Source organism: Microbacterium sp. NPDC055665, from assembly GCF_053618035.1.
This window is the reverse complement of record NZ_JBSHGY010000003.1, coordinates 63,644-121,115: the sequence shown is the minus strand read 5'-3', so window position 1 is coordinate 121,115 and position 57,472 is coordinate 63,644. Positions and strand designations below refer to the sequence as shown.

54 protein-coding genes and 3 tRNA genes (2 of these 57 cut by a window edge) are annotated in these 57,472 nt (G+C 68.8%); 38 read left to right on the top strand and 19 right to left on the bottom strand.

Annotated features, from left to right (window positions below):
- The 15 genes from ACWGO6_RS09815 to ACWGO6_RS09745 all read left to right on the top strand — a co-directional run.
- Positions 1-527 carry the 3' portion of a rhomboid family intramembrane serine protease gene (locus ACWGO6_RS09815; protein WP_452326593.1) on the top strand. Its footprint begins 85 nt before the window's first position, so the window shows 527 of its 612 coding nt (coding positions 86-612); its start codon lies off the left edge, out of view; it ends in the stop codon at positions 525-527.
- A 170-nt stretch (positions 528-697) separates the two neighbouring features.
- Positions 698-1,222 carry a hypothetical protein gene (locus ACWGO6_RS09810; protein ID WP_452326592.1) on the top strand — a complete coding sequence of 175 codons (525 nt, stop codon included), beginning with the start codon at positions 698-700 and terminating at the stop codon, positions 1,220-1,222.
- 65 nt (positions 1,223-1,287) lie between these two features.
- Entirely contained in the window at positions 1,288-3,405 is a 2,118-nt protein-coding gene (gene pta / locus ACWGO6_RS09805; protein ID WP_452326591.1) for a phosphate acetyltransferase, read from the top strand.
- A complete protein-coding gene (locus tag ACWGO6_RS09800; protein ID WP_452326590.1) occupies positions 3,402-4,622 on the top strand; it encodes an acetate/propionate family kinase in 1,221 nt (406 codons plus the stop codon). Before pta ends, ACWGO6_RS09800 begins: the two co-directional genes overlap by 4 nt.
- 100 nt (positions 4,623-4,722) lie before the next feature.
- Positions 4,723-5,481 (top strand): HAD family hydrolase, encoded by a 759-nt coding sequence (locus ACWGO6_RS09795; protein WP_136040733.1) that lies wholly within the window; start codon positions 4,723-4,725, stop codon positions 5,479-5,481.
- On the top strand, positions 5,478-7,982 hold the full coding sequence (locus ACWGO6_RS09790; protein ID WP_136040731.1) for a glycoside hydrolase family 65 protein: 2,505 nt from the start codon (positions 5,478-5,480) through the stop codon (positions 7,980-7,982). Before ACWGO6_RS09795 ends, ACWGO6_RS09790 begins: the two co-directional genes overlap by 4 nt.
- 64 nt (positions 7,983-8,046) lie before the next feature.
- Positions 8,047-10,341 carry a DNA polymerase III subunit gamma and tau gene (locus ACWGO6_RS09785; protein WP_452326589.1) on the top strand — a complete coding sequence of 765 codons (2,295 nt, stop codon included), beginning with the start codon at positions 8,047-8,049 and terminating at the stop codon, positions 10,339-10,341.
- On the top strand, positions 10,341-10,934 hold the full coding sequence (gene recR / locus ACWGO6_RS09780) for a recombination mediator RecR (protein WP_136040642.1): 594 nt from the start codon (positions 10,341-10,343) through the stop codon (positions 10,932-10,934). The genes ACWGO6_RS09785 and recR overlap by 1 nt, the downstream gene beginning before the upstream one ends.
- On the top strand, positions 10,931-11,848 hold the full coding sequence (locus ACWGO6_RS09775; protein WP_136040641.1) for a DMT family transporter: 918 nt from the start codon (positions 10,931-10,933) through the stop codon (positions 11,846-11,848). The genes recR and ACWGO6_RS09775 overlap by 4 nt, the downstream gene beginning before the upstream one ends.
- A gap of 260 nt (positions 11,849-12,108) precedes the next feature.
- Positions 12,109-13,389, top strand: a complete 1,281-nt coding sequence (locus tag ACWGO6_RS09770) for an aspartate kinase (RefSeq protein WP_136040640.1) — start codon at positions 12,109-12,111, stop codon at positions 13,387-13,389.
- 219 nt (positions 13,390-13,608) lie between these two features.
- Positions 13,609-14,676, top strand: coding sequence for an aspartate-semialdehyde dehydrogenase (locus tag ACWGO6_RS09765; RefSeq protein ID WP_376100529.1), 1,068 nt, complete (start codon positions 13,609-13,611; stop codon positions 14,674-14,676).
- An 83-nt stretch (positions 14,677-14,759) separates the two neighbouring features.
- Positions 14,760-16,232, top strand: a complete 1,473-nt coding sequence (locus ACWGO6_RS09760; protein WP_452326588.1) for a malate:quinone oxidoreductase — start codon at positions 14,760-14,762, stop codon at positions 16,230-16,232.
- Positions 16,233-16,241: 9 nt separating this feature from the next.
- Positions 16,242-16,895: a thymidine kinase gene (locus ACWGO6_RS09755; protein WP_136040637.1), complete on the top strand. Its 654-nt coding sequence runs from the start codon at positions 16,242-16,244 to the stop codon at positions 16,893-16,895.
- Positions 16,896-17,104: 209 nt separating this feature from the next.
- A complete protein-coding gene (locus tag ACWGO6_RS09750; RefSeq protein ID WP_452326587.1) occupies positions 17,105-17,827 on the top strand; it encodes a FadR/GntR family transcriptional regulator in 723 nt (240 codons plus the stop codon).
- Between the two features lie 10 nt (positions 17,828-17,837).
- On the top strand, positions 17,838-19,097 hold the full coding sequence (locus ACWGO6_RS09745) for an alpha-hydroxy acid oxidase (protein WP_452326586.1): 1,260 nt from the start codon (positions 17,838-17,840) through the stop codon (positions 19,095-19,097).
- 30 nt (positions 19,098-19,127) lie between these two features.
- Here ACWGO6_RS09745 and ACWGO6_RS09740 read toward each other — a convergent pair whose 3' ends face one another.
- From ACWGO6_RS09740 to ACWGO6_RS09715, 6 genes are all read right to left on the bottom strand, one after another.
- The gene (locus ACWGO6_RS09740) at positions 19,128-19,970 is read right to left on the bottom strand and encodes a DUF1295 domain-containing protein (protein ID WP_452326585.1); all 843 of its coding nucleotides are present in this window, start codon (positions 19,968-19,970) and stop codon (positions 19,128-19,130) included.
- 52 nt (positions 19,971-20,022) lie between these two features.
- A complete protein-coding gene (locus ACWGO6_RS09735; protein WP_452326584.1) occupies positions 20,023-20,778 on the bottom strand; it encodes an HAD-IIB family hydrolase in 756 nt (251 codons plus the stop codon).
- Positions 20,775-21,251, bottom strand: a complete 477-nt coding sequence (locus ACWGO6_RS09730) for a VanZ family protein (RefSeq protein WP_452326583.1) — start codon at positions 21,249-21,251, stop codon at positions 20,775-20,777. Before ACWGO6_RS09730 ends, ACWGO6_RS09735 begins: the two co-directional genes overlap by 4 nt.
- 74 nt (positions 21,252-21,325) lie before the next feature.
- Positions 21,326-21,402 (bottom strand) — tRNA-Pro (locus ACWGO6_RS09725).
- Positions 21,403-21,458: 56 nt separating this feature from the next.
- Positions 21,459-22,400 (bottom strand): metallophosphoesterase, encoded by a 942-nt coding sequence (locus ACWGO6_RS09720; protein WP_452326582.1) that lies wholly within the window; start codon positions 22,398-22,400, stop codon positions 21,459-21,461.
- Positions 22,391-24,949, bottom strand: a complete 2,559-nt coding sequence (locus tag ACWGO6_RS09715; protein WP_452326581.1) for a transglycosylase domain-containing protein — start codon at positions 24,947-24,949, stop codon at positions 22,391-22,393. Before ACWGO6_RS09715 ends, ACWGO6_RS09720 begins: the two co-directional genes overlap by 10 nt.
- An 88-nt stretch (positions 24,950-25,037) precedes the next feature.
- On the opposite strand from ACWGO6_RS09715, the gene ACWGO6_RS09710 reads away from it, so the two are divergent.
- Positions 25,038-25,262 (top strand): hypothetical protein, encoded by a 225-nt coding sequence (locus tag ACWGO6_RS09710; RefSeq protein ID WP_136040630.1) that lies wholly within the window; start codon positions 25,038-25,040, stop codon positions 25,260-25,262.
- Entirely contained in the window at positions 25,259-25,717 is a 459-nt protein-coding gene (locus tag ACWGO6_RS09705) for a RidA family protein (RefSeq protein WP_136040629.1), read from the top strand. The genes ACWGO6_RS09710 and ACWGO6_RS09705 overlap by 4 nt, the downstream gene beginning before the upstream one ends.
- Positions 25,718-25,805: 88 nt before the next feature.
- Here the strand turns inward: ACWGO6_RS09705 and acs are convergent, their stop codons facing one another.
- Entirely contained in the window at positions 25,806-27,773 is a 1,968-nt protein-coding gene (acs, locus tag ACWGO6_RS09700; RefSeq protein WP_452326580.1) for an acetate--CoA ligase, read from the bottom strand.
- A gap of 401 nt (positions 27,774-28,174) precedes the next feature.
- Here acs and ACWGO6_RS09695 point away from each other — a divergent pair, with 401 nt between their 5' ends.
- The 13 genes from ACWGO6_RS09695 to ACWGO6_RS09635 all read left to right on the top strand — a co-directional run bounded on the left by ACWGO6_RS09695 (position 28,175) and on the right by ACWGO6_RS09635 (position 39,315).
- On the top strand, positions 28,175-29,182 hold the full coding sequence (locus ACWGO6_RS09695) for a TadA family conjugal transfer-associated ATPase (RefSeq protein WP_452326579.1): 1,008 nt from the start codon (positions 28,175-28,177) through the stop codon (positions 29,180-29,182).
- Positions 29,176-30,078 carry a type II secretion system F family protein gene (locus ACWGO6_RS09690; RefSeq protein ID WP_452326578.1) on the top strand — a complete coding sequence of 301 codons (903 nt, stop codon included), beginning with the start codon at positions 29,176-29,178 and terminating at the stop codon, positions 30,076-30,078. Before ACWGO6_RS09695 ends, ACWGO6_RS09690 begins: the two co-directional genes overlap by 7 nt.
- Positions 30,079-30,147: 69 nt before the next feature.
- Entirely contained in the window at positions 30,148-30,345 is a 198-nt protein-coding gene (locus tag ACWGO6_RS09685) for a DUF4244 domain-containing protein (protein WP_452326577.1), read from the top strand.
- Positions 30,345-30,707, top strand: coding sequence for a TadE family type IV pilus minor pilin (locus ACWGO6_RS09680; RefSeq protein WP_452326576.1), 363 nt, complete (start codon positions 30,345-30,347; stop codon positions 30,705-30,707). Before ACWGO6_RS09685 ends, ACWGO6_RS09680 begins: the two co-directional genes overlap by 1 nt.
- The gene (locus tag ACWGO6_RS09675; protein WP_452326575.1) at positions 30,707-31,036 is read left to right on the top strand and encodes a helicase; all 330 of its coding nucleotides are present in this window, start codon (positions 30,707-30,709) and stop codon (positions 31,034-31,036) included. Before ACWGO6_RS09680 ends, ACWGO6_RS09675 begins: the two co-directional genes overlap by 1 nt.
- A 77-nt stretch (positions 31,037-31,113) precedes the next feature.
- Positions 31,114-33,972 (top strand): type I DNA topoisomerase, encoded by a 2,859-nt coding sequence (gene topA, locus ACWGO6_RS09670; protein ID WP_452326574.1) that lies wholly within the window; start codon positions 31,114-31,116, stop codon positions 33,970-33,972.
- A complete protein-coding gene (gene tmk / locus ACWGO6_RS09665) occupies positions 33,969-34,598 on the top strand; it encodes a dTMP kinase (protein ID WP_452326573.1) in 630 nt (209 codons plus the stop codon). Before topA ends, tmk begins: the two co-directional genes overlap by 4 nt.
- A 57-nt stretch (positions 34,599-34,655) precedes the next feature.
- On the top strand, positions 34,656-35,813 hold the full coding sequence (locus ACWGO6_RS09660; protein ID WP_136040566.1) for a DNA polymerase III subunit delta': 1,158 nt from the start codon (positions 34,656-34,658) through the stop codon (positions 35,811-35,813).
- Complete coding sequence (locus ACWGO6_RS09655) at positions 35,810-37,366, top strand: alpha/beta hydrolase (RefSeq protein ID WP_452326572.1); 1,557 nt, start codon at positions 35,810-35,812, stop codon at positions 37,364-37,366. The genes ACWGO6_RS09660 and ACWGO6_RS09655 overlap by 4 nt, the downstream gene beginning before the upstream one ends.
- A gap of 69 nt (positions 37,367-37,435) precedes the next feature.
- Positions 37,436-37,508, top strand: a tRNA-Thr gene (locus ACWGO6_RS09650).
- A 66-nt stretch (positions 37,509-37,574) separates the two neighbouring features.
- Positions 37,575-38,156: an isochorismatase family protein gene (locus ACWGO6_RS09645; protein ID WP_136040568.1), complete on the top strand. Its 582-nt coding sequence runs from the start codon at positions 37,575-37,577 to the stop codon at positions 38,154-38,156.
- Positions 38,153-38,686: a DUF1697 domain-containing protein gene (locus ACWGO6_RS09640; protein ID WP_136040569.1), complete on the top strand. Its 534-nt coding sequence runs from the start codon at positions 38,153-38,155 to the stop codon at positions 38,684-38,686. Before ACWGO6_RS09645 ends, ACWGO6_RS09640 begins: the two co-directional genes overlap by 4 nt.
- Complete coding sequence (locus ACWGO6_RS09635; protein ID WP_452326571.1) at positions 38,683-39,315, top strand: M23 family metallopeptidase; 633 nt, start codon at positions 38,683-38,685, stop codon at positions 39,313-39,315. The genes ACWGO6_RS09640 and ACWGO6_RS09635 overlap by 4 nt, the downstream gene beginning before the upstream one ends.
- A 3-nt stretch (positions 39,316-39,318) precedes the next feature.
- Here ACWGO6_RS09635 and ACWGO6_RS09630 read toward each other — a convergent pair whose 3' ends face one another.
- Entirely contained in the window at positions 39,319-39,534 is a 216-nt protein-coding gene (locus ACWGO6_RS09630) for a hypothetical protein (RefSeq protein ID WP_452326570.1), read from the bottom strand.
- Between the two features lie 25 nt (positions 39,535-39,559).
- Here ACWGO6_RS09630 and ACWGO6_RS09625 point away from each other — a divergent pair, with 25 nt between their 5' ends.
- Together ACWGO6_RS09625 and ACWGO6_RS09620 are read left to right on the top strand one after the other, a co-directional pair.
- Positions 39,560-40,075: a CGNR zinc finger domain-containing protein gene (locus tag ACWGO6_RS09625; RefSeq protein ID WP_136040572.1), complete on the top strand. Its 516-nt coding sequence runs from the start codon at positions 39,560-39,562 to the stop codon at positions 40,073-40,075.
- Between the two features lie 72 nt (positions 40,076-40,147).
- The gene (locus ACWGO6_RS09620; protein WP_136040573.1) at positions 40,148-41,092 is read left to right on the top strand and encodes a DUF1254 domain-containing protein; all 945 of its coding nucleotides are present in this window, start codon (positions 40,148-40,150) and stop codon (positions 41,090-41,092) included.
- Positions 41,093-41,100: 8 nt separating this feature from the next.
- On the opposite strand, the gene ACWGO6_RS09615 is transcribed toward ACWGO6_RS09620, so the two are convergent.
- Positions 41,101-41,646, bottom strand: coding sequence for a type 1 glutamine amidotransferase domain-containing protein (locus tag ACWGO6_RS09615; RefSeq protein ID WP_376100474.1), 546 nt, complete (start codon positions 41,644-41,646; stop codon positions 41,101-41,103).
- Positions 41,647-41,820: 174 nt separating this feature from the next.
- Here ACWGO6_RS09615 and ACWGO6_RS09610 point away from each other — a divergent pair, with 174 nt between their 5' ends.
- Positions 41,821-42,285: a hypothetical protein gene (locus ACWGO6_RS09610; protein WP_452326569.1), complete on the top strand. Its 465-nt coding sequence runs from the start codon at positions 41,821-41,823 to the stop codon at positions 42,283-42,285.
- Between the two features lie 28 nt (positions 42,286-42,313).
- On the opposite strand, the gene ACWGO6_RS09605 is transcribed toward ACWGO6_RS09610, so the two are convergent.
- Positions 42,314-42,386 (bottom strand) — tRNA-Lys (locus ACWGO6_RS09605).
- A gap of 134 nt (positions 42,387-42,520) precedes the next feature.
- Entirely contained in the window at positions 42,521-43,183 is a 663-nt protein-coding gene (locus ACWGO6_RS09600; protein ID WP_136040576.1) for a fasciclin domain-containing protein, read from the bottom strand.
- Between the two features lie 164 nt (positions 43,184-43,347).
- On the opposite strand from ACWGO6_RS09600, the gene ACWGO6_RS09595 reads away from it, so the two are divergent.
- The 5 genes from ACWGO6_RS09595 (at position 43,348) to ACWGO6_RS09575 (ending at position 48,250) form a co-directional block, all read left to right on the top strand.
- Entirely contained in the window at positions 43,348-45,060 is a 1,713-nt protein-coding gene (locus ACWGO6_RS09595) for a cytochrome c biogenesis protein DipZ (RefSeq protein WP_452326568.1), read from the top strand.
- 31 nt (positions 45,061-45,091) lie between these two features.
- On the top strand, positions 45,092-45,691 hold the full coding sequence (gene sigK, locus ACWGO6_RS09590; RefSeq protein ID WP_376100463.1) for an ECF RNA polymerase sigma factor SigK: 600 nt from the start codon (positions 45,092-45,094) through the stop codon (positions 45,689-45,691).
- Entirely contained in the window at positions 45,688-46,527 is an 840-nt protein-coding gene (locus ACWGO6_RS09585) for an anti-sigma factor (protein ID WP_452326567.1), read from the top strand. The genes sigK and ACWGO6_RS09585 overlap by 4 nt, the downstream gene beginning before the upstream one ends.
- A 29-nt stretch (positions 46,528-46,556) precedes the next feature.
- Positions 46,557-47,186: a DNA-directed RNA polymerase subunit beta gene (locus ACWGO6_RS09580; RefSeq protein WP_136040579.1), complete on the top strand. Its 630-nt coding sequence runs from the start codon at positions 46,557-46,559 to the stop codon at positions 47,184-47,186.
- A 179-nt stretch (positions 47,187-47,365) separates the two neighbouring features.
- On the top strand, positions 47,366-48,250 hold the full coding sequence (locus ACWGO6_RS09575) for an aminodeoxychorismate lyase (protein WP_452326566.1): 885 nt from the start codon (positions 47,366-47,368) through the stop codon (positions 48,248-48,250).
- A 171-nt stretch (positions 48,251-48,421) separates the two neighbouring features.
- Here the strand turns inward: ACWGO6_RS09575 and ACWGO6_RS09570 are convergent, their stop codons facing one another.
- From ACWGO6_RS09570 to ACWGO6_RS09535, 8 genes are all read right to left on the bottom strand, one after another.
- Positions 48,422-49,240, bottom strand: a complete 819-nt coding sequence (locus ACWGO6_RS09570; protein ID WP_452326565.1) for a DUF559 domain-containing protein — start codon at positions 49,238-49,240, stop codon at positions 48,422-48,424.
- A gap of 270 nt (positions 49,241-49,510) precedes the next feature.
- The gene (gene pstB / locus ACWGO6_RS09565; protein WP_116635803.1) at positions 49,511-50,290 is read right to left on the bottom strand and encodes a phosphate ABC transporter ATP-binding protein PstB; all 780 of its coding nucleotides are present in this window, start codon (positions 50,288-50,290) and stop codon (positions 49,511-49,513) included.
- Between the two features lie 29 nt (positions 50,291-50,319).
- Complete coding sequence (gene pstA / locus ACWGO6_RS09560) at positions 50,320-51,417, bottom strand: phosphate ABC transporter permease PstA (protein ID WP_136041180.1); 1,098 nt, start codon at positions 51,415-51,417, stop codon at positions 50,320-50,322.
- Between the two features lies 1 nt (position 51,418).
- Positions 51,419-52,396, bottom strand: a complete 978-nt coding sequence (gene pstC, locus ACWGO6_RS09555; protein ID WP_376100447.1) for a phosphate ABC transporter permease subunit PstC — start codon at positions 52,394-52,396, stop codon at positions 51,419-51,421.
- A gap of 105 nt (positions 52,397-52,501) precedes the next feature.
- Positions 52,502-53,605, bottom strand: coding sequence for a phosphate ABC transporter substrate-binding protein PstS (locus tag ACWGO6_RS09550; protein WP_136041178.1), 1,104 nt, complete (start codon positions 53,603-53,605; stop codon positions 52,502-52,504).
- 171 nt (positions 53,606-53,776) lie between these two features.
- Positions 53,777-54,766 carry an NUDIX hydrolase gene (locus ACWGO6_RS09545; RefSeq protein ID WP_452326564.1) on the bottom strand — a complete coding sequence of 330 codons (990 nt, stop codon included), beginning with the start codon at positions 54,764-54,766 and terminating at the stop codon, positions 53,777-53,779.
- Positions 54,763-56,928: an RNA degradosome polyphosphate kinase gene (locus tag ACWGO6_RS09540; RefSeq protein ID WP_452326563.1), complete on the bottom strand. Its 2,166-nt coding sequence runs from the start codon at positions 56,926-56,928 to the stop codon at positions 54,763-54,765. The genes ACWGO6_RS09545 and ACWGO6_RS09540 overlap by 4 nt, the downstream gene beginning before the upstream one ends.
- Positions 56,929-56,979: 51 nt before the next feature.
- On the bottom strand, positions 56,980-57,472 hold the 3' portion of the coding sequence (locus tag ACWGO6_RS09535; RefSeq protein WP_136041176.1) for a winged helix-turn-helix transcriptional regulator. The gene runs 191 nt beyond the window's last position; the window shows 493 of its 684 coding nt (coding positions 192-684); its start codon lies off the right edge, out of view; the stop codon is at positions 56,980-56,982.

Genomic DNA, 57,472 nt, shown 5'->3' with positions numbered 1-57,472 from the left:
TGCAGTTCGCCGATGCGATCCTCCCCGGCTCGTTCACCGGCTTCGGGTTGCGGTCCTGGGACATCTCGGGCCTCGGCGGCATCGCGCTCGGTCCGCTCCTGCATGCGAACTGGCAGCATCTCATCGCGAATTCGGTGCCGTTCCTCGTGCTCGGCTGCCTCGTCGCGGTCGAGGGCACGCGTCGGTTCTGGGCGGTCACGGCCATCGTCGCCGTCGTCGGCGGTATCGGCACCTGGGTGTTCAACGCTCCGGGAACTCTGACGGTCGGCGCCTCCGGGCTCGTGTTCGGCTACTTCGGTTACGTCGTGATGCGGGTGTTCGCGCCGGGCCGGGTCGCCCACCGGATCCTCTACGCCGTCATCGCGCTGATCGTGCTCGCCCTGTACGGCGCCACGATGCTGGCCGGAGTGTTCGGCGTCGCCGACGGCATCTCCTGGCAGGGCCATCTCTTCGGTGCGATCGGCGGCGCGATCGCTGCACTGATCGGCCGCCGCCCGCGAACAGAGCGCGGAGCCCTCGCCCCATGACTCCGGGGCGTGCGGCACCTCGCGCGAAACGCAAGCCCGCGGCGAAGAGGCCCGCAACCAGGCGCGGGAGCACGCGGAGGCGTCGGAAGCCGGGCGCGCGTCGGCAGGCCGCGATCAGGCTCCGCCGTCGGAAGATCCTGCAGCGCATACTCCTGTCCGTCGGAGCCGTCGTGGTCACCGCCGGGCTTCTCGTGCTCATCCCGCTCGGCCTCGCGCGCGACCCGGCGCCGATCTGCATCGACGAGCCGCGCACGTTCCCTGCGGCGGGCATCGAGGGATGGAGCGGGGAGCAGCTCGAGAACGCGGCGACGATCGTGCGCACGGCGGCCGGCCTCGGCTTCGACCGCGACGGGCAGATCCTCGGGGTGATGACGGCGATGGGCGAGAGCAGCCTCCGCAACATCGACTACGGCGACTGGGAGACGAGCGGGTTCACCAACCCCGACGGCTCGCGCACGACGAGCATCGGACTGTTCCAGCAGCAGGACTGGTGGGGGAGTGCCGAGCAGCGGATGGATCCCGCGACCGCCGCGACCCTGTTCTTCGACCGCCTCGGCCGGCTTCCCGGCTGGCAGACCATGGCGCCGTCGCACGCGATCCACCGTGTGCAGATCAACATGGATCGCGAGTACTACTCGCAGTTCCAGGCGGATGCCACGGCGGTCGTCGACGCACTGTCGGGGCCGTGCGAGTGATGCCGACGCAATAGTCCCGGTACGACGCCGGGCGGGTTCACGGATGCCGCGCCTAAGCTGAAGCCGTGGCGCAGAGCATCTACATCACCTCGGCCGAAGGCCATACCGGAAAGTCGACGATCGCCCTCGGGGCGCTCGACGCACTGATGCGCGTATCGCCGCGGGTAGGGGTGTTCCGCCCGATCGCGCGATCCGTCACCGAACGCGACGACATCCTCGAGCTGATGCTGGCGCACGACGGCGTGCAGCTCGACTACGAGGACTGCATCGGCGTCACCTATGACGACGTGCGCAGCGATCCGGAAGCGGCGCTGTCGACGATCGTCGCGCGGTTCAAGGCCGTCGAGGCGCAGTGCGACTCCGTCGTCATCATCGGCAGCGATTACACGGATGTCGCCAGCCCCGCAGAGCTGGGCTTCAACGCACGGATCGCCGCCAACCTCGGCGCCCCGGTGCTGCTCGTCCTCAGCGGTCGCGATCAGCAGCGCCAGGCTGAGCAGCTCGGCACGACGACGGCTCGCGCCGCCGCTGCCGTCGGGCAGATCGCGGAACTGGCGCTGTCCGAGCTCGCGGCAGAGCGCGCCGAGCTGTTCGCGGTCGCCGTGAACCGGGCCGACCCCGACGCACTCGAGGCCGTGATCGATGCCGTGCGCGCCGTGCTGCACGACGACCGGACGCCGGTGTGGGCGATTCCGGAGGACCGTGCGCTCGTCGCCCCCTCGATCCGCGGCATCCTCTCGGCCGTCGACGGGGAGCTGCTCAAGGGCGACGACGACCGCCTGGCGGCGGAGGCGCTGACGATCGTGGTCGCGGGGATGTCGATGGTCAACGTGCTGCCGCGGCTCACCGAGGAGGCGGTCGTGGTGATCCCGGCCGACCGCACCGAAGTTCTCCTCGCCGCGCTGCTGGCGGACTCGTCCGGCACGTTCCCGCGCATCGCCGGCATCATCCTGAACGGCCCCTTCCCGCTGCCGGAGCCGATCCTCCAGCTGCTCGACGGATTCGCGTCGACGGTTCCGATCATCACCACCGACCTGGGCACGTACGACACCGCGGTGCGGGTGATGGGAGCCCGCGGCCGGATCTCCGCCGATTCCCGCAGCCGGTACGACCGTGCGCTCGGCCTGTTCCAGGCGCACGTGGACATCGCCGAGCTGACCGAGCAGCTCGGGCTCGCCGAGTCGCGGGTCGTGACGCCGCTGATGTTCCAGTACGGACTCATCGAACGCGCCAGAGCCGACCGCCGACGCATCGTGTTGCCGGAGGGCGGAGACGACCGCATCCTGCGTGCCGCCGCCACTCTGCTGGCCAGAGAGGTCGCCGACCTGACGATCCTGGGCGACGAGGCATCCATCCGCGCTCGCGCCGTCGAGCTCGGCGTCGACATCGCCGCGGCCCAGGTGCTCAGCCCCACCGACCCCGAGCTGGTCGAGCGCTTCGCCGCGGAATATGCGCGACTCCGCGCCCACAAGGGCATCACGCTCGCCCAGGCGGCAGACACCGTGACCGATGTGTCGTACTTCGGCACGATGATGGTGCACCTCGGCCTCGCCGACGGCATGGTCTCCGGCGCCGCGCACACGACAGCGCACACCATCCGTCCGTCCTTCGAGATCATCAAGACCAAGCCGGGAGTGAACGTCGTCTCGAGTGTGTTCCTGATGGCGCTCGCCGACCGCGTGCTCGTGTACGGCGACTGTGCCGTGATCCCCGACCCGACGAGCGAGCAGCTCGCCGACATCGCCATCTCCTCGGCGATGACGGCCCGTCAGTTCGGCATCGACCCGCGCGTGGCGATGCTGTCGTACTCGACGGGCGAGTCCGGCACCGGCGCCGACGTCGACAAGGTGCGCGCCGCGACCGCCCTCGTGCGTGAGCGGGCGCCCGAGCTGCCGGTGGAGGGCCCGATCCAGTACGACGCGGCAGCGGATGCGGCGGTCGCGAAGGCCAAGCTCCCCGATTCGGCCGTGGCCGGGCGCGCGACGGTGTTCGTGTTCCCCGACCTCAACACGGGCAACAACACCTACAAGGCGGTGCAGCGCTCGGCCGGAGCCGTCGCCATCGGGCCGGTGCTGCAGGGACTCAACAAGCCCATCAACGACCTGTCCCGCGGCGCGCTGGTCGCCGACATCGTCAACACCGTCGCGATCACCGCGATCCAGGCGCAGGGAGATTCGGCATGAGCGCGATCCTGGTCATCAACAGCGGGTCGTCGTCGCTGAAGTACAGCCTGATCGACATCGAGCAGGAGAACCTCCTGGCGAGCGGTCTCATCGAGCGCATCGGCCAGGACGCCAGTCCCGTCGCGCACACCGTCCGCCCGGAGACCGACGGGACGGCCATGCCGACGATGCTCGATGCGACCTACCGCGATGAGCGCCCGATCGCCGATCACGCCGCCGCCTTCGAGATCATGCGCGAGCAGTTCGCCGCGCACGGGCCGTCGCTCGAGGAGCATCGCCCGGTCGCCGTCGGACACCGCGTGGTGCACGGCGGCGCCCGCTTCTACGCCCCGACGCTGATCGACGCCGATGTGGAGCGGCAGATCGACGAGCTCGCGGTGCTCGCGCCGCTGCACAACCCCGCGAACCTGGCCGGCATCCGCGCCGCTCGCGCCGTGTTCGATCAGGTGCCGCACGTCGCCGTGTTCGACACCGCTTTCCACCAGACGCTCCCGCCCGCCGCGTACACCTACGCGATCGATGCCGCGCTCGCCGCGGAGCACCGGGTGCGCCGCTACGGCTTCCACGGCACGAGCCACCAGTACGTGAGCGAGGCCGCGGCAGCGTTCCTCGGCCGCGACCTCGGCAGCCTCCGTCAGCTCGTGTTCCACCTCGGCAACGGGGCGTCCGTGACGGCCATCGACGGCGGTCGCTCGGTCGAGACCTCGATGGGACTCACCCCGCTCGAGGGTCTGGTCATGGGCACCCGCTCCGGCGACCTCGACCCCGCGGCGCTCGTGCACCTGTCGCGTCGTGCCGGCCTCTCGATAGACGACCTCGACTCGCTGCTCAACACCCGCAGCGGCCTCGCCGGTCTCGCCGGGCGCAGCGACATGCGCGACATCCTCGCCGGGGTGGAGGCGGGGGAGGACGCGGCGATGCTGGCCTTCGACGTGTACGTGCACCGCCTGCGCGCCTACGCCGGCGCGTACATCGCGCAGCTCGGGGGAGTGGATGTCATCTCCTTCACCGCCGGCGTCGGCGAGAACGCGGCGGCGGTGCGGGCGGCCGCGATGGCGACCCTCGGATTCGCCGGTGTGGAGCTGGATGCCGCTCGCAACGAGGCCAGGGAGCGGGGCATCCGTCGCATCTCCACGAATTCCTCTCCGGTGGCGGTGCTCGTGGTGCCCACCGACGAGGAACTGCAGATCGCGCGCCAGACGGCCGAACTGCTCTGATCGGCCCGCCGGGGTTACCTCCCGGCGCGCCACAGCATTACGCTTGCACAGTGGCACGGAGCGGTGCCGGCCCGACGATCGCCCTTCTCCTGGAGGCTCTGTGCCAGAAGCACTGCCCGACCTGTTCCACGCCGAAGGCGTACTGTTCGACCTCGACGGCGTGCTCACCCCGACCGCCGAGGTGCACATGCGGGCCTGGAAGGTCGTGTTCGACGACGTGTTCGCCCGCTGGGGGATCACGCCGCCCTACACCGACGCCGATTACTACGACTACGTCGATGGTAAGAAGCGCTACGACGGAGTGGCGAGTCTGCTGCACAGCCGCAACGTCGAAGTGCCCTGGGGCGCGGTCGACGACGACCCCTCGGCCGAGACCATCTGCGGGATCGGCAACCGCAAGAACGCCGCTTTCGCGGAGTCGCTGCGCGGGCAGGGGATAGCGCCGTACCCGGGCTCGCTCGCCCTCGTCGAGGCTCTGCATGCCGCGGGTATCCCGCTCGGTGTGGTGTCGAGCTCCAAGAACGCCGAGGAGGTGCTGGCCGCCGCCGGCATCCGCTCCTTCTTCCGGGTCGTCGTGGACGGTGTCGTGGCCGAGCGTGACGGCCTCGCCTCGAAGCCCGCAGCCGACATGTTCGCCGCCGGTGCCACAGCCCTCGGAGTGGATCCGGCCCGCTCCGTCGCCGTGGAGGATGCCACCTCCGGTGCCGCTTCCGCCGCCGCAGCAGGCTATGCGTCCGTGATCGGTGTCGACCGGGGAACCGGAGCCGACGCCCTCCGAGCCGCCGGCGCGACCGTCGTCGTCGACGACCTGGCCGTGTTCGCCCCCGATTCCCGCACCGACACCCCGGAGACCGCATGATCGACCGCGACCGCTTCCCCGTCGACCCGTGGCGTCTGATCGACACGCACTACTCGGAGGAGGGCGTCGGCGAGACGTTGTTCTCCGTCGGCAACGGCTACCTGGGCCTGCGCGGCAACCACATCGAGGGTCGCGGCGCCCAGGAGCACGGCACGTTCATCAACGGGCTCCACGAGACCTGGCCGATCCGCCACGCCGAGCAGGCCTACGGCTTCGCCGAGGTCGGGCAGACGATCGTCAACGCCCCCGACGCCAAGGTCATGCGCGTCTACGTCGACGACGAGCCCATCTCGCTCGACGACGCCGATGTGCGCGAGTACCGCCGCACGCTCGACCTGCGCACCGGGGTCCTCGAGCGTCACGTCGTCTGGGAGACTCCGTCGGGCAAGCGCGTCCGGATGCGCGACGAGCGCATCGTGAGCTTCGAGGAGCGGCACCTCGCGGTGCTGCGGCTGGAGGTCGTCGTCGAGAACGCCGACGCGCCGGTCACGATCAGCTGCCAGCTGCTGAACCGCCAGGACGGCGCGGGCGTGTACGCCGGCACTCCGATCGGAACCAAAGCGGCGTTCGACCCCCGCAAGGCCGAGAAGATCGCCGACCGCGTGCTGGAGCCCGCCGAGCACTGGCAGGACGGGATGCGCTCCGCGCTGTCATACCGCGTCGCGGACTCCGGGATGACGGTCGCCGTCGTGGCCGACCACGTGGTCGAGACCGAGAACGAGTACAACGCCCGCACGCTCGTGGAGCCCGACATCGCGAAGAACGTGTTCCGCGTGCAGGCCAAGGCCGGTGTTCCCATCACGGTCACGAAGCTGGTCAGCTACCACACCTCCCGCGGCGTGCCGCCGCGCGAGCTCGTCGACCGCTGCCGTCGTTCGCTCGACCGCGCGGCCGCTGAGGGTGTCGAGACCGTCTTCCAGCGTCAGCGGGCCTGGCTCGATGCGTTCTGGGAGCGCAGCGACGTGCAGATCGGCGGCCGCGACGACCTGCAGCAGGCCACCCGCTGGTGCCTGTTCCAGCTCGCTCAGGCCTCCGCCCGCGCAGACGGCGCCGGCGTCCCGGCGAAGGGCGTCTCCGGTTCCGGCTACAGCGGACACTACTTCTGGGACACCGAGATCTACGTGCTCCCGTTCCTCACCTACACGTCGCCGCGGTGGGCGTACAACGCACTGCGGGCGCGGGTGAAGATGCTCCCCGCTGCGCGTCGCCGGGCTGCACAGCTCAACGAGGCGGGGGCGCTCTTCCCGTGGCGCACCATCAACGGCGAGGAAGCATCCGCGTACTACGCGGCCGGCACCGCGCAGTACCACATCAACGCCGACATCAGCTTCGCGCTCGGCAAGTACGTGCGCGCGACCGGTGACGAGGAGTTCCTGCGGCGCGAGGGCGCCGACATCGCGATCGAGACGGCCCGGCTGTGGGCGACCCTCGGATTCTGGCGTGCCTCGCGGCTGGTGGAGGAGACGGATGCCGGCGACGGGATCGAGACCTTCCACATCCACGGCGTCACGGGGCCGGACGAGTACACCACGGTCGTCAACGACAACCTGTACACGAACGTCATGGCACGCTACAACCTCCGTTACGCAGCCAAGATCGTGCGCGAAATCCGGGAGAATCACCCCGAGGACTACGTGAAGCTCGTCGATCGGACAGGGCTCGGCGTCGGCGAGGCCGAGGCGTGGGACCGCGCGGCGGAGGCGATGTACATCCCCTACAGCGAGGGCCTCGGCATCCATCCGCAGGATTCGCTGTTCCTCGAGCGCGAGGTCTGGGATCTCGCCAACACTCCCGCCGAGCAGCGACCGCTGCTGCTGCACTTCCACCCGCTGGTGATCTACCGGTTCCAGGTGCTCAAGCAGGCGGATGTCGTGCTGGCGCTGTTCCTGCAGGGCAACCACTTCTCGCCCGAGGAGAAGAAGGCCGACTTCGACTACTACGATCCGCTGACCACGGGCGACTCGACGCTCTCGGCGGTCGTGCAGTCGATCCTCGCCGCCGAGGTGGGGTACCAGGATCTCGCGCAGAGATACTTCGAGCAGTCGCTGTTCGTCGACCTGCACGACCTGCACCACAACGCGGCCGACGGCGTGCACGTGGCCTCCGCCGGGGGAGTGTGGACGGCGCTGGTGTGCGGCTTCGGCGGCATGCGCGACTATGCCGGCGACCTGAGTTTCGACCCACGGCTGCCGGCCGACTGGCCGTCGCTGTCCTTCCCGCTGCAGTGGCAGGGATCCACGCTGCAGGTGACGGTCACCAAGGACGAGCTGCGCGTGCAGGTGCGCAGCGGCCCTCCGGTGCCTTTCAGCGTGCGGGACACCGCGTACTTCGCGACGGTAGAGGACGAGGTCGTCGTGCCTCTGGCGGATCAGGGTCCCCTGATCCCCGGGCGCCCGACGCTGCGGCAGTTCGCCGACGCCCGTCGCGAGGACGGCACGCGGATGTCGGCATCCGTCCCGGTGATCACCACGGCCATTCCGGTGATCGAGTCGATCGACTGACGCGTCGGAGGACCGGGGAGCCGCCGACCCGCCGAAGGTCGGTGGCACGCCGTAGGCTGTTGAGGTGACCACAGCCCTCTACCGCCGCTACCGACCCGAGACGTTCGGCGAGATGATCGGGCAGTCCCAGGTGACCGACCCGCTCATGACGGCGCTGCGCGGCGATCGGGTCGGCCACGCGTACCTGTTCTCCGGCCCTCGCGGCTGCGGCAAGACGACTTCGGCGCGCATCCTGGCGCGCTGCCTGAACTGCGCCGAAGGGCCGACCGACGTGCCCTGCGGCGTCTGCCCGAGCTGCGTCGAGCTGTCGCGCGCCGGCGGCGGATCCCTCGACGTCGTCGAGATCGACGCGGCCAGCCACAACGGCGTCGACGACGCCCGCGACCTGCGCGAGCGGGCCACCTTTGCCCCCAGCCGCGACCGGTACAAGATCTTCATCCTCGACGAGGCGCACATGGTCACCCCGCAGGGGTTCAACGCGCTGCTCAAGCTCGTGGAAGAGCCGCCGGAGCACGTCAAGTTCATCTTCGCGACGACCGAGCCCGAGAAGGTCCTCGGCACGATCCGCTCCCGCACGCACCACTACCCGTTCCGTCTGGTGCCGCCGGCAGCGATGCTCGAGTACGTCGAGAAGCTCTGCGCCGAAGAGGGCGTGATCGTCGAGCAGGGTGTGCTGCCGCTCGTCGTGCGCGCCGGCGGCGGCTCTCCCCGAGACACGCTCTCGCTGCTCGACCAGCTCATCGCCGGGTCCGACGCGCCCGCCGGCTCCGAGACCGTGACGGTCGGCTATGCACGCGCCGTCTCTCTGCTCGGATACACGCACGGCGCCCTCCTCGACGAGATCGTCGACGCGCTCGCCGCCGGAGACGCCGCGGCCGCGTTCCCCGCAATCGACCGCGTCGTGCAGACCGGTCAAGACCCACGGCGCTTCGTCGACGATCTGCTCGAACGGCTGCGCGACCTGATCGTCATCGCGGCCGTCGGAGCCGGTGCTTCGGCTGTCCTGCGCGGCATCGCCGAAGACGACCTGCAGCGCATGCGCGGCCAGGCAGAGGTCTTCGGCGCCGCGCGTCTCTCGCGCACCGCCGACGTGGTGAGTGCGGCCCTCGACGACATGTCGGGGGCGACGTCTCCGCGCCTGCACCTCGAGCTCATGGTGGCGCGCGTCCTCGCCGGCGCGACGGATGCTGCCGCTGCGCCGCCGACGGCTCCCGTTGCCGAGCGGACAGCAGCGCCCGCGCGGCCCGTCGCGCCCTCGGGGCCTGCAGCCGCTGCCGCGGCCCCGGTCCCCGCCACCTCGGCCTCGGCCCCCGCCGTGGCCTCATCGGAGTCGGACACGCCAGCCGCGGCGCCGGCTGCCGCCGCCTCACCCACGTCGCCGGCGGCTGCTGCTTCGTCTCCCGCTGCGACAGGCCAGACCCCGACCGCCGAGGCCGAAGCGCCCGCTCCGGAGGAGACCGCGCCGGCCGCACCCGAGCCCGCTGCCCCACGAGGGCCGGTCACGTTCGACGCCATCCGTGCATCCTGGCCCGCTGTCCTCACCCGGCTCGAGGGCATCAGCCGCACGTCCTGGCTGCTGGCCACGACGGTGCAGCCGCTGGCGTATGTCACCGACACCGAGGTGCTGACGCTCGGCTTCACGAGCCAGCATGACGTCGCGAAGTTCAAGGGCACCACTCCGGGTTCCGGGCCTTCGGACCACCTGCGGTCCGCGATCGAGCATGAACTCGGAGTGCGGGTGAAGTACCTTCCCGCGCCGATGCCCGCGGGTGGTGCTCCGCGCCAGTCCGCGGCATCCGGTCCTTCGGCGCCCGCCGATTCCGCTCCCGCATCGGAGCCTGCGTCAGCGGGTTCTCCCCGCTCGCAGGTCCGTGGCGCGTCGGCCTCCGCGGTGACGGAGTGGGCGGTCGCTCCGATCCCCACCGCGCAGGAAGAACCGGCGAGTGCTCCGCCCGTGTCGGCTTCGCCGCTGCCCGTCGACGAAGAGCCTGAAGAGGTCGAGGCGGCGGCATCCGCGCCCGTCCCTCCGTCCGATGGTGCGATCGATCGCGATGAGCCTCCGCTTCCGGGCGACGACGATGCTCCGGCCTTCGATGACGAGCCGCCCTACGATCCTTCGTACGAGCCGCCGGTCTCACGGCAGTCTTCCCCGCAGCCGTCTGCGCCGCAGCGAACCGCTCTGCAGGCTCCGCAGTCACCTGCCCCGCAGATGCAGCGCGCGGCAGCCCCGCCGGTCGTCATCGAGCGCGCACCCTCGGTCGGGGGAGTGCAGCGCTACGGTGAGGCCGTGATCCGCCAGGTGCTCGGCGCGACGTTCCTGCGCGAAGAGCCCTACGAGCCCCCGACGAGGTTCAACTGATGTATGACGGCATCGTTCAGGAGCTGATCGACGAGTTCGGTCGGCTCCCCGGAATCGGCCCGAAGTCCGCCCAGCGGATCGCGTTCCACATCCTCCAGACGCCGACGTTCGACGTCGCGCGCCTCGCGGAGCTTCTCAGCGAGATCCGGATACGGGTGCGGTTCTGCGAGATCTGCGGCAACGTCGCCGAGCAGGAGCGGTGCGCCATCTGCCGCGACCCGCGCCGCAGCCAGACGCTGATCTGCGTGGTCGAAGACGCGAAAGACGTCGCTGCCATCGAGCGCACGCGTGAGTTCCGCGGGCTCTACCACGTGCTCGGCGGGGCCATCAGCCCCATCGCCGGCATCGGCCCCGACGACCTCCGCATCACGCAGCTCATGACGCGTCTCGCCGACGGCACGGTGCAGGAGGTCATCCTCGCCACCAACCCCAACCTCGAGGGGGAGGCGACCGCGAGCTACTTGAGCCGGCTGCTCACGACGATGCAGATCACGGTGTCCCGGCTCGCCTCCGGGCTGCCCGTCGGCGGCGACCTCGAATACGCCGACGAGGTCACCCTCGGTCGTGCCTTCGAGGGCCGGCGCATCCTGTGACCCCGAACGCGGGCTTCTCGCGTCGCGGTTGGCTTCTCTTCGGCGCCATGGCGCTGCTGTGGGGTGTGCCGTATCTGTTCATCAGCGTCGCGGTCGAGTCGTTCTCCCCGCCCGCGATCGTGGCCGGGCGCACTCTCATCGCCGCCCTGCTGCTCCTGCCGTTCGCGATTCGCAGCGGAGCGCTCCGGGCTGCGCTGAAGCACTGGCCGTGGGTGCTGGCGTTCGGCGCGGTCGAGATGGCCGGTCCCTTCCTGCTGCTCGGACACGCCGAGATGACGCTGCCTTCCGGCATGACCGGCCTGCTGGTGGCGACCGTGCCGCTCTTCGCCGCGCTGATCGCGCTCGGTGGGGGCGACCGCGGAGTGCTGCGGCCCGCCCGCGGGATCGGACTTCTCGTCGGCTTCCTCGGCGTCGCGGTCGTGGTCGCCGGTCCCGGTCTCTTCGGCGGCGAGGTCAGCCTGCTGGCAGCGGGGGAGGTGCTGCTGGTGGCCGTGCTCTACGCGATCGCCCCGTTCATCGTCGCGCGAAAGCTGAACGACGTCCCTTCGCTGGGCACCATCACCCTGTCGCTGCTGATGATCGGTGTCTTCTACCTCCCGATCGGTCTTCTCACGCAGCACGAGGTGCCCACGCTGCCGTCGATCGCGGCCCTCCTCGCGCTCGCCGTGATCTGCACCGCGGTGGCGTTCCTCGCCTTCTTCGCCCTGATCCGCGAGGTGGGCCCGGTGCGCGCACCGCTGTTCACCTACGTGAATCCGGTGGTCGCGATCATCCTCGGTGCGATCGTCCTCGCCGAGCCGCTGACGCCCGGGCTGCTGCTCGGCTTCCCGCTGATCATCATCGGCTGCTGGTTCGCCGCCACGGGCGGTCGTCTGCGTCCGGCATCTCCCACGGCGCTCCCTCCCGCCCTCTGACCCGCGTTCCTCCCGCTGTCGCCTTCCGCCCCCACCCGCGCTGTCGCATTCGCCGAGTGCACGGCTTATCGCCGAGCGCACGGCCTGTCGACGCCGACTTCCCGTGCGCTCGGCAGCTTCCCGTGCACTCGGCACCCGCGGGGGCACCCGCGGCGCGCGCGGGAGGTGCACGGGGCGTGGATGACACATGCGCAACGTGGCATACGCGCCGATCGTAGAATGAGCGTGGGCGGATCCGCCCGACATCCCAGGGAGTGATCGTGGCCCTCATCGTGCAGAAGTACGGCGGCTCGTCTGTCGCCGACGCAGAGAGCATCAAGCGCGTCGCCAAGCGCATCGTCGACACCCGTCGTGCCGGTCACGACGTCGTCGTGGCGGTCAGCGCCATGGGCGACACCACCGACGAGCTGCTCGAACTGGCGAACGAGGTCGCCCCGATCCCGGCGCCGCGAGAGCTCGACATGCTCCTCTCCAGCGGAGAGCGCATCTCGATGGCGTTGCTGGCCATGGCGATCCACTCCATGGGCTTCGAGGCGCGGTCGTTCACGGGCAGCCAGGCGGGCATGATCACCGACTCGCAGCACGGTGCCGCTCGCATCGTCGATGTGACCCCGGTGCGTCTGCGCGAAGCGCTCGACGAGGGCGCGATCGTGATCGTCGCCGGATTCCAGGGCTTCAACCGCGACACCCGCGACATCACCACTCTCGGCCGCGGCGGCTCGGACACCACCGCCGTCGCCCTCGCCGCCGCGCTCGACGCCGACGTCTGCGAGATCTACAGCGACGTGGACGGCATCTTCACCGCGGATCCGCGCGTGATCCCGAAGGCGCAGAAGCTCGATCACGTCTCGAGCGAGGAGATGCTCGAGCTCGCCGCCAACGGCGCCAAGGTGCTCTACATCCGCGCCGTCGAGTACGCACGCCGTCACGGCGTCCTCATTCACGCTCGGTCGACGTTCTCGTCGGCCGAGGGCACGTACGTTCTGGGCGAGGGTATGAAGAACCCTCGCGAAGCCGAGGGAGCAGTCATGGAAGAACCGATCGTCGCCGGGGTCGCCACCGACTTCAGCCAGGCCAAGATCACGGTCGCGGGCGTGCCCGACGTCCCGGGCAAGGCTGCCGAGATCTTCAAGATCGTCGCGAAGTCGGGCGCCAACGTCGACATGATCGTGCAGAACGTGTCGGCCACCGGGCGCACCGACATCTCCTTCACCGTCCCCAAGGCGGATGCCGCCGGCGCGCTCAAGGCGCTGGCGGGGGACCAGGCCGAGGTCGGCTTCCAGAACCTGATCCACGATGACCAGATCGGCAAGCTCTCGGTCGTCGGCGCGGGGATGCGCACGCACTCCGGGGTTTCCGCGACGCTGTTCGAGGCGCTCTCGGCCGGCGGCATCAACATCGAGATGATCTCGACGTCCGAGATCCGCATCTCCGTGGTCCTGCGCGACACCGACCTGACCGAGGCGGCACGCACCGTGCACACCGCCTACGGGCTCGACGGGGAGTCCGACGCCACGGTCCACGCCGGCACCGGCCGCTGATCTCTGGCGGCTGCCCGACGATTGACCGAGAGTTGGACGATTCGCGGAGGGATTCCACGAATTCGTCGGCGTATCGTCACCCGCACCGTGAATCGTCCGCCTCACCTCGGACCACGGTAGACTCACCGAAACCCTGACACCGGCGCCAGGCGCAGCATCCGCATCCCGACGCCGCGCCCGAAGCCTCGTACGCAGCACCGCACGACGCCAAGGAACATCATGACCCGCATCTCCGAATCAGGACTCTCCGTCGCCATCGTCGGCGCCACCGGCCAGGTGGGCACCGTCATGCGCGAGATTCTCGCCGAGCGGTCGTTCCCGATCCGCGATCTGCGCCTGTTCTCCTCCGCGCGTTCCGCCGGCACGGCGATCGAGTTCGGTGGCGCGACGGTCATCGTCGAAGACGTCGAGACGGCGGATGCCGCCGGCATCGACATCGCCCTGTTCTCCGCTGGGGCCACGGCGAGCCGCGCCTACGCCCCGCGTTTCGCTGCAGCCGGTGCCGTGGTCGTCGACAACTCCAGCGCCTGGCGCATGGACCCCGAGGTTCCGCTCGTCGTCAGCGAAGTGAACCCGCACGCGATCGACGAGCGCCCCAAGGGGATCATCGCGAACCCGAACTGCACCACGATGGCCGCGATGCCCGTGCTGAAGGCGCTGGATGCCGAAGCCGGCCTCGAGCGTCTGATCGTCTCCACCTACCAGGCCGTCTCCGGCTCCGGTCTCGCCGGTGCGCAGGAGCTGCTCGGTCAGGTCGAGGGCGTGCTCGCCCAGGGCGACACCCTGCGTCTCGTGCACGACGGCTCGGCGGTCGACTTCCCCGAGCCCGAGAAGTACGTCGCGCCGATCGCGTTCGACGTGATCCCGTTCGCCGGCAACCTCGTCGACGACGGTGACAACGAGACCGACGAAGAGAAGAAGCTCCGCAACGAGAGCCGCAAGATCCTCGAGATCCCCGGCCTCCGTGTCGCGGGCACCTGCGTGCGCGTCCCGGTCTTCACCGGTCACTCGCTGTCGATCAACGTCGAGTTCGCCCGTGACATCACGCCCGAGCGTGCCCGCGAGGTTCTGAGCGCGGCGCCCGGCGTCGTACTCGACGAGGTGCCGACGCCGCTGCAGGCGGCGGGCAAGGACCCGAGCTTCGTCGGAAGGATCCGTGCCGATCAGTCTGCTCCCGAGGGCAAGGGCCTCGTCCTGTTCATCAGCAACGACAACCTGCGCAAGGGCGCCGCGCTGAACGCCGTGCAGATCGCCGAGGTCCTCGCGGAGCGTCTGGTCATAGCCTGACGGTATCCCCGCGATGTGGAACCGCTCTGGCAGGGGCGGTCCACATGGTCTGCGAGCGCGTGCCCGCCACCTAGACTGGTTCGGTGACAGAAAACGTCGATGTCGTCCTGATCGGCGGTGGCATCATGAGCGCCACCCTGGGTACTCTCCTGCACGAGCTGCAGCCGGAGTGGAAGATCGTCGCCTTCGAGCGACTCTCGGATGTGGCTCAGGAGAGCTCGAACCCGTGGAACAACGCCGGCACGGGGCACGCCGCCCTGTGCGAGCTGAACTACATGCCGCAGCAGGGCGATGCTCCGCTCGACCCCGCCAAGGCCGTGTCGATCAACGAGCAGTTCCAGCAGAGCCGCCAGTTCTGGTCGTCGCTGGTCGAGAAGGGTGTGCTGGACGCGCCGTCGACCTTCATCAACGCGACCCCGCACATGACGTTCGTCCGCGGTGAGAAGGATGTCGCGTACCTCAAGGCCCGCTACGAGGTGCTCAAGGAGCAGCCGCTGTTCGCCGGCATCGAGTACAGCGAGGACTCCCGCGTCATCAACAAGTGGGCGCCGCTTCTCATGCAGCAGCGTCGCAAGGGTGAGCCGTTCGCCGCGACGCGCGTGCCGGCCGGCACCGACGTCGACTTCGGAGCCCTGACGCACCAGCTCTTCGACCACCTGACCGAGTCGGGTGTCACGCTGCGCACGAACCACGAGGTGCGCAGTCTCAAGAAGCAGAAGGACGGCGGCTGGCTGGTCAAGTACCGCACGACCATCGGTCGCACCCCGAACGAGGTCAAGGCGCGCTTCGTGTTCGTCGGTGCGGGCGGCTGGGCTCTCAAGCTGCTGCAGAATTCTGGCATTCCCGAGATCAAGGGCTACGGCGTCTTCCCGATCGGCGGCCAGTTCCTCAAGACCACGAACCCGAAGATCGTCGCCCAGCACAAGGCGAAGGTGTACTCGCAGGCATCCGTCGGTGCTCCGCCGATGTCGGTTCCGCACCTCGACACCCGCGTCGTCGGCGGCGAGTCCTCGCTCATGTTCGGGCCCTTCGCGACGTTCAGCCCGAAGTTCCTCAAGAACGGATCGATGCTCGACATCGTCTCGCAGGTGCGCACGCACAACCTGCTGCCGATGCTGCAGGTGGCCGTGAAGAACCCCGACCTGATCACGTACCTGGTCGGCGAGCTGCTGAAGAACCACGCCAAGAAGGTCGACAGCCTGCGCACCTTCATGCCGACCGCCAAGGACGAGGACTGGACTCTCATCGACGCCGGTCAGCGCGCCCAGGTCATGAAGAAAGACCCGAAGAAGGGCGGCATCCTGCAGTTCGGTACGGAGGTCGTCTCGTCGGCCGACGGATCGATCGCCGGTCTCCTGGGCGCATCGCCCGGTGCATCGACCGCGGTGCCGATCATGCTCGAGCTGCTCAAGGCCTGCTTCCCGGAGGAGTACCCGGGCTGGGAGCCCGAACTGCGGGCCCTGATCCCCACGTTCGGCGAGAAGCTGAACACGGATGCCGCACTCGCGGAGCAGTCCACCGAGGCGACCGCCGCCACCCTCGGCATCAACGTCTGAGTCCGCACCGTGGCGAAGCTCTACTTCCGCTACGGCGCGATGAACTCGGGCAAGTCGACCTCTCTGCTGCAGGCCGCGTACAACTACGAGGAGCGCGGCCAGCACGTGCTCCTCGCGAAGCCCGCGATCGACACCAAGGGTGCCTCCGAGATCGAGAGCCGGCTCGGAGTCACCCGTCAGGTCGATTTCCTGATCGGCCCCGACGACGACGCCCGCGCGCTCTTCGCGGAGCACCGCGCGCGCATGCAGCATGCATCGGACGACGAGTTGCTCCCCGCGGGACCCGCAGATGTCGCGTGTCTCCTCATCGATGAGGCGCAGTTCCTCACGCCGGTTCAGGTCGACGATCTCTTCCGGATCGCGGTGGAGGACGGGATCCCGGTCATGGCGTACGGTATCCGCAACGACTTCCTCACCCACGCTTTTCCCGGATCCGCGCGGCTTCTCGCGATCGCGCACTCGCTGGAGGAGCTCAAGACGATCTGCCGCTGCGGGCGGAAAGCCGTGTTCAACGGCCGCGTCGTGGGCGGGCGCTTCGTGTTCGACGGTGACCAGGTCGCCATCGACGAGGGCGCCATCGGATCGCCCTCGCCGGAACTGACGACCTACGAGTCGCTGTGCGGCACCTGCTATCTCGAGGAGTCCGGCGGACGCCTGGGCTGAGTCCGCGTGCCCTCGCCCGAACGAGCCGCGCACTCGATTCCGTCGAGCCGCCCCCTTTCGCCCGAGCGGCCCCGTTTCGGACGCGCGCAAGGGGCTGGCTCGCACAGAAAAGGGCGGCTCGGCGGCGCAGGGCTCGGCGGCGCAGGCTCGAGCCCGTTTGCGTGGTCTGACCACACGCGCTAACCTGTGGTCAGACCACAGGAGGATCGATGAGCGACCAGCCGGCGCGCGCATGGCAGCTCGTGCTCGATCACATCGAGCGCGATCTGCTCGACGGTCGACTCGGTCCCGGTGACCGCCTGCCGTCGGAGCGGGATCTCGCGACCGAGCTCGGCGTCGGCAGGTCCAGCGTGCGCGAGGCCTTCCGTGTGCTCGAGGTGATGGGGCTCATCCGCACCGCCACCGGTTCCGGCCCGCAGTCGGGTGCCATCGTCATCGCCACCCCGACCGGCGGCATGTCGGCGCTGCTGAGACTGCAGGTGGCGGCTCAGGGCTTTCCGTTGGACGATGTCGTCCGCACACGTCTCGTCCTCGAGGATGCGGTCGTCAGCGCCATGGCCGCGTCGCCCGATCGCGACACCGCACGCGCTCATGAGCTGCTCGCCGCGATGGATGCCGACGGCCTTTCCGCCGAGGAGTTCCTCGCGCTCGACGCCCAGCTGCATCTCTCGCTCGCGGAAGCCAGCGGGAACACGGTGATTGCCGCGATGATGGCGGGCCTGCGTTCGTCGATCGAGTCGTACGTACAGACGGGAGCTGCGGCGATCCCGGACTGGGAGGCGATGGCGGTCAGGCTCCGCGCCGAGCACCACGCACTGGTCACCGCGATCGATGCCGCCGATGTCGAGGCTGCTCGAACCCTCGTCCGCACGCACATCACCGGCTATTACACATCCGCGGGACTCACCCGCGACATCCATCCCCAGAACTGAGAGGCACATCATGGTGCAGCGCCAGCTCCCGAATCCCGTCGAACTCCTCGACCTCATGAAGTTCAAGAAGCCGGAACTCGACGGTCGCAAGCGCCGCCTCGACGCCGCGCTGACCATCGATGATCTGCGTCTGATCGCCAAGCGGCGCACGCCCAAGGCGGCGTTCGACTATACCGATGGCGCGGCCGAGGGTGAGCTCTCCCTCACCCGTGCCCGCCAGGCCTTCCAGGACGTGGAGTTCCACCCCGGCATCCTGCGTCCGGCACCCGACGTCGACACGAGCACCGAGATCCTCGGTGGCCCGTCGGCGCTGCCGTTCGGCATCGCGCCCACCGGGTTCACGCGGCTGATGCAGACCGAGGGAGAGGTCGCCGGAGCCGGTGCTGCAGCCGCCGCCGGCATCCCGTTCACCCTCTCCACGCTGGGCACCACGTCGATCGAGGGCGTCAAGGCCGCCAACCCGCACGGCCGCAACTGGTTCCAGCTGTACGTGATGCGTGATCGCGAGATCTCCTACGAGCTCACCCGCCGCGCGGCCACGGCCGGCTTCGACACGCTGCAGTTCACCGTCGACACTCCCGTCGCCGGTGCTCGTCTGCGCGACAAGCGCAACGGCTTCAGCATCCCCCCGCAGCTCACGCTCGGCACGATCATCAACGCGATCCCGCGCCCGTGGTGGTGGTTCGACTTCCTCACGACGCCCAAGCTCGAGTTCGCGTCGCTGAGCACCACCGGCGGCACGGTCGGCGAGCTGCTGGATGCGGCCATGGATCCGACGATCAGCTACGACGATCTCGCCGTCATCCGCGACATCTGGCCCGGCAAGATCGTGATCAAGGGCGTGCAGAACGTCGAGGACTCCGTGCGCCTGCGCGATGCGGGCGTCGACGGCATCGTCCTGTCGAACCACGGCGGACGCCAGCTCGACCGCGCGCCCATCCCGTTCCACCTGCTGCCCGAGGTCCGTAGGGCCGTCGGCGACGACTTCACCGTCATGATCGACACCGGCATCATGAACGGCGCCGACATCGTTGCGGCCGTCGCACTCGGAGCCGACTTCACGCTCATCGGCCGTGCGTACCTCTACGGCCTGATGGCCGGTGGACGCCAGGGCGTCGACCGCACGATCGCCATCCTGCGCAGCGAGATCGAGCGCACGATGCGGCTGCTGGGTGTCTCCTCGCTGGCCGAGCTGGAGCCGGGCCACGTCACCCAGCTCACCCGTCTAATGCCGGTCGCCCGCGCGGGCGCCGAGGCGCACACGCGCTGATCGCCTCGGCCGTACCGTGGCCTCGCCGTCTCAGGACTGCGGGACCACGGCGCGGACGCGCGGCGGCCACAGGATGAGCATCGAGGTCGAGCGCTTGTACTCCGCGTAGGCCGGGTACTTGGATGCGGTGATCGACTCCGTGAAGATGGTCGAACCGATGAACAGCAGGGTCAACAGGGCAGGTCCGATGATCGTCGGGTTGAGCGCGCCGCCGACGAAGCCTGCACCGCCCGCGACCGCCGCGGTCGCGCCGAGCGCATAGAAGGCCCACCACTGCGCCTGCTCGAAGAAGAAGTTCGGGTGGCGGCTGAAGCGGAACAGCCCCGTCGTCAGGAAGCCCGGGGCGAGCGTGCCCCCTGCCTGCTTCTTGCGCTGGTGGAAGCGCCACTGCTGCTGGTCGGCCACGGTCTCGCCGACGAGGAACCCGAGGAACGCGGTGACGAAGAGTGCATCCCACCCGGTGAGGGCTGCGGGATGCTCCGCCGCGACCAGGGCGGGCAGCGTGATGAGCACGAGCAGCGTCATCTGGTAGCCGATGATGAACAGCACGTTGAAGCCCTGGAACTGCCACGGGCGCATGCGCCCGCGCAGGATCGCCCACCGGTAGTCCTCGACGCCGGTGTAGCCGCCCTTGCGCGCGAAGTTGAAGGTCAGGCGGGCGCCCCAGGCTGTCGCGAGAACGCCCATGAGTACGATGCGCACGGAGCCGTCGCCGTTCGCGAAGGCGCCGGCCACGAAGATCCACACGTAGGCCACGGGAACGATCGACCACGCCCGATCGACCCATGAGGTGTCGCGCGTGATCAGGGAGAGGATCCAGCACGCGACGCTGGCGGCCGCGGCGGTGATGATGACGATCAGCAGGGCATCCATGACGCCATGTTAGGACCAGAGCGCGACAGTGCGCCGCAGGACGCTTCCGACGTCAGAGCGTCAGCAGGAGTTCATCGAGCTTGTCCGCCGTGTCTTCCCACCCGTCGACGGCCACGGACGGCACGCCGATGGCAAGGACCGGGTAGTCGTTCCCGCTCTCGTCGAGGCGATCGCCGTAGAACAGCATCTGGGTGAGAGGGATGCCGGTGTGCTCGGCGAGCTGTCGCATCCCGAAGGCCTTGTCGATGCCGGCCCGGGTGATGTCGATGGACGTCGATCCGCCGGAGCGCACCTCGAGTCCGGGGAGTCGCGCGGCGACGGCGGCACGAAGAGCCGCGCGCTTGTCTCCCGTGGGGTCCCAGTCGTGCTTCGCTTCGCGCGGCGCGCGCTGCCCCAGCGCAGAGAACGTGATCTGCGAGCCGCGGTCTTCGAGGATCTCGCCCCAGGGCTCGGCTTCCCACAGTCCCAGGCGCTCGGCCTCTTCCCGCAGTGCCGTCAACGCGGCCTGCTTGTCCTCGTCGCTGAGGTCGTGCGCGTACACCGGAGAGAAGTCGGACCCGTCGTGGCGGAGGTAGCGCGTGCCACAGGTCGGGAGCAGGTGCAGGCGGGCGAGGTCGGCGGCATCCGCATCGCCGAGGCGCGCGAGGACCTGATTGCGGAACTGCTCTTCGTTGCCGCCGGAGATGATGGCGACGTCGACCGATCGCAGCAGGCTGCGCAGCAGCGACGCGATGCGCGGATCGATCAGGCCCTTGGATGGGGCGAGCGTGTCATCGAGGTCGAAGGCGACGAGTGTGGGCGCGGTCATGGTGTCTCCAGCCTAGAAGGTGGCCGCTGAGAGGATCGTGAAGCGAGCAGTAGCGTGCAGAGGACGGCGAACACGACGCCGACGAGCGCGCCGGTCGAGTTGGCCACGACGTCGGTCACCGTCGCTGCCCGGTGCGGGAGGGCGACACGCTGCGCGGTCTCGATGCCGAGCGAGAGCAACGGCCCGACCAGCAGAGCGAGCGGCCACACCCGGCGGGGGAGCAGGAGGAAGGCGAGGATGCCGACGGGCACGAACACCAGGATGTTCGCGATGATCTCGAGTCGGGTGAAGTCGAGCGAATCCCAACCGAGGCGGTGCGCGGCGCGGAGGGTCAGGTCGAGGAGATTGGGCATGACCTGTTCGATCCGCGACGGCGTGAGGGTCAGAGCCGCGAGTCCGAGCAGGAACGGGATGCCGAGAGCCGATGCCCACGCCCGGGTGAATCGGCGCGGCGGCGGAAGAAGAGACCCCATGCGTCCGTTCCCCCTTCGTGCGTGTTCCCCCTACAGAGAAGGCCGCCCCTGTGGGGGCGGCCTTCCGGTGTCACTGGTCGGGGTGACAGGATTTGAACCTGCGACCTCTTCGTCCCGAACGAAGCGCGCTACCAAGCTGCGCCACACCCCGTTTGCAACCCTCCGAGTCTACAGGGAAATGCTCCCTGCGCCGAATCGAGCCGGCGATCAGTCCCGCGCGGTGAGCGTGAGCAGCGTCGCCTCGGGGCGGCAGGCGAAGCGGACCGGCGCGTAGATCGAGTGTCCGCAGCCGGCGCTCACGTTGAGCGGCACCGTGTGGCCGTCGTGCGACCACGTGCTCAGTCCCTTGGCCTGCTTGAGGGGGATGTCGCAGTTGGCCACGAGGGCGCCGTAGCCGGGAAGGCACACCTGGCCGCCGTGCGTGTGACCGCCGAGGATCGCGTCCGCTCCGAGGCCGATGAATCCGTTGAGCACGCGCTGGTACGGCGCATGGGTCACGCCCAGCATCGGTGTGGAGGCGTCGCGCGGACCGAGCGAGCCGATGGCATCCGGCAGCACATCGAGGCGGTCCCAGTCGCGGTGAGCGTCGTTCACACCGAAGAGGTCGACCGTGGCGCCGGCGATGGTGAGCCGTGCCGCCGCGTTGTTCAGATCGGTCCATCCGAGCTCGTCGGTGAAGTACCGGTCCATGGCCGCGGTGTCGAGGTGCTCCGGCTCGGGCTGCTTCTTGGACGGCCCGAGGAAGTAGCGAAGGGGGTTGCGCGGAGAGGGAGCGGTCACGTCGTTCGACCCGTGCACGAAGACACCGGGGATGCCCGCGAGCGGGTCGAATGCGCGGCGGATGCCGTCCAGGCCGTTCTCATGCCCGAGGTTGTCGCCCGTGTTGACGACGAGGTCCGGCTTCAGCTCGGCGAGTGAGGCCAGCCAGTCCTGCTTGCGGTGCTGCCAGGGCGCCATGTGCGCGTCCGACACATGCAGGATGCGCAGGGGCGCCGAACCGGACGGGAGCGCGGCTGCCGTCGCCTCGCGCACCGTGAACAGGTAACGCTCGATGCCGATGCCCCAGACCGCTGCGGCAGCACCGACGGCCCCCACCGCGCCGAGCGCGATGAGGGCCGGGTGCGCGGCACCGCGAGCGTTTACTTGCACGTCACGGTGACGGCGGTGGACTTGCTGGTCGCCGTGCCGGGTGCCGGGTCCGTGGCGGACACGACGGCGGTCGGCGGGTTGCAGGAATTATCTATGGCGATCGACGTGAATCCCGCAGCGGTGAGCGCGGCCGACGCATCGGATCGCGACATGCCGACGAGTCCCGCGGGAACGGTCGTGCCCTGGCCGTTGCTGGGGGAGATCGTGATGGTCGTCCCCCCTGCGGTCTGCCCCTGCGGGTCCTGCGCGACGACGATGTTGGCGGGCTTGTCACTGTCGACGGCGGCGCCGACGGCCACGCCGAAGCCCTTGCTCTTGAGGGTCGACTCCGCCTCCTCCATCGTCATGCCGACGACGTTCGGGACGTCGACCAGCACCCGACGGGTGAGCTTGTCGTCGGGACGTGGGAAGTCGTCCCCGCCATACGCCGCGTTGGCGGCGGCCTGGGCGGCCTTCGCCAACGGGTAGCGCATGCCGTTGAGCTGGTAGTTCCCGGCCCATTTCTGGTAGATGTCCGACTGGCCCTTCCAGCGCCCTGCCCAGACCGCCGTAGCGACCTTGGTGCTGGACTCGATCATCATGGTGGACCAGCGGTCGTGCGTTCCGGTCTTGCCGATCAACGGGGTGCCGTCATACGGGTTCGCGTCGCGACCGGTGCCGCCGTCCATCACGCCCCTGAGAGCGTACGCGGCGGTGGCGGCGACCTCGGGGGAGATCACGCCGTCGGTGCACGAGGCCGCCGGAAGCTCGCGGTCCTTGCCGTCGGGGCCGACCACTCGGTCGATCGCGCGCGGGGTGCAGTACTTGCCGCCGCTCGCGACCGTGGCGTAGGCGTTCGCCATGGCGATGGGGGAGATGTTCTTCGGGCCGAGCACGTCGTACGGGACGTTCTCTTCGGTGACCTTCTTGCCGTTGGCGAGCGTGACGCCCATCCGATCCGCCACCTTGTTGATCTCGCAGATGTCGAGCTTCGATGCCATCGCGAAGTAGCCGCTGTTCAACGACTGTCGCGTGAAGTCCATGACGCTCGCGGTGTATCCGCCCCCTCCGCCGAAGTTGCCGATCTCCTTGGTGTTCGCGGTCTGCGGGCTCTCGCAGACGGGGATCTTCAGGTTCGTCTGCACGCGGCCGTTCAGTACCTCGTTGACCGAGTGGCCCTTCTCGAGCCAGTCGATCAGCGTGAAGAGTTTGTACACCGAGCCGACCTGGAAGCCGCCGGAGTTGCCGTGCTTCTGGTCGCCGGCGAAGACGAGCGAGGTCTTCGCGAGATCATCGGTGGTGGTCTCGTCGAACTGCGTGTTCTGCGTGATCGAGAGGATACGACCGGTACCGACCTCGATCGAGACGCCCGCAGCGCCGAAGTAGTCGTTGTCGTAGTTGGCCGGAACGATATCGCTCATCGCCTGCGTCGCCGGATTCTGAATGCGGTAGTCCAGCGAGGTGTAGATCTTCAGGCCGCCGCGGCGGAGCAGGTCGGCGCGCTCCTGGGGAGTCTTGCCGAAGGCTTCGTCGTCGAGCACGATCGATCGCACGTACTGGCAGAAGTACGCGTTGACGCCGGCCTTCGCACACCCCTGTGTGGGCGGGTTCAGCGTCGGCGTGATCTCGGATGCGTCCGCCTCGTCGTACTGCGCCTGGGTGATCTTGCCGTCGGCGAGCATGCGTCCGAGTACGTAGTGGCGACGGTCCTTCGTGAGCGAGTATCCGCTCTCGGCGGTGTTCACCGCTTCGCCGTCCTGGTTCGTCGTGGTGCCCTGCGGCATGTCGATGCGGTACGTGTTCGGGTTCTGCACGATGCCGGCCAGGGTCGCGGCCTGCGCGACCGTGAGCTTCGCGGCGGTCGTGTTGAAGTAGTACCGCGATGCGGCTTCGATGCCGTAGACCGTGCCACCGAAGTTCGCGATGTTCAGGTATCCGAGCAGGATGTCGTTCTTCGAGAAGTCCTTCTCGACCTGGATCGCGTAGCGCATCTCCTGCAGCTTGCGTTCGATGCCCTCATTGCCGCTGGCGTTGGTCGCGTCTTCGAAGCACTTGCGGAGATCGTCGGCGTAGGTCTCGGAGGCCCGGTCGACGTCCTGCTCGCACTCCTGGATCAGCACGTTCTTCACGTACTGCTGGCTGATCGTGGAAGCGCCGCGGCTGGAGGTGCCGCGCACGTTGTCGATGAGCGCCTTCACGGTCGCGCCGAGGTTGACGCCGCCGTGGCTGTAGAAGCTCTTGTCCTCACTGGAGAGGATGGCGTCGTACAGCACGGGGGACACCTGCTCGTACGTGACCGGGACGCGGTTCTGCTCGTAGAACGAGGCGAGCTCGACCGTTTTGCCGTCGGGGTCGGTCGCGTAGATGGTCGACTGCTCCATCGGCGTGCCCGGGTTGAGGTTCTCGGGCAGCTGATCGAAAAGAGTGAGTGCCTGGGTGCCGGCGAGACCGGTCATGGTGAGGACGGGCGTGACGCTGGCAGCGACCAGGAGGCCGGCGACGGCGCTCAAGCCGACGAGCCCGACGAGACCGCCGAGCACGCCTCTCACCGTGCGATTCTTTTGGGGCATACGCTTGATCGTAGGGGAGTTCCCTGAATACCACCTTTGACGAGCCGGCCCGCAACGACGGTGTCGCGCCCCGATCGACAGGAGTGCCATGACCAGGTGGGAGTACCTCACCACGCCGTTGCTGATCCACAACACGGCAGCCATCCTCAACAACTGGGGCAAGCAGGGCTGGGAGCTCGTGCAGGTCGTGCAGGGTCCCGAAGGAGGTCTCGTCGCCTACCTGAAGCGTCCGGTCACGTCGGATTCCTCGGCGAACGCCGGCCTCGCCGCCGCGGAGCAGGCGGCTCGTCAGTTCGAGGGAGGCCAGGCGTGAGCGTCGCCGCCCGCCTGGCTGAGCTCGGCATCGAGCTGCCCGCGGTCGCCGCACCCGTCGCGGCCTACGTTCCCGCGGTCGCGCACGGCGGCCTCGTCTACACCTCGGGTCAGCTCCCGTTCGTCGCCGGTGCGCTCCCCGCCGTGGGCAAGGTCGGAGACGCGATCTCGGCGGAGGACGCGAAGACCTACGCGCGCACCTGCGCTCTGAACGCCCTCGCCGCGGCGGCGGATGCCGTGGGCGGCGTCGACCGCATCGGCGGAGTGCTCCGCGTGGGCGGCTTCGTCGCCTCCGCCGAAGACTTCACGGGTCAGCCCGGCGTCATCAACGGCGCCAGCGAGGTCCTCGGCGAGATCTTCGGCGAGGCCGGGCGTCACGCCCGTGCGGCCGTGGGCGTCGCAGAGCTTCCCCTCGGCAGCCCGGTCGAGGTCGAGGTGACCTTCATCCTCGCCTGAGCATCCGGCCGTCCGGCACATCCGTGCCGTACAAGAGAGAACGCGCCTCCCCGGATCGGGAAGGCGCGTTCTTCGTACGCCGGGAGTGCTACTTCACCTGTGCCGAGATGATGCTCATGACCGCGGTGTCGGCCAGTGTCGTCGTGTCGCCGACCTCGCGGCCTTCGGCGACGTCGCGCAGGAGTCGCCGCATGATCTTGCCGGAGCGGGTCTTCGGCAGCTCGCCGACGATGTACACGTCGCGCGGGCGGGCGATCGCCCCGATCTGCTCGCCGACCCACAGGCGCAGCAGCTGGGCAAGGCCTGCCGGCTCGTGTTCGGCGAGGTAGCTCTCCTTGATGATGACGAAGGCCACGACCGCCTGGCCGGTGGTCTCATCCGATGCGCCGACCACGGCAGCTTCGGCGGTCGCCTCGTGCGCGACCAGCGACGACTCGATCTCGGCGGTGGAGAGACGGTGACCCGAGACGTTCATGACGTCGTCGACGCGGCCGAGCAGCCACAGGTCGCCGTCCTCGTCGAGGCGGGCGCCGTCGCCCGCGAAGTAGTAGCCCTGATCCTCGAACTTCTCCCAGTACGTCTCGCGGTAGCGCTCCGGATCGCCCCAGATGCCGCGCAGCATGCTCGGCCAGGGTTCGGTGATCACGAGCAGCCCGCCGTTGCCGTTGCCGACCTCGACGCCCTGCTCGTCGACGACGTCGATCGAGATGCCCGGCAGCGGAACCTGAGCCGATCCGGGCTTGGTCTCCGTGACGCCGGGGAGGGCGGAGACCATGATCGCTCCGGTCTCCGTCTGCCACCACGTGTCGACGATCGGGGTCTTGCCGGCGCCGATGACCTCGCGGTACCACATCCACGCCTCGGGGTTGATGGGCTCGCCCACCGAGCCGAGCAGTCGCAGCGACGACAGGTCGAACTTCTTCGGCACGCTGCGGCCGATCTTCATGAACGAGCGGATCGCCGTCGGCGCGGTGTAGAAGATCGAGACCTTGTACTTCTCGATGATCTCCCACCAACGGCCGGGGTGCGGTGCGTCGGGCGTGCCTTCGTAGAGCACCTGGGTGGCGCCGTTCGCGAGCGGACCGTAGGTGACGTAACTGTGCCCGGTGATCCAGCCGATGTCGGCCGTGCACCAGAAGACGTCGGTCTCCGGATGCAGGTCGAAGACGTACCTGTGCGAGTACGCGGCCTGGGTGAGGTAGCCGCCGGAGGTGTGGAGGATGCCCTTGGGCTTTCCGGTGGTCCCCGACGTGTAGAGGATGAAGAGCGGGTTCTCCGCGGGGAAGGCTTGCGCCGTGTGCTCGGCGGATGCCGCCGGAACCACGTCGTGCCACCAGAGGTCGCGTCCCTCGATCCAGTCCACCTCGTTCTCGCCGCGCCGGACCACGAGGACGTGCTCGACGGTCTGCTGCTCACCCTCGCCGCGATCGGCGAGGGCCTGGTCCACCGCCGGCTTCAACGCGGAGACGCGGCCCTTGCGATAACCGCCGTCTGCGGTGATGACGAGCTTCGCTCCGGCGTCGTCGATGCGCGAGCGGAGGCTGTCGGCGCTGAACCCGCCGAACACCACGGAGTGGATCGCACCGAGACGCGCGACCGCGAGCATCGAGGCGATCGCCTCCGGGATCATGGGCAGGTAGATCGCGACGCGGTCGCCCTGGCCGATGCCGAGCCCTTCGAGGACGTTGGCGACCCGCTTGACCTCTTCGGTCAGCTCGGCATACGTGATGCGCCGGGAATCCCCCGGCTCGCCCTCCCAGTGCAGGGCGACGCGGTCGCCGTTCCCGGCCTCGACGTGACGGTCGAGGCAGTTGTACGCGACGTTCAGCTCGCCGTCGTCGAACCACTTCGCGAACGGCGGGTTCGTCCAGTCGAGCACCTGCGTGAACGGCTTGTGCCAGTGCACCAGCTCGCGGGACTGCTCACCCCAGAACGCCTCGCGGTCGGTGGCGGCGCGCTCATAGAGCTCGGGCGATGAGATGGTCTGGGCGACGAATTCCTCCGACGGTGCGAACCGCCGGGTCTCGTCGAGAAGGTGGTCGATCTGGCTGCTCATCGGCAGACGCTCCTTTGCGGCATTCGGGTCGTTCGAGCCCGGCCGTGGGGGTGGACGGCCTGGTCAGGGCGAATCTATCCGCGCGGCCACACATCGCATACTGCCGAAAGTCGGTAGTCGCGTCGGTTTTGTCAGGACGGTTGCCTTGCGTACACTCGACGACAGCCGAAATCTCATTCCGGCCTTGGCATGCCCGATTCCCCCAATCGTGCATCGCCGTGGGCGGCATCTCATTCCCCCCGTGAGATGCCGCCCATTCCGTTGGGAGCGCTCCCGTTCTCGGTGCGTCGTGGCCCGTCCGTCTCCTGCACCGGCCGGTCACCGCGGAGCTTCTGCACAGCGTCCGAGGTTCGGTTGCGCATCCCCTCACTCCCGCCGTTCGTGCCGCCTACCTTCGCGGTATGTCCGATTCCTTCGTCATCCAACCCCGAGGCTCAGCCCCTCTCGCTGGTGCGACGGAGGCCGCTCCCGAACCGCTGCGGCTCGACCCCGCCTTCGGCCCGCTCCTCCCGCACATCGACGACGCCGTCACCGATGTCTTCGTCAACGGTGGGGGTGGCCTGTTCCTCGACCGAGGCAGCGGCGCCGAGCCGGTGAACGGATGGCGGGCGTCGGAGCGTGAGGTCCGAGACCTCGCCGTCGCGCTCGTCGGTCTCGGCGGACGCCATCTCGACGACCAGGCTCCGTGCGTCGACGTCCGTCTCGATTCCGGCATCCGCGTGCACGCCGTCCTCGCTCCGGTCTCGACGACCGGCACCGCGCTCTCCATCCGCATCCCTCGGGTGCGGGCAGCCGACCTCGAGGCGCTCGCCGCGCTCGGCTCCTTCGGTGCACGCCAGCGGGCCTGGCTCGTCGGCTTGGTGGCCGAGCGGGCGAACATCCTCATCACCGGCGGCACCGGCACGGGCAAGACGACGCTCCTGTCCGCGCTGCTCTCCGAGGTGTCCGAGACCGAACGGATCGTCACGATCGAAGACGTCGCCGAGCTTCGACCGCGCCACCCCCATCACGTCGCGCTCGAGGCGCGCCAGGCGAACGTCGAAGGAGCGGGAGGGATCACACTCGCTCGGCTGGTGAGGGAGTCTCTGCGCATGCGGCCCGACCGGCTGGTGGTCGGAGAATGCCGCGGGGAAGAGGTCCGCGAGCTGCTCACCGCGCTCAACACCGGGCACGACGGCGGTGCCGGCACGATGCACGCCAGCGGACTCCGCGATGTGCCCGCCCGGCTCGAGGCCCTCGGCGCGCTGGCCGGCATGGACGCGGTCGCCCTCGCGCGGCAGGCGGTGAGTGCTTTCACCGTGGTGCTGCATCTCGACCGTGCCCCCGGCGGCGTGCGTCGGATCCGTCAGGCAGGGCGACTCGTGATGGCGGGCGACCGGCTGGACATCGAGGAGGTGACACCGTGGTGATCCGGCGTCGTTCTGCCACGAGCGAGAGCGGGACGGGACCGAGCGACGCCGCGACCTCGGTGCAGACGTTGGCCGTGCTGCTGCAGGCAGGCGCTGTGCCGGTCGTCGCCTGGCGGCACCTCGCTGGCATCGGCGATCCCCACGCGGTGGCCGTGACCGACCGAGTCGAGGCGGGGGTGCCCCTTCTCGACGCCATCGAGGCCGAGGGTGGGGCCTGGGTCGACCTCGCAGCCGCGTGGGAGATCGCCACGACAGTCGGAGCCCCGCTCGCGGAGGTGCTCAGGATCATCGCCGAATCCCTTCGCGATGCCGCGTCCGCCGCTGACGACGTGCGCATCGCACTCGCCGAGCCTGCGGGAACGGCGCGTCTGCTGCTGTGGATGCCGCTCGCCGGACTCCTTCTCGGCTTCGCGCTCGGCTTCGACACACTCGGGGTCATCGTCGGCAACCCGGTGGGCGCCGCCTGCGTGGTGGCGGGCCTGCTGCTCGTGCTCGCGGCGCGGCTGTGGACCAGGCGGCTGCTCCAACGTGCTGCGCCCGAGCCTGGCACGCCCGGGATGCGGGCCGAACTGGTGGCCGTCGCGCTCGCCGGGGGCGCATCCATCGATCGTGCCCTCCGTCTGGTCGCCGAGAGCTCGGCCGGCGGCGGGGCCGAAGAGGGCATCCGGTCCGTGCTGGAGCTGTCCCGCGCAGCCGGCGTGCCCGCCGTGGAGCTTCTCCGGGCGTCCGCCGCGCAAGATCGGCATGCCGCGCGGGTGCACGGCCGACTGCGCGCGGCGAAGCTCTCGACGCAGCTGCTCATCCCGCTCGGCGTGTGCACCCTGCCCGCCTTCCTCCTGCTCGGCGTGGCACCGATGCTGCTCAGCGTCTTGGCCGCGACACCGCTGCCCCTGTGAGCGAACTCCCGGCACCTGCGGAGACCAGCCCACCGAGACGAAACCATCACACAGAGAAAGAGGTACATCATGACCAACATCCCCCGACTCGACCGGCGCCGCGCGGCTGCGCTGTTCGGCGACGACACCGGTGCGGCCACGGCCGAGTACGCCATCACCACGATGGCCGCGGTCGCCTTCGCCGGGCTCCTCGTCGTCATCATGCGGTCCGATGAGGTTCGCGGGATCCTCACCGATCTCGTCCGGCGCGCGCTCACCGTGTCGTGATGCCTATCCGGAGGAGCGCCGGTCGCGGCGGGGTGGGGGAGCGAGGCTCCGTCGCCGCAGAACTTGCTCTCGCGCTGCCCGCGGTGGTCCTGACGCTCCTCCTCGGTGCGGGCGCGCTCGGCGCGGCTTCGCGCCAGGTGGCGCTGCAGGATGCGTCGGCGGATGCGGCCCGTCTCCTCGGGCGCGGCGAGGGCGCGGACGCCGCGCAGCGCGTGGTGGGCGCGGCCGTCTCGGGCGCAGGGATCTCGACGTCGCACTCGGGCGACCTGGTGTGCGTCACGGCGACGTTCGAGGCTTCCGTCGGCGCATTGGTGCGGCTGCCACTGCAGGCGTCGAGCTGTGCGCTCGACGGAGGCCGCTGATGGCGGGCACGGCGGTGGCCGCGGGGGTCTTGGCGGCCGCGGCCGCGCTCTCGCTCGGGCTCGCCGCCGTCGGTGGAGCGGCGGTGACGGCGCAGCGCGCTGCCGGGGCGGCTGATGCCGCGGCGCTCGCCGCAGCCGATGCCGCGAGCGGCGCCGTGCCGAACGCAGCGGAGCCCTGCGCGCTCGCCGGGCGGGTCGCGGAGGCGGCGGGCGCGGCGCTCACCGGCTGCTCGCTCGAGGGCTTCGTGGCGACCGTGGAGGTGCAGGCGGCGTACGCTGGACTCGCAGCCGTCTCCCGAGCCCGTGCCGGGCCACCCGAGGGACAGTGACGGCCGTGCGACCTCACTCACTGTGAACGACCCCACACAGTGGTGTGTATGGTGTGCTTCGAAGAAAGGACGCACCCTTGGCTGAAGGCAAGAAGCTCGTCATCGTCGAGTCCCCGACGAAGATGCGGTCTATTCAGGGATACCTCGGCGACGGCTATGAGGTACTCAGCTCCGTCGGCCATATCCGCGACCTCGCTGACAAGAAGGACATCCCGGCCGCCGACAAGCAGGCGTACGGGAAGTACTCCATCGACATCGACAACGGGTTCGACCCGTACTACGTCGTCTCCGATCGCAAGACCAAGACGGTCGCCGAACTCAAGCGCGCCCTGAAGAGCGCCGACGAGCTCCTGCTCGCCACTGATGAGGACCGCGAGGGCGAGGCCATCGCCTGGCACCTGCTCGAGACGCTCAAGCCCAAGGTCCCCGTAAAGCGCATGGTGTTCCACGAGATCACCAAGGACGCGATCCAGGCCGCGGTCGGCAACACCCGCGAACTCGATCACGACCTCGTCGACGCGCAGGAGACCCGCCGCATCCTCGATCGTCTGTACGGCTGGGACGTCTCGCCTGTGCTCTGGTACAAGGTCAAGACGGGCATCTCGGCCGGACGCGTGCAGTCCGCCGCCACCCGCCTGATCGTCGACCGGGAGCGCGAGCGCATGGCGTTCACCTCTGCCGAATACTGGGACGTCGATGCCCAGGCGGCCGCGACCGGCACATCCTTCAAGATCCGTCTCGTGCGCGTCGACGGCGGCCAGCTCGCCCGCGGCACCGACTTCGATGATGACGGAAAGCTCAAGAAGGCCGTCGTCATCCTCGACGAGGCCACCGCCGCAGCGCTCGCCGAGGCGGTCGACGCCGTCGGCACCGGAAGCGTCACCAAGGTCGAGGCCAAGCCGGGAACGCGCAGCCCATACGCGCCGTTCACGACCTCCACGATGCAGCAGGAGGCGGGGCGCAAGCTCTCGATGGGAGCCAAGCAGGCGATGGGTGTGGCCCAGCGGCTGTACGAAAAGGGTTACATCACTTATATGCGTACCGACTCCACGTCGCTGAGCACCCAGGCGGTGCAGGCGGCACGGAGCCAGGCGGTCGCGCTGTACGGCGACGCCGCGGTGCCGCTGAAGCCGCGCGTCTACAAGTCCAAGAGCAAGAACGCGCAGGAGGCGCACGAGGCGATCCGCCCCTCCGGTGACAACTTCCGCACGCCGGCCTCCCTGTCGTCGGAACTGGATCGTGACGAGCAGCGCCTCTACGACCTCATCTGGAAGCGCACGGTCGCGAGCCAGATGTCCGACGCGAAGTATGAGACCACCACGGTCACCATCGCCGTCGATGCCGCCGGGAAGAAGGCGGAGTTCACGGCGTCCGGAACCGTGTACATCTTCAAGGGCTTCCTGGAGGCCTACGAAGAGGGGCGCGACGAGAAGCGCGGCGATGCGGATGCCGCCGAGAACCAGTCGCTGCCCGCCGTGGCCGTCGGCGATCAGCTCGCGGTGTCGGATGCCGAGGCGAAGGGGCATCGCACCACGCCGAAGCCGCGCTACACCGAGGCGTCGCTCGTGAAGGTGCTCGAGGAGAAGGGCATCGGCCGTCCCTCGACGTTCGCCTCGATCCCCGAGACCATCCTCGATCGCGGCTACGCGGTCAAGCGCGGACAGGCGCTCGTGCCGACCTGGCTCGCGTTCAGCGTGGTCCGGCTGCTCGAGGAGCACTTCGCCGAGCTGGTCGACTACGACTTCACCGCCGCGCTCGAGGACGACCTCGACACGATCGCCCGCGGCGAGCAGAACCGGGTGGAGTGGCTCAAGTCGTTCTACTTCGGCTCCGACTCGCACACGGGGCTTCGTCAGGTCGTCGACAACCTCGGCGAGATCGACGCGCGGGCCCTCAACTCCACCCGCATCACCGACACGGCCACGCTGCGCTTCGGCAAGTACGGCCCGTACCTCGAGGTCGCCGACCCGGAGAACCCCGACGCCAAGCCGCGCATCGTCAACGTGCCGGAAGACCTCGCGCCCGACGAGCTGACCGCCGAGAAGGCACAGGAGCTCATCGACGCCCCCGTCGCGGGCGACCGCGTGCTGGGCGAGAACCCGGAGAACGGCAAGATCGTCGTCGTCAAGGACGGCCGGTTCGGTCCGTACGTGCAGGAGAACGACCCGGTGTCCGAGGACGCCGCGGTCGACGAGGCGACCGGCGAGGTCGTCGAGGCCCCGAAGCCGAAGCGCGGCGCGAAGAAGGAGGCGGCTCCGAAGCCGCGCACCGCATCGCTCTTCCGCTCGATGTCCGTCGACGAAATCGACCTCGACACGGCCCTGAAGCTGCTGAGTCTGCCGCGAGTGGTGGGCGTCGACCCCGAATCCGGTGACGAGATCACGGCGCAGAACGGCCGCTTCGGTCCCTACCTGAAGAAGGGCACCGACTCGCGGTCGCTCGAGAGCGAGTCGCAGATCTTCGACGTCACGCTCGAACAGGCGCTCGAGATCTACTCCCAGCCGAAGTACGGCGCCGGACGCCGTGCGTCCAGCGCACTCGCCGAGTTCGAGGCGGACCCCGTCAGCGGCAAGCCGATCCGCATCCGCGACGGCCGCTTCGGCGCCTACGTGACCGATGGCGAGACGAACGTCACGATCCCGCGCGGCCAGACCGTCGACGACATCACCTTCGAGATCGCGGTGCAGATGCTCGCCGACAAGCGTGCGAAGGGGCCGGCCCCGAAGCGCGGCGCAGCCAAGAAGGCGCCGGCCAAGAAGGCGCCCGCCAAGAAGCCCGCAGCCAAGACCGCGGCGAAGAAGACTCCAGCGAAGAAGACTGCGGCGAAGAAGACCACGGCGGCGACGTCGGCCGCACGCTCGGCGGCGGCGAAGAAGGCAGCGGCCACGCGTGCAGCCAACGCCGCCGCGAAGGCTGCGGAGAAGGCGGGCTCGTGACCCCGGGCCACGGGGTGTGGATCACGCTCGAAGGCGGCGACGGCACGGGCAAGACCACGCAGTCGGACCTTCTCGCGGAGTGGCTCGAAAGCACGGGCCGAACGGTCGTGCGCACGCGGGAACCCGGCGGATCCGAAGTCGGGCAGCTCATCCGCGACATCGTGCTGCATCATCGCGGTGACATCGCGCCGCGCGCCGAGGCACTGCTGTATGCGGCCGACCGCGCGCATCATGTCGCGACGGTCGTGCGGCCCGCACTCGACCGCGGCGACGTGGTGCTGCAGGACCGCTACCTCGACTCGTCCGTGGCCTACCAGGGCGCCGGCCGCGTGCTCGATGCGGCGGAAATCCGCGACCTGTCCCTGTGGGCGGCCGAAGGCGCGCTGCCCGACCTGACCGTGCTGCTCGACCTCGACCCCACGGTGGCTCGTACCCGCCTCGACTCCGCCGACAAGCCGTTCGACCGACTGGAAGCAGAACAGGCGGAGTTCCACGGCCGCGTGCGCGATGCGTACCTCGCCCTCGCGGCGGCCGAGCCCGACAGGTTCTTCGTGCTCGACGCCGCCGCAGCGCCGTCGATGATCGCGGAGCAGATCCGCGCTCGGGTCGCCGCTCTTCTGGGCTGACCCGGTCGAACGACACCCGTGCCGTTCGGCGTCGGTGGTCCCGATTAGGCTGAGTGCATGCCTCCCACCGTTCCTGCTCCTTTCCCGTGGGCGGATGTGTGGGGGCAGGATGCCGCCGTCGACACGCTCCGTGCGGCCGCATCCGATCCGGCTGCGCTCTCGCACGCCTGGTTGATCACGGGTCCGCCCGGATCCGGCCGTTCGACTCTCGCGTACGCGTTCGCGGCGGCGCTGATCGCCGACCACCCCGACGATGAGGCGGTGATGCGCCAGGTCTTCGCGGGCACCCATCCGGATGTCACGGCGCTCCGCACCGACAAGGTCATCATCACGATCGCCGAGGCCCGCGCTCTCGTCGAGCGCTCCTACTTCGCACCCTCCGCCGGTCGATACCGCGTCATCGTGGTCGAAGACGCCGATCGCATGGTCGAACGCACCTCCAACGTGCTGCTGAAAGCCCTCGAGGAGCCGCCCGAGCAGACGGTGTGGATCCTGTGCGCGCCCAGCGAGGCCGATCTGCTGCCGACGATCCGCTCGCGGGTGCGCTCCCTGCGACTGCGTGAGCCGGATGTCGCCGATGTCGCCCGGCTCATCAGCCTGCGCACGGGGGTCGACGAAGCCGTCGCCGAGCAGGCCGCTCGGCACGCGCAGCGCCACATCGGCATGGCGCAGCGACTCGCCACCGATGATGCGGCGCGGCGTCGGCGCGACGAGACCCTTCGCGCGGTCATCGGCGTCCGCGGTGTCGGCGATGCGGTCGACGTGGCGGGGCGGATCATCCAGGCCGCGACCGACGACGCGAAAGCACTGACCGCGGAGCGCGACGCGCAGGAACGGGCTTCGCTCTTGCGCACGATCGGCATCGCCGAGGGGCAGGCCGTACCTCCGGCGCTGCGCACGCAGCTCTCGGCCCTCGAAGACGATCAGAAGAAGCGTGCCACGCGCAGTCTGCGTGACGGGATCGACCGCGTGCTGACCGACATGCAGTCGCTGTTCCGCGACGTCATCATGCTCCAGTTCGGCCGCGGAGACGACCTCATCAACAGCGAGCTGCGCTCCGAGCTGGAGCGCCTGGCATCGGCCTGGCCCGAGGCCCGTACCCTTGTCGTACTTGACCACCTTGCCGAGACGCGGCAGTCGCTGGAGCGCAACGTCGCTCCGCTGCTCGCGCTGGAGAGCTTGCTCGTGACGATCACGAGCGGGAGGAAACCGTGAATCACCGATCGACTTCCCGCTTCCGTCGCGCCGCCGCGGTCATCGCCGGCATCGCCGCGGCATCCGTCGCCCTCTCGGGCTGCCTCTACGCGATGATCCCCGAGCAGTCCTCGCGGCCGGCGACCACCATCGTCCCCGACACCGAGGGTGTCGCCGAAGACCTGCTGCCCTTCTACTCGCAGGAGCTCGAGTGGACGGACTGCGGTCCCGGCTTCGACTGCACCGACGTGACGGCGCCGCTCGACTGGGAGAACCCGGGAGCCGGTGACATCAGCCTGTCGGTGATCCGGCACCGAGCGCAGGGGACCCCCGTCGGCTCCCTGTTGACGAACCCGGGCGGCCCCGGCTCGAGCGGTGTGGAGCTCGTCCAGAGCAGCCTCGACTTCGCCGTCGGGCCCGATCTCATCGAGAACTACGACGTGATCGGCTTCGACCCGCGCGGAGTCGGCGGCTCGACCGCGGTGACCTGCTACGACGCGTCCGAGATGGACGACTACCTCTACGGCATCCCCTCCGCAGCCCGCGGCACCGCCGAGTGGGAGGCCGAGCTGCTCGATGCGCACAAGTCGTTCGCCGAGGCGTGCGAGGCGAACAGTGAAGGCATCCTGCCGCACGTCACCACGGTCAACTCCGCCCGCGACATGGACCTGATCCGCGCCGTGCTGGGCGACAAGCAGCTGAACTACCTCGGGTACTCCTACGGCACGTTCCTCGGCGCGACCTACGCCAAGCTGTACCCCGCGAAGGCCGGGCGCCTGGTGCTCGACGGTGCTATCGACCCCGCGGTTCCGGGGCTCGAGGTGGGCGCCACTCAGGCGCTGGGGTTCGAGTCGGCGCTGCGCGCCTACATGCAGAACTGTCTCGACTCGGGAAGCTGCCCCTTCAACGGAACGGTGGATGAGGCGATGGCCGACCTCGGGGCGCTGCTGGCGAGTGTCGATCGCACGCCGCTCGAGAACGGCGACGGACGCTTGATGGGAGCGGACTCCCTGCTGACGGCGATCATCGCCGCGCTGTACGCCCAGGAGAGTTGGGAGATCCTCACCCAGGCCCTCGACGAGGCGCTCCAGGGCGACCCGACCACCGCATTCCTGCTCGCCGACTTCTACAACAAGCGCGGCGACGACGGGGTCTACACCGACAATTCCACCGAGGCTTTCCGGGCATACAACTGCATGGACTACCCGGTCGAAGACGACCCGGCCGCCGAAGCCGCGACCGAGGCCAAGATCGCCGAGGGGGCTCCGACGATCGCCCCGTACTGGACCGGACCCGACTCCTGCGAGGTCTGGCCTTACCCGCCGACCGGCACGCGGGGGGAGATCACGGCTGAGGGCGCAGGCCCCATCCTCGTGATCGGCACGACGAACGATCCTGCAACGCCGTACGAGTGGTCCGAGTCGCTGGCCGACCAACTCGAAGAAGGCGTCCTCATCACTCGCGTCGGCGAGGGACATACCGGCTACAACAAGGGCAACGTGTGCGTGGACGACGCCGTCGAGGCGTTCCTGCTCGACGATGTGGTGCCCGAAGACGGCCTGCGCTGCGAGTGAAGCGGGCTCGATTCGCGAGCGAGCACGAGACAGGGTAATATCGGTGATCGCGCCGCTCACGCGTCGCACGCCGCTTTAGCTCAGTCGGCAGAGCATTTCACTCGTAATGAAAAGGTCGTCAGTTCGATTCTGACAAGCGGCTCCGAAGGCCCCGTGATGCGAAGAACATCACGGGGCCTTTCCCGTTCCTCCGGCGTACCCTCGAAGCATGAGCAGAGCGCTTCTCATCGTCGATGTCCAGAACGATTTCACCGAAGGCGGGGCCCTCGCGGTCGCGGGCGGTGATGCGGTCGCGGCCGCTGTCACGGGCTTCCTCGCCGCGCATTCCTCCGACTACGCAGTGATCATCGCCTCGCGGGACTGGCATGACGCGGAGGGCGACAACGGCGGGCACTTCGCGGAGACGCCTGACTTCGTCGACTCGTGGCCGGTGCACTGCGTCGCGGGCACCGAAGGCGCGGAGTACGACCCGCTCCTGGGGACGGATGCCGTGACGCACCACGTCCGCAAGGGGCAGGGCAAGCCCGCGTATTCGATGTTCGAGGGACAGACGGAGACGGGGGAGACCGTCGGTGCCCTGCTGACTGCCGCGGGAGTGCTCAGCGCCGATGTGGTCGGCATCGCCACCGACCATTGCGTGCGCGCGTCTGCACTGGATGCGATCGCACACGGCGTCCATGTGCGGATTCTGACCGACCTCATCGCCGGGGTTGCTCCGGAACCGAGCGAAGCGGCCCTCGCCGAACTCGTGCACGCGGGAGCAGAACTGGTCGAGAGCGCCGACGCGTGAGCCGCAGCGTCCTGCTGCTCCGAGCCGTGAACGTCAGTGGGCGCAACAGCGTTCCGATGGTGCGGTTGCGGGAGGTTCTGGCGACCGAGACCGAACTCGCCGACGTGTCGACCTACATCGCGAGCGGCAACATCATCTGCGCGACCCCGAAGAACCCGGATGCCGCATGCGCGGCCGTGCGCGCCGCGATCCAGGAGGAGTTCGGGGTCGACACCCCGGTCATCCATCGCACGCACGCGCAGTTGGTCGCGTCGGAGTCCGCCCAGCCGTTCCCCGAGGGTGACGTGAAGTTCGTGCACGCGATGTTCCTCGAGGGGCCGCCGTCCGACGGAGCGGTCGAGGCGTTGGAGGAGCGGCTCCGGCCCGAGGAGCGTCTCGCACTGATCGGGGACGACCTGTGGATCGACTACGGAAGCGGCGGTGTGCACTCCACCAAACTCACCAAGGCCGTGCTCGATCGGGCACTGGGCGTCGCCGGGACGGCGCGAAACCTCCGCACGACACGGAAACTCATCGAGCTGACGGCGTGATTGCACCGGATGCCGTCGAGCTGGCCCTGCCGTTCACGGGGCGGTGGCTGGTTCAGAACAGTCCCGCATCCCGCGTTCCGAGCCACGGCACGGAATTGTTCGGCACATCGCACGCGATCGACTTCGTGCCTGTCGATCCGGACGGGCGCAGCGCGCCCCGCACACTCGCGAGTCTGATCGGCACGGAGGCTCCGGAGTCATTCGCGGGGTTCGGCCGCCCGATTCTCAGCCCGGTGGAGGGCGAGGTCGTGGCCCTCCACGACGGCGAGATCGACCACGTCGCGCGTCGCTCCCCGCTGTCGCTGATCGGGTACGCGCTCACTCAGTCGTCGCGCATCCGCGGGGGTGCTCCGGCGATCGCCGGCAATCACGTGGTCGTCCGCGTGGGCGGCGGACTCGTGCTTCTCGCCCATCTGCGCAGGGGGAGCATCCGCGTGAGGCAGGGGCAGAACGTGGCGATCGGCGAGCAGCTGGGCGAGTGCGGGAACTCGGGCAACAGCACCGAACCGCACGTGCACGTTCAGGTGTCCGACTCGCTCGGGCGCGAAGCCCGGGGCGTCCCGATCCTGTTCGCTCGGCTCGGCGGTGCCCGGTGGGTTCCGCGGAACGGTGAGATCGTCGAGGCCTGAGTCTCAGCCTCGGACCGCGCCCGCCTCCGTACTCAGCGCGGCCGGCGGTGTGTGCGGGTGTGACTGCAGGTCGACGCGGCGTATGCCGCAGTCCCCACACCGCACGTAGAGGACGACGCCCTCACTCGTCGGATGCCGGGACTCGACGACCCAGGAATGCTCGTGCGTCTCTGCCGAGGGTCGGACGCGGGGGATCGGGAGCGTGTTCTGCGAGGTCATGCCTCCAGCGTGATGTAATGGTCTTATGCATCTCAACCCTTACGGCGAATACGCGGTGCTGCTGGCTGCCTCGCTGGCCAACGACTGGCCGGCCGATCGTGCCGGGATCGAGGAGCGCACCCTCGAACTGGGCATGACCCAGACCTTCCCGCCGGCCGACGACGACCACGAGCAGGTCAGGGTGGTCATCGACGACTGGCTCGCAATCGTCGATGAGCCCGACCCCGACGCCCGCGCTCTGCTGCTCAACGGCCAGCTCGCGGCCGCGGCCGCTTATCCGCGGCTCACGAACCACGACGGCGAAGGCTGGCACCTGCACTACCGTGACGACGTGCCGTCGCTGCCGTACGTGCTGCGGGCGATCATCAGCCTCGGCACATCGCTCCACCTCGTCACGCGGGGGATGAGCAGGCTCGGGAGGTGCCAGGCGGAGCCGTGCACGAACGTCGTCGCCGACGTGACCCGCAACGGTCGTCAGCGCTTCTGCTCCGTGCGCTGCGCGAACCGCGCCGCCGTCCGGCGCCATCGGGCCCGCGTCTGAGGGATCGAGACTTTCGGCCACACCTCGCGGCCGCGTCCTCTGCCAGGATTGCCGGAAAGACGAGGAGACGATGTGACCGACGTGATCGTGAATGTGGACAACTTCGCCCGCGCGGAGACCGACGCGATGATCAGCCGCATGCTGCAGCTATCCGGAGCGGTGAACGAGATCTATCACGATCGGCAGCTCGCCCCGCTCGAGAACCAGCCCGTGATCCGGCAGAACCGCGACACCCTGTACTCGTTCGCGATCGTCGACATCTCCCGGGGGGCGCGGTTCAGGCTTCCGCCGGTCGGCGACCGGTACGTCTCGGTCATGGTCATCAACCAGGACCACTACATCAATCGAGTGCTGCACGAGTCGGGAACCTACGACCTGACGACGGAGGAGTTCGGCTCCGACTTCGTGGTCGTCGCCGCGCGAACCCTGTTCGATCCGTCCGATCTCGATGACATCGCCGAGGTCCACGCCATCCAGGATGGGATGCACCTCGAAGCCGCGTCGGCGAGGCCTTTCACGTCGTCGGGCTTCGACGCGAACACGCACAAGACGACGCGGGATCTCCTGCTGGCGCTGGCGCGGGGTCTTCCCGGGTACTCGAAGAGCTTCGGGAGCGTCGATCAGGTCGACCCCGTGCACCACCTCCTGGGAACGGCGTCCGGCTGGGGCGGTCTGCCCGACGACGAGGCTCAGTACGTATCCGTGTTTCCGGACCTCCCGCCGGGGCGGTACCGGATCACCCTTCGCGACGTGCCGGCGGACGCGTTCTACTCCGTCAGCGTCTACAACGGCGACGGCTATTTCGAGCCCGGACCTTCGGGTGCCACCAACGTCAACGACGTGTTCGGAGTGAAGGACCCGGATGGGGGTCTGACCGTCTGGCTCGGAGACTTCGACGACGACCGTCCCAACCAGGTCCCTACGCCGGAGGGGTGGAATCTGCTGATCCGTCTGTACCGGCCGCGGCTCGACGAGCTGTCGGGTTGGACTCCGCCCACCGTGGAGCCGGCTGACTGAGAGCCCCGTCAGGCGGTCTGCCCGGAGTGCTTCCCCTCGCCGATCTCCTCGACGAGCTTCGCGTTGAAGGCGGGCAGGTCGTCAGGCGTGCGGCTGGAGACGAGGCCCTCGTCGACCACGACCTCTTCGTCCACCCAGGTCGCCCCGGCGTTGCGGAGATCCGTCGTCAGGCTCGGGTAGCTGGTGAGCGTCCGCCCGTCCACGACCCCTGCCTCGATGAGGATCCAGGCCCCGTGGCAGATCACGCCCACCGGCTTGTGCTGCTCGAAGAAGGCCCGCGCCAGGGCGATCGACGGCTTGTCGAGGCGCAGGTGGTCGGCGTTCACGACGCCGCCGGGCAGCACGAGCGCATCGAACTGATCGGCCGTCGTCTCGGAGGCGAGCAGATCGACGGCCTGCTCATGACCGTTCTTCCCGGTGATCGCGGCGCCGTCGGGAGCGATCAGCGTCGCGCTGGCTCCCTCGGCCGTCACCGCATCCCACGGGCTGGTGAGCTCGCTGTCCTCGAATCCGTCCGTCGCCAGAAATGCCACTCGGTTGCCGGTGAGAGCCATGGTTCGTCGTCCTTTCGTGGAGGGTCGTCCGCGGATCGCGGATGAGTCGACCCTCTCCCGGACGCTTCGAAGTGTGAAGGGGGTGGCCGCGATGTAGAGCCGGTGATACAGGAGAAGCCCGCGTCTCCGGAGCGCTCCCGTCGCATTCCGCTGCTCCGGCAGTAGCATCCAGACATGCGCGTTCGTCCTGCTCTCGTCCTCCTGCCGATGCTCGTTCTGCTCGCGGCCTGCGCCCCTGAGCCGGCCCCGAGCCCGTCGCCGTCGGCATCGGAGACATCCGGCACGGAGTCGCCGACTCCCACGCCGTCGCAGACCGCCACCCCCACGCCGGACCCGACGGAGGCCGCCTCGGAGTTCACCGGGTCCCAGCTCGTGAAACTCTGCACCGAGCGGACGCGCAGCCTCGCGCCGGACGCGACCTACTTCGCCGACATGGCGACCACCGAATGGCTCGGGGAGAAGTCCCTCTGGTTCGTGGTCATCCCCAAGACGCTGGACGACCAGGACACCGTCGCGGTGTGCGCGATCGGTGGCACCCCGAAAGCCCCGACATTCGAACTCGAAGGCGAGTCCCTGCCCAGTGGGGTGGCCGACATCCGCGAGGAACTGCTGGCAGGCACACACGACGGCGAATCCTGAGAGGGATGCCGAGGTGCGGCCTTCACGGTGGGCCCCGTGGGGCTCGAACCCACGACCCGCGGATTAAAAGTCCGATGCTCTGCCAACTGAGCTAGAGGCCCCTCCCCAAAGTCTAGTGCGCACGACGAGGGGCCGTCGGCGACAGAACGTCGCCGACGGCCCCTTTTCCTTCCCGGGTGGCTCCCCCTACCCCGGGAAGGTCGTCGGCCGGGTCCTCCTCCCGGCCATCCCGTGCTTAGGAAGCCGGGGGCATCAGGACCGTGTCGATCAGGTACACGGTCGCGTTCGCGGTCTGGACTCCACCGCAGACGACCTTGGCGTCGTTGACCATCCACTCGTCGCCGCTGCCGGTGACCTCGAGGTCGGCACCCTGGACCGTCGTGTGCATGCCCTCGATGTCGGCCGGCTCGATCTGGCCGGGGACCACGTGGTAGGTCAGGATCGAGCTCAGCGTCTCGCTGTCGGTCTTAAGTGCCTCGATCGTGGCGGGGTCGATCTTCGCGAAAGCGTCATCCACCGGTGCGAACACCGTGAACTCGTCTCCGTTGAGCGTGTCGACGAGGTTCACATCGGGGTTGAGCTGTCCGCTCACTGCGGCGACCAGGGTGGTCAGCATCGGGTTGTTGGATGCGGCGACGGCGACCGGGTCCTGGGACATGCCCTGGATCGAGCCTGCGCCCTCCGGAACGGCTTCCGCGTAGGCGGCGCAACCGGGTCCGACCAGGTTCGCGGCCGGGTCCATCTCCTCCATCGGCGTCGACTCCGACGTCTCCGGAGTCTTGGGCTCGGTGGACTCCTCCGTGGTGCTGCCGCTGCCCATCGAACAGGCGGAGAGCAGGAACGCGCTCGCCAGGCCGAGGGTGATGGCTGCGGTGACCTTCTTCTTGGTGCTGAACATGTCGAGCTCCTTCAGAACTGAGCCACGGCCTCTCCGTGGCGTCGAGGGCTGTTCGGAGCACCTTCGAGATCGGATGGGAGAAATCTCAGAAATCTCTCAGATCGACGGAATCCAATCCGTTGTCGTCCCCGGAGCGAACAGCTCCCGACAGAAGTGGGGACCTCATGGACCTGATCATCATCGGCCTGCTCGGCGGGCTCATCACCGGCATCTCGCCGTGCATCCTGCCCGTGCTGCCCGTGATCTTCCTCACCGGGGGCGCGCAGTCGGCGCGCTATGAAGACGAGGTGGTGCCCGCCAAGCGGAGCCGCCCCTACTTCGTGATCGCCGGACTGGTGCTGAGCTTCACGCTCGTCACGCTCGGCGGCTCCCTGCTGCTCGGTCTGCTGAACCTGCCGCAGGACATCATCCGCTGGGTCGGCATCGCGGTGCTGATCATCATCGGCGTCGGGCTCATCGTGCCGAGGTTCCAGCACATCCTCGAGCGGCCGTTCCAGCGGTTCGGCCAGCGCGAGGTGAAGAACCGGGGGAGTGGCTTCGGCGTGGGCCTCGCGCTCGGCGCGGTGTTCGTGCCGTGCGCCGGCCCCGTGCTCGCCGCCATCATCGTCGCGGGCTCCACCGGACAGATCGGCATCGGCACCGTGCTCCTCACCGTGTCGTTCTCGATCGGGGTGGCTGTGCCGCTGCTGATCTTCGCGCTCGCCGGTCGCAGCGTCGTCGAGCGCATCCGCTCGTTCCGCTCGAAGGAGCGCGGACTGCGCATCGCCGCGGGTGTCGCGATGATCGCGCTGGCCGTCGGCCTCGTGTTCAACGTGCCCCAGGCCCTGCAGCGTCTGCTCCCGGACTACACCGCGCCCCTGCAGGAGCAGATCGCCGACTCCGACCAGGTGAAGGACGCCCTCGATCTCGGCGGACTCGTCAACGACGAGAACAAAGACCTCGACAAGTGCACCAACGGCGCGGAAGAGCTGGAATCGTGCGGCACGGCCCCGTCGATCAAGGGCATCCAGGAGTGGCAGAACACGCCGAACGGCGAGGCACTCGACCTGAAGGATCTGCGCGGCCAGGTGGTGCTGATCGACTTCTGGGCGTACTCGTGCATCAACTGCCAGCGCTCCCTCCCGCACGTCGTGGCCTGGGATGAGACATACCGCGATGCGGGTCTCCAGGTGATCGGCATCCACTCTCCGGAGTACGCCTTCGAGAAGGATCCGGGCAACGTGGCAGCCGGTGCCCGCGACTTCGGCATCGAGTACCCCGTCGCCCTCGACAACAACCTGTCGACATGGACGAACTACCGCAACCGCTACTGGCCCGCCCACTACCTGATCGATGCGGAGGGAACCGTGCGTCACATCTCGTTCGGCGAGGGCAACTACGCCGCGACCGAGTCGATGATCCGGGAGCTGCTGAAGGACGCGGATCCCTCCGTGGAACTGCCCGCCGCGACGGACGTCGAGGATGACACGCCGGATGTGGGGTCGACGACGAGGGAGACCTTCCTCGGCTCGTCGAAAGACGTGAACTACGGCGGCGACGGCGACTACCGCGCCGGGACGAATGCGTACACGACCCCGAAGGATCAGCCGGCCGACAGCTTCGCGCTCGACGGCGACTGGACGATCGAGACGCAGTTCGCGACGCCCGAGGGCGACGACGGCCGGATCAGCCTCGAGTATCACGCCGCCGAGGTGCGGGTCGTGGTCGCCGGGACGGGAGACATCGAGCTCCGCCGCGATGAGGGCTCGACGGAGACCATCGCGGTCGACGGGACTCCACGCTCCTACGAGCTGCTGAAGCAGGACGACATCGACGAAGGCACCCTCACGCTCGACGTGCCGCCGGGGATCCAGGTCTATTCCTTCACATTCGGGTGACGTCTGCGCGGGTAAGGAGAGGAGATGCGGCATGCTTGTGGAGATGGTCATCGACGGAATGGACGTCCCGGAGGACGGTGCGACGCAGGATGCCGTCGGCGACCTCATCGTGCGCGTCGCCGACGGTGATCAGGCTGCGTTCGCGGCGCTCTACGACGCCCTCTCCTCCCGCGCGTTCGGGCTGATCCTCCGCGTGCTGGTGAACCGGGCGCAGAGCGAGGAAGTCCTGCAGGAGGTCTTCCTGGAGATCTGGCAATCCGCTTCCCGCTTCGCTCCGAACAGAGGTCAAGGACGAACGTGGGTCATGACGATCGCACATCGTCGGGCCGTCGACCGGGTGCGGGCATCGCAGTCGAGCGCCGACCGCGATGTGCGGGCCGGGTTCAAGGACATCGGAGTGGCACACGACAGCGTGGCAGAGCAGGTGGAGTTGGGGATCGAAGGCGAGAAGGTCGTCGACGCTCTCTCGGGGCTTCCTGAGGTGCAGCGCGAGGCACTCGTCCTCGCCTACTACGGCGGTTACAGTCAGAACGAGATCGCGGCCCTGGTGGGCGCGCCGCTGGGGACGATAAAGACACGGATGCGAGACGGGCTGACCCGTCTGCGCACGGCGATGGGGGTGACGGCATGAACGAGAACGAATTCGCAGAGCTCGCGGCAGGTGCCGCCCTGCACGCGCTTTCGGCAGAAGACGAGCGCCGTTTCCGTGATGCGCTCGCGGCACACCCCGAGTGGCAGACCATCGTCGAGGCGGATGCCGCTGCGGCCGGTCTGCTCGCCGAGACGGCCGCGACGGTCGATCCACCCGCGAGCATCCGATCGGCTCTGCTCGCCCAGATCGCCACGACGCCGCAGGGGAGCGCACCGTACGCAGACGAGCCGCGTGCGGCCGCTCCTGCACCGGAACCCGCGTCCGCGGCCGCACCCGCGGCCGCACCCGCGGCCGCACCCGCGGCCGAGAGTCGTGCAGCGGAAGAGACCGCCGCCGAGGTTCCGACGCGGAAGCCGCACCGTTGGGGTCGCGCGGTCTTCGCGTTGGCTGCATGCCTCGCGGTCCTCGTCGGTGTCGGCGTCGGCGCGGTCGCCCTGAACCAGCAGCTCAACCGCCCCGCGAGCGTGGTCGCCCTGCAGGAGATCGAAGCGGCCGGAGACGCCGAGCAGGCGACGGTCGAGCTCGATGACGGCGGGACGGCGACGGCGCACTGGTCGGGCTCGGTCGGAAAGGCCGTGCTCGTGGCCGACGGGCTCCCGAGTCCGGGGGAGGGCGAGACCTACGAACTCTGGTTCGTGCGCGGTGACGCTCCCGTCTCGGCAGGCGTGTTCGATGTCGACGGCGGAGATGCGACCGCCCTGCTCGACGGCGACATGCAGGCGGGCGATGCGATCGCGGTCACGGTCGAGCAGGCCGGCGGATCGCCGACCGGGCAGCCGACGTCCGACCCGGTGATCGTCATCCCCACGGCCTGAACGCCGCTGATCGCGCGTACCCTGGAGGGATGCCCGAGCAGCACCACCGCCCTGTGCGTCGACCGACCTCCTCCTTCGACAACATCGTCGGCGCGCACGATCCCGCCGAGGAGACCCGGGTCGCGCACGCCACGGCATCCGCTCTGCTGACCCGCGTGCGCGCGGACGAGAGCGGCGCCAGCGCGGAGCGGCTCGTCGCGTTCACCTCCGAGCACGGCATCGATGAGATCGCGGAGCTCTGGTCCAAGGCGCCGTCTCGCACGCTTCCCGGCGCTCTGTGGCGCCTGTACGTGCTGCAACTGGCGATCCACGCCGACTCCCGCACAGCGGCGCTGCTGTACGACCGCGGGCGGGTGGAGCTGGCTTCGGCCGACGTCGTGATCGCCGGAGCCCCGGTGCCGGCGAGCCCGGACGAGCTCGTCGCGCTCATCGACACGATTCTGCGCGGGGCGTTCCGCGGTGACTTCGCCGTCGCTCTCGACCGGGCCGCCGCGTTCTGTCGCGTGCAGGCCTCGGGGGCGACCCACACCGCCGATGACTACGAGCCGACCGAACCGGCGCGGGCCAGCGAGCTGACGGCGCGAGCGCTCCGACTCAGCAGCTACGCGCAGGATCTGGCGGCCGCCGCCGTGCTGTGGCGCACGGGCGCACTGAGCTGAGACCGGCATCTGCTCGGCCGGGCAGAAAGCAACCGGGCAAGAAAAGACCGGGCCGCAAAAACGCCTCTCGGCGGAAGGCCGCTCGTAGCGGCGAAAAATGGAGCCCGGGGTTATGCGGCCCGGCCGTTCAATTGTAACGCGATGCGGCCATGGGTATTCCCGCCCTCTAGGCTCGGATCATGACCGGGCGTTTCGCACTCATGATCGATCCCGTGGCCGCCGAAGAGCCGCGCTCCGACTATGCCGACACGTTCACCCAGGTGGATGCCGCCGCTCCCGCGCTCAGTGTGGGGGAGCTGAGCACGCAGCGCGGTGACGGCGTGTTCGAGTCGATCGGTGTGGTCGACGGCCACGCGCAGGAGGTCGTCCCGCACCTCGAGCGTCTCGCGCACTCGGCACGCCTGTGCGACCTGCCGGTGCCGAACCTCGCGCAATGGCGCCAGGCCATCGACCGAGCGGCCGCTCAGCTCGGCGCGGGAGAATCGGTGATCAAGCTCATCCTCAGCCGGGGCGTCGAGCACGGGCCCACACCGACGGCATGGGTGACGGCGGCGCCGGCATCCGATTTCTCCGCTGTGCGCGAGAACGGCGTGCGCGTGGTCACCCTCGACCGCGGGTACGACCTGGGCGCGGCCGAGCGGGCGCCGTGGCTGCTGCTGGGAGCGAAGACGCTGTCGTACGCGGTGAACATGGCTGCACTGCGGGAGGCCCGACGGCGCGGCGCGGATGATGCGATCTTCCTGTCGAGCGACGGCTTCGTGCTGGAGGCTCCGACGGCTTCGCTGATCCTCCGATTCGGTGATCGCTTCGTCACCCCCGCTCCCAACGGTGGCATCCTCCACGGTACGACGCAGCTCAGCGTGTACGAGCATCTCGCCGACCAGGGCTTCGAGGTCGGATACGACCGCATCCCGGCGACGGATCTGGCCACGGCGGATGCCGCGTGGCTGGTGTCGAGCGTCCGCCTCGCCGCGGCCATCACCGCCGTCGACGGCGAGACCCTCCCGGTCGACCACGCCTTGACCACCGACCTGAACCGCTACCTCCTCTCCCCGCGCGACTGACCCCGGTCCCCCCACCCCTCCGCCCCCTCCGTCCCACCCCCCACCCCACCCCCTCTGCGACACAACTTCGGAGATCGTCGTCGACGCGCCGAGGATCGGCTCCAGCCAACGGGGTGTCGGCCACGAGATCCGAAGTTGTGTCGCCGGACGGATGCCGCGGGAGGGGTCGTGTCAGCGGCGCTGCCGTAGGGTCTCGACGATCGCGCGCTCGACGAGATCCCAATCGCGCACGATCATCGCGTAGTCGAATCGCAGCGTCGCGTGCCCCCACGCGGCGGCGTTGGCATCTCGGACCAAGTCCTTGTGACGGAGGGAGCGAGGATCGTGATTCGCCCGGCCATCTGCTTCGACGATGAGCCAATCCCCGATGAGGAGGTCCACACGACCCGTACCGACGATCCACACCTGGGTGCGGACATTCCAGCCGTATGCGCGCAGCCTCAGCCGAAGCAGCGACTCCAATCCGCTGTCCGAGTCCGTGCGAGAGAACGCCACCAGATCTCGGCCTTTCCTTCCCAGCGCCTGTCGCAACCACCGCAGACCGGACGCGTCGATCAGACCTTGCCGCCGCGCGGACTCAAGCGCGACGAAGAAGCGCTCTTCGCCGCGACATCGGAAGATCTGCCACAGTACTCGCGGGACCGAAGGGAGCGCGAACGCCGATGCGCGCGGAGCGTCGTCCCAATGCGCGATGCAGGAACACGGTTCGTCGCCGTGCGTGTACTGATGGCGGTCGCCGTACATCCAGACATGCAGCTGCGGTGAATCGAGTACCCAGAGTCCAAGGTGCCGCGCGGCTGACTCGCAGCCGATCACACCGCCGTGAGCCGCAGCGTCGAGAACATCCCGGCACGCGTCAGAACTCGCGTAGACGCCACGGCGCAGGTGGATGAGGTGGCCGTCCCGAGCGAGGCGCGCTATCTCCGCGCGCCGCATCCGCCGACGCAGCGTGCCGTACATCCACACCTGATCACCCGCAGCACCGCACATGCTTCGAGAGTGCCCGCCCGCGGTTCGCATCATGACCCCGGCCCCGCAACGCGGGGAGATCACGGGCGACTCGCTACCTGTGCAGGAAGGTTGATTCAGGAGCACAACTTCGGAGATCGCGCGCGACACCCCGGAGAGTGGATGCTCGCATCGGCGTGTCATCGTCCGATCTCCGAAGCTGTGCCGGCGGACATGCAGGAAGGGCCCGGATGCCGCGACACCCGAGCCCTTCAGTGGCAGTGGCGGAAGGCAGTGGCAGTGAACCTCAGCTCAACCGAAGCGGCCGGAGACGTAGTCCTCGGTGGCCTGCACGGACGGGGTCGTGAAGATGCTCGTGGTGTCGTCGTACTCGATGAGCTTCCCCGGCTTGCCCGTGCCGGCGATGTTGAAGAAGGCCGTCTTGTCGGACACGCGCGACGCCTGCTGCATGTTGTGCGTGACGATCACGATCGTGAACTCGTTCTTGAGCTCGCCGATCAGCTCCTCGATCGCGTAGGTCGAGATCGGGTCGAGGGCCGAGCACGGCTCGTCCATGAGCAGCACCTCGGGCGACACGGCGATCGCGCGCGCGATGCACAGACGCTGCTGCTGTCCGCCCGACAGGCCGGAGCCCGGGCGGTCGAGGCGGTCCTTGACCTCGTTCCACAGGTTCGCACCGGTGAGCGACTTCTCCACCAGGGCGTCCTGATCGCTCTTGGACATGCGCGAGTTGTTGAGCTTCACGCCTGCGAGCACGTTCTCCTTGATGGACATCGTGGGGAACGGGTTCGGCCGCTGGAAGACCATGCCGACCTGACGGCGCACGAGCACCGGGTCGACACCGGGACCGTAGAGGTCCTTGCCGTCGAGCAGCACCTCGCCTTCGACGCGTGCTCCGGGGATGACCTCGTGCATGCGGTTCAGGGTGCGCAGGAACGTGGACTTGCCGCAGCCCGAGGGGCCGATGAAGGCGGTGACGCTCCGCGGCTGGATGTCGAGGGAGACGCCCTCCACCGCGAGGAAGCTGCTGTAGTAGACGTTGAGGTCGTTGACTTCGATGCTCTTGGACACGTGGATTCCTGTTCTGAGTGGTCGGGCGCTCAGCGGCCGGAGACCTTCGGGGCGAACAACTTCGCGATGAGACGCGCGAGAAGGTTCAGGACCATGACGATGAGGATGAGGGTGAGGGCGGCGGCCCAGGCGCGCGCGACGGCGGCATCGGGACTCGTGCCCTGGTTCATGTACTGGTTGTAGGCGAACACCGGCAGCGTCATCATCTGGCCGTTGAAGATGTTCAGGTTCATGCTCTGCGTGAAGCCCGCGGTGAGCAGCAGGGGCGCGGTCTCGCCGATGACGCGGGAGATGGCGAGCATGATCGAGGTCGTGATGCCGGCGATCGAGGTCGGCAGCACGACCTTGAGGATCGTCAGCCACTTCGGCACTCCGAGCGCGTAGGACGCCTCGCGAAGCTCGTTCGGCACGATCCGCAGCAGCTCCTCGCTACCGCGCACGACCACAGGGGTCATCAGCACGGCGAGTGCGAGCGCGCCCATGAATCCCATCGAGATGCCGGGCTTGAAGATCAGCGCGAAGACGGCGTAGATGAACAGACCGGCCACGATCGAGGGGATGCCGGTCATGACGTCGACGAAGAAGGTGATCGCCTTGGCGATCTTGCCCCGGCCGTATTCGACGAGGTAGATCGAGGTCATCAGGCCGATCGGCACCGAGATCACGGTCGCCGTCAGGGTGATCAGGAGCGTGCCCCAGATGGCGTGCACGATGCCGCCGCCCTCGCCGACGACGTTGCGCATCGAGTAGCTGAAGAACTCGGCGTCGAACCGCTCGATGCCGTTGGCCACGACCGTCCACAGCAGCGACACGAGCGGAAGCAGGGCGATCAGGAACGCGGTGGCGACGAGGGCCGTCATCAGTCGGTCGACGGCCTTGCGGCGGCTCTCCGCGATCGAGGAGATCACCGTGATGATGATCATGTAGAGCAGGATGCCGACGATCGCGGTGCCGACGATGTTGAAGTCGGCGAGGCTGGACCCGGCGGCGGCCGCAGCGACCCCGAAGATCGCGGCGGAGATGGCGAAGGATGCCGCGAGCAGGGCCCACGGAGCCCACTTCGGCAGCTTGCCGGAGGTGAGGGACGCCGTGCCGGACGCGGTGGGAGCGGCGGTGAGGGTGGTCATGTCAGTTCGCTCCCGAGAACTCGGCGCGGCGGGCGACGATCCAGCGCGCCAGCGCATTGACCGCGAAGGTCACGACGAAGAGGATGAGGCCGGTCGCGATCAGCGTGTTGACACCGGTGCCGTGCGCTTCGGGGAAGGCCAGAGCGATGTTGGCGGGGATCGGCGTGGGGTTGGTGGCGGTGAGCACCAGGAAGCTGACGACGGCCGAGGGGGAGAGCACCATGGTCACGGCCATGGTCTCGCCGAGTGCGCGGCCGAGAGCCAGCATCGCTGCCGACACCATGCCGCCGCGTGCGAAGGGGAGCACGGCCATGCGGACCATCTCCCACCGGGTGGAGCCGAGCGCGAGGGCTGCTTCCTCATGGAGCTTCGGCGTCTGCAGGAAGACCTCTCGGCAGATGGCCGTCATGATCGGGATGCACATCACCGCGAGCACGAGGGCGGCGGTGAGGATCGTCTTGCCGGTGGACGAGACCTGGCCGCCGAAGAAGGGGACCCAGGAGGCGTTCGTGTTCAACCAGGCGTAGATGGGCTGCAGCAGGGGAGCGAGCACCAGGCCGCCCCAGAGACCGAACACCACGGAAGGCACGGCGGCGAGGAGGTCGATGACGTAGCCGAGGAAGGCTGCGAGTCGCCGGTGCGCGTAGTGCGAGATGAACAGCGCGATGCCGATGGCGATCGGGGCGGCGATGAGCAGGGCGATGAACGAGGCCCAGAGCGTGCCGAAGACCAGCGGCCACACGTACACCCAGAAGGATTCGCCCTTGAGGATGTGGTTGTCGGTGGTGTCGAGCTGGAACGCCGGAAGGCTCTGGATGAAGAGGAAGGCGGCGACGAGCGCGAGGACGATGAGGATGATGATCCCCGCCCCGAGCGCGGTGCCCGAGAAGACCCGGTCGCCCAGTCGCTGCTTCGCCTTGATCGGTGCGGGCGGCGCCTTGATCGGTGCCGGTGTGGGCGCCTGCGCGGTCGTGCTCATGATCTCCCTGTTTCGGGCCGGGTCGATATGGATCGGATTCTGACCGGGAGGTGCCCCCGCGCCCGATGAGGACGCGGGGGCACTGCCGTCAGTCGATCGGCTGGATCAGCCGACCTGGATCAGGTCGATCGCGGCCAGCACCTGCTCGCGCAGACCGTCCGAGATCGGGGCGCTGCCGGCGTTCTCCGCAGCGGCGTCCTGGCCCTCGGCGCTCGCGATGTAGGAGAAGTACTCCTTCACGAGCTCCGCGACGTTGCTGTCCTCGTACTGCTCGCAGCCGATGAGGTAGCTGACCAGGGCGATCGGGTAGGCGCCGTCGGCTGCAGAGGCCGGGTCGACGTCGAAGACGAGGTCGGCCTCGCCGCGGCCCTCGGCCAGCGGGGAGTTCTCGACGAGCTTCGATGCGGCCTCGGCGGAGTAGGGGACGAACTCCTCGCCGACGCCCACCGCGACCTGGCCGAGACCGTCGGCCTGCGATGCGTCGAGGAAGCCGATGGCTCCGTTGCCGGCCGTGATGGCCTGCTTGACGCCCGAGGTGCCCTGCGCGGCCTCGCCGCCCTGGATCGGCCAGACGTCGGCCGGCTCGTAGGTCCAGATGTCACCGGCGGTGGCGCTCAGGTACTTGGTGAACGTCTCCTGCGTGCCGGAGGGGTCGGAGCGGTGCACCGGCGAGATCGCCAGGTCGGGCAACTCGACGCCGTCGTTCAGGGCGGCGATGGCCGGATCGTTCCAGTTGCTGATGGTGCCGGCGAAGATGCCCGCGATGGTGGCGGCATCCAGGTTGAGGGTGTCGACCCCCTCGAGGTTGAAGGCGACGGCGACGGGCGAGATGTAGAGGGGAACCTCGACGATGTCGTCGGTCGTGCAGGCGCCGAAGCCGCCGGCGGCGATCTCCTCGTCGTTGAAGGCGCGGTCGGAGCCGATGAAGTTGCTGCCGCCCTCGAGGAAGTTCTCGCGACCCGTGCCGGAGCCGGTCGGCTCGTAGTTGACGGTCACATCGGGGTTGGCGCTCTGGAACGCGGCGACCCAGGCCTCCTGGGCGGCGGCCTGCGAGGACGCGCCGGTGGCGTCGATCGTGCCGGAGAGCGTGGACTCGGAGGGCTCTTCGCTGGAGCCGCCCGTTCCGCCTTCGTTCGCGGCACAGCCGGCGAGGGCGAGAGCGGCCACGGCGCCGATGGCGCCGATTCGTGCGATTCGGGAGATCTTCACTGTGGATCCTTCGATCTTGGATGGGTGGGGCCCGGTGCAGGGCACACAGTGACGCTATGGGCGACGGTTAACGAGACTCTCCCGAGCAGGTGAACGGCAGGTGAACGACGGGCGACTCTCTGGGGCGCTCCCGCGAGATTCCGGGCCTGGGTCGCTGAGCTTGTCGAAGCGTCAGACCTTGGGGATGTGCGTCTCGATCGCGATGATGCCCGAGCCGGGGTTCGTGGCCGACAGGTGGACGACGGAGAACGCGGCGGGCTCCAGGTCCGAGGCGCTGCCGAGATACGAGCCGTGGACGGTGCCGGTGGCCAGGGCGATCTCCGACAGCAGTGCCGGAAGCACCGGGCCGTGGCTGCACAGCACAGCGGGCTTTCCGGAACGGACGCGACGCCCGACGACAGAGCGGAGATCGGCGGTGCCGTCCTCCCACGCGTCCTGACTGATCTTCTCCGTCTGCACGGGCTTGCGATCGAGTGCCTTGGCGAGGGGTGTGACCGTCTCGACGCAGCGCACGGCATCGCTGGTCACGATCTTGCGCACCCCGAAAGCGCGCAGGGGGCCGACGATGGACTTCGCCTGCTTGCGCCCGCGGTCGGTCAGTGGTCGCGCGGCATCCGAGCGATCCCAGTCCGATCGCGACATCGCCTTCGCGTGGCGCAGCGCGATCACCGGGAAGGTGCGGAGCACGCCGTCGTCGACGAGGTTCGTGAAGAAGTCGAGGATCTCCAGGTCGACGGGGTAGCTCAGGCGGGAACGAGCCTTCTTGACGCTGACCCACTCAAGCGCCGCGATCTCCCGGTTGGGCAGGAACGTCGACTCGCGGATCGCGTCTTCGGTCGCCTCGGCGGCCCAGTAGTGCACGACCTTCTGCTTCCGGGAGGCGAGGTGATAGCGGCTGACGCCGACCGGCACGCCGAGCGAGACGCGGATGCCGGTCTCCTCGTGCACCTCACGCACGGCGGTTTCGGCGAGCATCTCTCCGGGATCGACCTTGCCCTTGGGCAGCGTGATGTCGCGATACTTCGTGCGGTGGATCAGGAGGATCCGCAGCTTGCCGTCGACGAGGCGCCAGACCACGGCTCCCGCGGCGTACACGGCTTTGTCCGCCCACTTCGAGCCGGTCGCGGTGTCGGGCGGGAGCTGCAGCTGCCGCCCGGTCATCGCACCGCCCGTGCGCGGCGACGCCTCTGGATCAACCCCATGGTCTTATCCTGCAGGTCGATCAGGGGCTTGCCGTCCGCGCCGACGGCGTGGCGCTCCCACACGCCTCCGGCGCCCAGGTGCCACGACGTCGTCCCGGCATCCATCGCCAGGTCGAAGAACGTCTGCAGCTCCTTCAGGTGCGCGGGGTCGGTGACCCGCACCAGCGCTTCGACGCGACGGTCGAGGTTGCGGTGCATCATGTCGGCGCTGCCGATGTACACCTGCGGGTCTCCGCCGTTCTCGAAGGCGAAGATGCGCGAGTGCTCCAGGTAGCGCCCGAGGATGCTGCGCACGGTGATGTTGTCGCTGATGCCGTCGAGGTCGGTGCGCAGGCTGCAGATGCCGCGCACCCAGACGTCGACCTTCACGCCCGCGGCGCTCGCGCGATAGAGCGCGTCGATGATCTCCTCGTCGACCATCGAGTTCACCTTGATGCGGATGTGGGCAGGCACGCCGGCCTCGGCGTTCCGGCGTTCGGCGTCGATCTGGCGGACGAGGCCCTTCCGGAGGTGCAGCGGAGCGACGAGGAGACGCTTGAACTTCTTCTCGATGGCGTAGCCGCTGAGCTCGTTGAAGAGTCGCGTCAGGTCCTTGCCGACCTGCGCATCGGCGGTGAACAGACCGAAGTCCTCGTAGATGCGGCTGGTCTTCGGGTTGTAGTTGCCGGTGCCGACGTGGGAGTAGTGCTGGAGCTTGCCGTCTTCCTCGCGGATGACGAGGGCGAGCTTGCAGTGCGTCTTGAGCCCGACGAGTCCGTAGACCACGTGCACGCCGGCCTTCTCGAGCTTGCGTGCCCAGACGATGTTGTTGGCCTCATCGAATCGGGCTTTCACCTCGACGAGCGCCAGCACCTGCTTTCCGGCCTCGGCGGCGTCGATCAGCGCCTGCACGACGGGGCTGTCACCGGACGTGCGGTACAGCGTCTGCTTGATGGCGAGAACGTGCGGGTCGCGCGCGGCCTGCTCGAGGAACGCCTGGACGCTGGTGGTGAACGACTCGTACGGATGGTGCACGAGCACGTCCGATTTGCGGATGGCCTTGAAGATGTCGGCGCGGTTGCTCGATCCCGCGGGCTGGAAGGCCACGGCTGTGGTGGGCAGGTGCGGCGGGTAGCGAAGGTCTGGGCGGTCGATGCGGGACAGATCGAACAGGCCGCGCAGATCGAGCGGGCCGGGGAGGCGGTAGACCTCCAGGTCGGTGATGTCGAGCTCGCGGACCAGCAGGTCCATCGTGACGTCATCCATGTCGTCGGTGATCTCGAGACGGATCGGCGGACCGAACCGGCGGCGGAGCAGCTCGGCCTCGAGGGCCTGGATGAGGTTCTCGCTCTCGTCCTCCTCGATCTCCACGTCTTCGTTGCGCGTCAGACGGAACGCGTGGTGGTCGAGCACCTCCATGCCGGGGAACAGATCGCCCAGATGGTTCGCGATGAGTTCCTCCAGGCGAAGGAACCGCTTGATCTCGCCACCGCTCGGCACCTCGACGAAGCGGGGGAGCATGGGCGGCACCTTGAGGCGGGCGAACTCCTGCCGACCGGTTCGCGCGTTGCGGATGCGGATCGCGAGGTTCAGCGACAGGCCGGAGATGTACGGGAACGGGTGAGCCGGGTCGACCGCGAGCGGCATGAGCACCGGGAACACCTGGGCCTGGAAGTACTCGGACAGCGCGGAGCGCTCGCCGTCGGTGAGTTCGGTCCAGTCGGTGATCTCGACGCCGGATTCCGCGAGGGCAGGGCGGACCAGCGAGATCCATGCATCCGCGTGACGCAGCTGCAGGGCGTGCGCCTCGCGGGAGATGTCCGCGAGTGCGTCGACGGGGGAGCGGCCGATGTTGGTCGGCACGGCGAGCCCGGTCATGATGCGCCGCTTGAGGCCAGCCACGCGCACCATGAAGAACTCGTCGAGGTTGCTGGCGAAGATCGCCAGGAAGTTGGCCCGTTCGAGTTCGGGCAGCGACGGATCCTCGGCGAGCTCCAGCACGCGCTGGTTGAACGCGAGCCAGCTCAGCTCGCGATCCAGGTAGCGGTGGTCCGGGAGCTGGGAGTCGGGCGACTCGATGGCGTCGAAGTCATCGTCTTCGGCGTCTCCGAGGCCGGCGTCGGCGAGTGCGGGATCGATCATGGGGTACATCTAAGCACCGCCGGGTGACGCTCGTGTGAACGGTGTCCGTCCTCACCCGGCTGCGGCGACGTTCTCGTCCTCGTTGACGTTGAACCGATAGCCGACGTTGCGCACGGTGCCGATGATCTGCTCCTGGTCGCCGAGCTTCGCCCGGAGCCGCCGCACATGCACATCGACGGTGCGGGTGCCGCCGAAGTAGTCGTAACCCCAGACCTCGCTGAGCAGCTGCTCCCTGGTGAAGACACGTGACGGATGCGTCGCGAGGAAGTGCAGGAGCTGGAACTCCTTGTAGGTGAGATCCAGGGGGCGGCCGCGCAGCTTCGCCGAGTACGACTGCTCATCGATCGTGACCCCGGAGGCCTGCACCCGTGCGGGCTCGGCGACGTCATCTCGCCGCGCGAGTGCGAGACGCAGTCGTGCGTCGATCTCGGCTGGTCCCGCGGTGACGAGCAGGACGTCGTCGATGCCCCAGTCGCCGGAGAGAGCACTCATGCCGCCTTCGGTGACCACGAGGAGCAGCGGCGCGTCCTGTCCGGTGGCGCGC

Coding starts and splice junctions, on each gene's coding strand:
- ACWGO6_RS09615 (WP_376100474.1), bottom strand. CDS start 41,646: ATGGCTCTCACCGGCAACCGAGTGGCATTTCTGGCGACGGACGGATTC.
- ACWGO6_RS09745 (WP_452326586.1), top strand. CDS start 17,838: ATGGTGCAGCGCCAGCTCCCGAATCCCGTCGAACTCCTCGACCTCATG.
- ACWGO6_RS09675 (WP_452326575.1), top strand. CDS start 30,707: ATGGCGGGCACGGCGGTGGCCGCGGGGGTCTTGGCGGCCGCGGCCGCG.
- ACWGO6_RS09765 (WP_376100529.1), top strand. CDS start 13,609: ATGACCCGCATCTCCGAATCAGGACTCTCCGTCGCCATCGTCGGCGCC.
- ACWGO6_RS09585 (WP_452326567.1), top strand. CDS start 45,688: ATGAACGAGAACGAATTCGCAGAGCTCGCGGCAGGTGCCGCCCTGCAC.
- ACWGO6_RS09625 (WP_136040572.1), top strand. CDS start 39,560: ATGCATCTCAACCCTTACGGCGAATACGCGGTGCTGCTGGCTGCCTCG.
- ACWGO6_RS09800 (WP_452326590.1), top strand. CDS start 3,402: ATGAGCGCGATCCTGGTCATCAACAGCGGGTCGTCGTCGCTGAAGTAC.
- ACWGO6_RS09730 (WP_452326583.1), bottom strand. CDS start 21,251: ATGGGGTCTCTTCTTCCGCCGCCGCGCCGATTCACCCGGGCGTGGGCA.
- ACWGO6_RS09630 (WP_452326570.1), bottom strand. CDS start 39,534: ATGACCTCGCAGAACACGCTCCCGATCCCCCGCGTCCGACCCTCGGCA.
- pstC (WP_376100447.1), bottom strand. CDS start 52,396: ATGAGCACGACCGCGCAGGCGCCCACACCGGCACCGATCAAGGCGCCG.
- ACWGO6_RS09600 (WP_136040576.1), bottom strand. CDS start 43,183: ATGTTCAGCACCAAGAAGAAGGTCACCGCAGCCATCACCCTCGGCCTG.
- ACWGO6_RS09715 (WP_452326581.1), bottom strand. CDS start 24,949: ATGCCCCAAAAGAATCGCACGGTGAGAGGCGTGCTCGGCGGTCTCGTC.
- ACWGO6_RS09645 (WP_136040568.1), top strand. CDS start 37,575: ATGAGCAGAGCGCTTCTCATCGTCGATGTCCAGAACGATTTCACCGAA.
- ACWGO6_RS09685 (WP_452326577.1), top strand. CDS start 30,148: ATGACCAACATCCCCCGACTCGACCGGCGCCGCGCGGCTGCGCTGTTC.
- ACWGO6_RS09660 (WP_136040566.1), top strand. CDS start 34,656: ATGCCTCCCACCGTTCCTGCTCCTTTCCCGTGGGCGGATGTGTGGGGG.
- ACWGO6_RS09595 (WP_452326568.1), top strand. CDS start 43,348: ATGGACCTGATCATCATCGGCCTGCTCGGCGGGCTCATCACCGGCATC.
- ACWGO6_RS09710 (WP_136040630.1), top strand. CDS start 25,038: ATGACCAGGTGGGAGTACCTCACCACGCCGTTGCTGATCCACAACACG.
- ACWGO6_RS09735 (WP_452326584.1), bottom strand. CDS start 20,778: ATGACCGCGCCCACACTCGTCGCCTTCGACCTCGATGACACGCTCGCC.
- ACWGO6_RS09570 (WP_452326565.1), bottom strand. CDS start 49,240: ATGTGCGGTGCTGCGGGTGATCAGGTGTGGATGTACGGCACGCTGCGT.
- ACWGO6_RS09750 (WP_452326587.1), top strand. CDS start 17,105: ATGAGCGACCAGCCGGCGCGCGCATGGCAGCTCGTGCTCGATCACATC.
- sigK (WP_376100463.1), top strand. CDS start 45,092: ATGCTTGTGGAGATGGTCATCGACGGAATGGACGTCCCGGAGGACGGT.
- recR (WP_136040642.1), top strand. CDS start 10,341: ATGTATGACGGCATCGTTCAGGAGCTGATCGACGAGTTCGGTCGGCTC.
- ACWGO6_RS09740 (WP_452326585.1), bottom strand. CDS start 19,970: ATGGATGCCCTGCTGATCGTCATCATCACCGCCGCGGCCGCCAGCGTC.
- ACWGO6_RS09790 (WP_136040731.1), top strand. CDS start 5,478: ATGATCGACCGCGACCGCTTCCCCGTCGACCCGTGGCGTCTGATCGAC.
- ACWGO6_RS09545 (WP_452326564.1), bottom strand. CDS start 54,766: ATGACCGGGCGGCAGCTGCAGCTCCCGCCCGACACCGCGACCGGCTCG.
- ACWGO6_RS09695 (WP_452326579.1), top strand. CDS start 28,175: ATGTCCGATTCCTTCGTCATCCAACCCCGAGGCTCAGCCCCTCTCGCT.
- acs (WP_452326580.1), bottom strand. CDS start 27,773: ATGAGCAGCCAGATCGACCACCTTCTCGACGAGACCCGGCGGTTCGCA.
- ACWGO6_RS09610 (WP_452326569.1), top strand. CDS start 41,821: ATGCGCGTTCGTCCTGCTCTCGTCCTCCTGCCGATGCTCGTTCTGCTC.
- pstA (WP_136041180.1), bottom strand. CDS start 51,417: ATGACCACCCTCACCGCCGCTCCCACCGCGTCCGGCACGGCGTCCCTC.
- ACWGO6_RS09575 (WP_452326566.1), top strand. CDS start 47,366: ATGACCGGGCGTTTCGCACTCATGATCGATCCCGTGGCCGCCGAAGAG.
- ACWGO6_RS09680 (WP_452326576.1), top strand. CDS start 30,345: ATGCCTATCCGGAGGAGCGCCGGTCGCGGCGGGGTGGGGGAGCGAGGC.
- ACWGO6_RS09540 (WP_452326563.1), bottom strand. CDS start 56,928: ATGATCGATCCCGCACTCGCCGACGCCGGCCTCGGAGACGCCGAAGAC.
- ACWGO6_RS09580 (WP_136040579.1), top strand. CDS start 46,557: ATGCCCGAGCAGCACCACCGCCCTGTGCGTCGACCGACCTCCTCCTTC.